The organism is Pseudomonas sp. GD04058 (genome assembly GCF_029836855.1).
In the GTDB taxonomy this organism is placed as follows: domain Bacteria; phylum Pseudomonadota; class Gammaproteobacteria; order Pseudomonadales; family Pseudomonadaceae; genus Aquipseudomonas; species Aquipseudomonas bharatica.
In genome coordinates, this window is sequence record NZ_JAOECN010000008.1 from 114,147 (window position 1) to 171,817 (window position 57,671).

Annotated in this window: 52 protein-coding genes (2 of these 52 cut by a window edge); 37 read left to right on the forward strand and 15 right to left on the reverse strand. The window is 60.5% G+C overall.

Annotated features, from left to right (window positions below; all coding sequences use genetic code 11):
* On the reverse strand, positions 1-112 hold the 5' portion of the coding sequence (locus N7650_RS09735) for a DUF3309 family protein (RefSeq protein ID WP_009407510.1). 41 nt of this gene lie to the left of the window's left edge; the window shows 112 of its 153 coding nt (coding positions 1-112); it begins with the start codon at positions 110-112; its stop codon lies beyond the left edge, outside the window.
* A 304-nt stretch (positions 113-416) separates the two neighbouring features.
* Here N7650_RS09735 and N7650_RS09740 point away from each other — a divergent pair, with 304 nt between their 5' ends.
* The 3 genes from N7650_RS09740 to csrA all read left to right on the forward strand — a co-directional run bounded on the left by N7650_RS09740 (position 417) and on the right by csrA (position 1,930).
* Positions 417-1,232 carry an SDR family oxidoreductase gene (locus tag N7650_RS09740; protein WP_279898000.1) on the forward strand — a complete coding sequence of 272 codons (816 nt, stop codon included), beginning with the start codon at positions 417-419 and terminating at the stop codon, positions 1,230-1,232.
* A gap of 48 nt (positions 1,233-1,280) precedes the next feature.
* Complete coding sequence (locus tag N7650_RS09745) at positions 1,281-1,616, forward strand: YnfA family protein (RefSeq protein ID WP_279898001.1); 336 nt, start codon at positions 1,281-1,283, stop codon at positions 1,614-1,616.
* A gap of 128 nt (positions 1,617-1,744) precedes the next feature.
* Entirely contained in the window at positions 1,745-1,930 is a 186-nt protein-coding gene (csrA, locus tag N7650_RS09750) for a carbon storage regulator CsrA (RefSeq protein WP_279898002.1), read from the forward strand.
* On the opposite strand, the gene N7650_RS09755 is transcribed toward csrA, so the two are convergent.
* The 5 genes from N7650_RS09755 to mnmC all read right to left on the reverse strand — a co-directional run bounded on the left by N7650_RS09755 (position 1,931) and on the right by mnmC (position 9,258).
* Positions 1,931-2,158 (reverse strand): YheU family protein, encoded by a 228-nt coding sequence (locus N7650_RS09755; protein WP_009407519.1) that lies wholly within the window; start codon positions 2,156-2,158, stop codon positions 1,931-1,933.
* 158 nt (positions 2,159-2,316) lie between these two features.
* A complete protein-coding gene (locus N7650_RS09760; RefSeq protein WP_279898003.1) occupies positions 2,317-3,501 on the reverse strand; it encodes an osmoprotectant NAGGN system M42 family peptidase in 1,185 nt (394 codons plus the stop codon).
* A gap of 25 nt (positions 3,502-3,526) precedes the next feature.
* Positions 3,527-5,272, reverse strand: a complete 1,746-nt coding sequence (gene ngg / locus N7650_RS09765; protein WP_279898005.1) for an N-acetylglutaminylglutamine synthetase — start codon at positions 5,270-5,272, stop codon at positions 3,527-3,529.
* A gap of 3 nt (positions 5,273-5,275) precedes the next feature.
* On the reverse strand, positions 5,276-7,063 hold the full coding sequence (locus N7650_RS09770) for an N-acetylglutaminylglutamine amidotransferase (protein ID WP_279898006.1): 1,788 nt from the start codon (positions 7,061-7,063) through the stop codon (positions 5,276-5,278).
* Positions 7,064-7,269: 206 nt separating this feature from the next.
* The gene (mnmC, locus tag N7650_RS09775) at positions 7,270-9,258 is read right to left on the reverse strand and encodes a bifunctional tRNA (5-methylaminomethyl-2-thiouridine)(34)-methyltransferase MnmD/FAD-dependent 5-carboxymethylaminomethyl-2-thiouridine(34) oxidoreductase MnmC (RefSeq protein WP_279898007.1); all 1,989 of its coding nucleotides are present in this window, start codon (positions 9,256-9,258) and stop codon (positions 7,270-7,272) included.
* A 116-nt stretch (positions 9,259-9,374) separates the two neighbouring features.
* Between mnmC and pap the strand changes: the two genes are divergently transcribed.
* The gene (gene pap, locus N7650_RS09780; protein ID WP_279898008.1) at positions 9,375-10,865 is read left to right on the forward strand and encodes a polyphosphate:AMP phosphotransferase; all 1,491 of its coding nucleotides are present in this window, start codon (positions 9,375-9,377) and stop codon (positions 10,863-10,865) included.
* Positions 10,866-11,197: 332 nt separating this feature from the next.
* Here the strand turns inward: pap and N7650_RS09785 are convergent, their stop codons facing one another.
* On the reverse strand, positions 11,198-12,592 hold the full coding sequence (locus tag N7650_RS09785) for a class II fumarate hydratase (protein WP_009407531.1): 1,395 nt from the start codon (positions 12,590-12,592) through the stop codon (positions 11,198-11,200).
* Between the two features lie 160 nt (positions 12,593-12,752).
* Between N7650_RS09785 and N7650_RS09790 the strand changes: the two genes are divergently transcribed.
* The 7 genes from N7650_RS09790 to N7650_RS09820 all read left to right on the forward strand — a co-directional run bounded on the left by N7650_RS09790 (position 12,753) and on the right by N7650_RS09820 (position 20,488).
* Positions 12,753-13,280, forward strand: coding sequence for a DUF2059 domain-containing protein (locus N7650_RS09790; RefSeq protein ID WP_009407533.1), 528 nt, complete (start codon positions 12,753-12,755; stop codon positions 13,278-13,280).
* 12 nt (positions 13,281-13,292) lie between these two features.
* Positions 13,293-13,592: a BolA family protein gene (locus tag N7650_RS09795; protein ID WP_009407535.1), complete on the forward strand. Its 300-nt coding sequence runs from the start codon at positions 13,293-13,295 to the stop codon at positions 13,590-13,592.
* Between the two features lie 115 nt (positions 13,593-13,707).
* Positions 13,708-14,643: a rhodanese-related sulfurtransferase gene (locus tag N7650_RS09800; RefSeq protein ID WP_009407537.1), complete on the forward strand. Its 936-nt coding sequence runs from the start codon at positions 13,708-13,710 to the stop codon at positions 14,641-14,643.
* Positions 14,644-14,646: 3 nt separating this feature from the next.
* A complete protein-coding gene (locus N7650_RS09805; RefSeq protein WP_009407543.1) occupies positions 14,647-15,279 on the forward strand; it encodes a DsbA family protein in 633 nt (210 codons plus the stop codon).
* A complete protein-coding gene (locus N7650_RS09810; protein ID WP_279898010.1) occupies positions 15,272-17,104 on the forward strand; it encodes an ABC transporter ATP-binding protein in 1,833 nt (610 codons plus the stop codon). The genes N7650_RS09805 and N7650_RS09810 overlap by 8 nt, the downstream gene beginning before the upstream one ends.
* A 102-nt stretch (positions 17,105-17,206) precedes the next feature.
* Positions 17,207-19,663, forward strand: a complete 2,457-nt coding sequence (locus tag N7650_RS09815) for an EAL domain-containing protein (protein ID WP_009407545.1) — start codon at positions 17,207-17,209, stop codon at positions 19,661-19,663.
* Positions 19,664-19,699: 36 nt separating this feature from the next.
* Positions 19,700-20,488 carry an iron-containing redox enzyme family protein gene (locus N7650_RS09820; RefSeq protein ID WP_009407546.1) on the forward strand — a complete coding sequence of 263 codons (789 nt, stop codon included), beginning with the start codon at positions 19,700-19,702 and terminating at the stop codon, positions 20,486-20,488.
* Positions 20,489-20,494: 6 nt separating this feature from the next.
* Here N7650_RS09820 and N7650_RS09825 read toward each other — a convergent pair whose 3' ends face one another.
* From N7650_RS09825 to N7650_RS09840, 4 genes are all read right to left on the reverse strand, one after another.
* Complete coding sequence (locus tag N7650_RS09825) at positions 20,495-21,235, reverse strand: YciK family oxidoreductase (protein ID WP_279898014.1); 741 nt, start codon at positions 21,233-21,235, stop codon at positions 20,495-20,497.
* Positions 21,236-21,401: 166 nt separating this feature from the next.
* Positions 21,402-22,073 carry an N-acetylmuramic acid 6-phosphate phosphatase MupP gene (mupP, locus tag N7650_RS09830; RefSeq protein ID WP_009407548.1) on the reverse strand — a complete coding sequence of 224 codons (672 nt, stop codon included), beginning with the start codon at positions 22,071-22,073 and terminating at the stop codon, positions 21,402-21,404.
* A 2-nt stretch (positions 22,074-22,075) separates the two neighbouring features.
* Positions 22,076-22,774: a bifunctional 2-polyprenyl-6-hydroxyphenol methylase/3-demethylubiquinol 3-O-methyltransferase UbiG gene (gene ubiG, locus N7650_RS09835; protein WP_279898015.1), complete on the reverse strand. Its 699-nt coding sequence runs from the start codon at positions 22,772-22,774 to the stop codon at positions 22,076-22,078.
* A 52-nt stretch (positions 22,775-22,826) separates the two neighbouring features.
* The gene (locus tag N7650_RS09840; protein WP_279898016.1) at positions 22,827-24,158 is read right to left on the reverse strand and encodes a TRZ/ATZ family hydrolase; all 1,332 of its coding nucleotides are present in this window, start codon (positions 24,156-24,158) and stop codon (positions 22,827-22,829) included.
* A 109-nt stretch (positions 24,159-24,267) separates the two neighbouring features.
* On the opposite strand from N7650_RS09840, the gene mtnA reads away from it, so the two are divergent.
* From mtnA to N7650_RS09955, 23 genes are all read left to right on the forward strand, one after another.
* Positions 24,268-25,344 carry an S-methyl-5-thioribose-1-phosphate isomerase gene (gene mtnA, locus N7650_RS09845; protein WP_279898017.1) on the forward strand — a complete coding sequence of 359 codons (1,077 nt, stop codon included), beginning with the start codon at positions 24,268-24,270 and terminating at the stop codon, positions 25,342-25,344.
* A gap of 259 nt (positions 25,345-25,603) precedes the next feature.
* The gene (gene gyrA, locus N7650_RS09850) at positions 25,604-28,240 is read left to right on the forward strand and encodes a DNA gyrase subunit A (RefSeq protein WP_009407553.1); all 2,637 of its coding nucleotides are present in this window, start codon (positions 25,604-25,606) and stop codon (positions 28,238-28,240) included.
* A gap of 75 nt (positions 28,241-28,315) precedes the next feature.
* On the forward strand, positions 28,316-29,401 hold the full coding sequence (serC, locus tag N7650_RS09855; RefSeq protein WP_009407555.1) for a 3-phosphoserine/phosphohydroxythreonine transaminase: 1,086 nt from the start codon (positions 28,316-28,318) through the stop codon (positions 29,399-29,401).
* Positions 29,401-30,495 carry a prephenate dehydratase gene (gene pheA / locus N7650_RS09860; RefSeq protein WP_009407557.1) on the forward strand — a complete coding sequence of 365 codons (1,095 nt, stop codon included), beginning with the start codon at positions 29,401-29,403 and terminating at the stop codon, positions 30,493-30,495. The genes serC and pheA overlap by 1 nt, the downstream gene beginning before the upstream one ends.
* A gap of 41 nt (positions 30,496-30,536) precedes the next feature.
* Complete coding sequence (locus N7650_RS09865; protein WP_279898018.1) at positions 30,537-32,777, forward strand: bifunctional prephenate dehydrogenase/3-phosphoshikimate 1-carboxyvinyltransferase; 2,241 nt, start codon at positions 30,537-30,539, stop codon at positions 32,775-32,777.
* Entirely contained in the window at positions 32,774-33,463 is a 690-nt protein-coding gene (cmk, locus tag N7650_RS09870) for a (d)CMP kinase (protein WP_009407560.1), read from the forward strand. The genes N7650_RS09865 and cmk overlap by 4 nt, the downstream gene beginning before the upstream one ends.
* A gap of 122 nt (positions 33,464-33,585) precedes the next feature.
* Positions 33,586-35,262, forward strand: coding sequence for a 30S ribosomal protein S1 (rpsA, locus tag N7650_RS09875; protein WP_279898019.1), 1,677 nt, complete (start codon positions 33,586-33,588; stop codon positions 35,260-35,262).
* Between the two features lie 222 nt (positions 35,263-35,484).
* On the forward strand, positions 35,485-35,778 hold the full coding sequence (gene ihfB, locus N7650_RS09880; protein ID WP_009407562.1) for an integration host factor subunit beta: 294 nt from the start codon (positions 35,485-35,487) through the stop codon (positions 35,776-35,778).
* Positions 35,779-35,801: 23 nt separating this feature from the next.
* Positions 35,802-36,035 carry a LapA family protein gene (locus N7650_RS09885; protein ID WP_009407563.1) on the forward strand — a complete coding sequence of 78 codons (234 nt, stop codon included), beginning with the start codon at positions 35,802-35,804 and terminating at the stop codon, positions 36,033-36,035.
* Positions 36,036-36,170: 135 nt separating this feature from the next.
* Positions 36,171-37,214 carry a Wzz/FepE/Etk N-terminal domain-containing protein gene (locus N7650_RS09890; protein ID WP_009407564.1) on the forward strand — a complete coding sequence of 348 codons (1,044 nt, stop codon included), beginning with the start codon at positions 36,171-36,173 and terminating at the stop codon, positions 37,212-37,214.
* Between the two features lie 193 nt (positions 37,215-37,407).
* Entirely contained in the window at positions 37,408-38,763 is a 1,356-nt protein-coding gene (locus tag N7650_RS09895) for a Wzz/FepE/Etk N-terminal domain-containing protein (RefSeq protein WP_009407565.1), read from the forward strand.
* Positions 38,764-39,104: 341 nt separating this feature from the next.
* Positions 39,105-39,509 (forward strand): FdtA/QdtA family cupin domain-containing protein, encoded by a 405-nt coding sequence (locus N7650_RS09900; protein WP_037062328.1) that lies wholly within the window; start codon positions 39,105-39,107, stop codon positions 39,507-39,509.
* Between the two features lie 122 nt (positions 39,510-39,631).
* On the forward strand, positions 39,632-40,762 hold the full coding sequence (locus N7650_RS09905) for a DegT/DnrJ/EryC1/StrS family aminotransferase (RefSeq protein WP_009407568.1): 1,131 nt from the start codon (positions 39,632-39,634) through the stop codon (positions 40,760-40,762).
* Positions 40,759-42,015, forward strand: coding sequence for an O-antigen translocase (locus N7650_RS09910; RefSeq protein ID WP_279898031.1), 1,257 nt, complete (start codon positions 40,759-40,761; stop codon positions 42,013-42,015). Before N7650_RS09905 ends, N7650_RS09910 begins: the two co-directional genes overlap by 4 nt.
* A 90-nt stretch (positions 42,016-42,105) precedes the next feature.
* Entirely contained in the window at positions 42,106-43,185 is a 1,080-nt protein-coding gene (locus N7650_RS09915; RefSeq protein ID WP_279898032.1) for a hypothetical protein, read from the forward strand.
* On the forward strand, positions 43,182-44,267 hold the full coding sequence (locus N7650_RS09920) for a hypothetical protein (RefSeq protein ID WP_279898034.1): 1,086 nt from the start codon (positions 43,182-43,184) through the stop codon (positions 44,265-44,267). Before N7650_RS09915 ends, N7650_RS09920 begins: the two co-directional genes overlap by 4 nt.
* 45 nt (positions 44,268-44,312) lie before the next feature.
* The gene (locus N7650_RS09925) at positions 44,313-45,278 is read left to right on the forward strand and encodes an NAD-dependent epimerase/dehydratase family protein (RefSeq protein ID WP_279898035.1); all 966 of its coding nucleotides are present in this window, start codon (positions 44,313-44,315) and stop codon (positions 45,276-45,278) included.
* Complete coding sequence (locus tag N7650_RS09930) at positions 45,256-46,428, forward strand: glycosyltransferase (protein ID WP_279898036.1); 1,173 nt, start codon at positions 45,256-45,258, stop codon at positions 46,426-46,428. The genes N7650_RS09925 and N7650_RS09930 overlap by 23 nt, the downstream gene beginning before the upstream one ends.
* 42 nt (positions 46,429-46,470) lie before the next feature.
* On the forward strand, positions 46,471-47,064 hold the full coding sequence (locus N7650_RS09935; protein ID WP_279898037.1) for a sugar transferase: 594 nt from the start codon (positions 46,471-46,473) through the stop codon (positions 47,062-47,064).
* On the forward strand, positions 47,061-47,678 hold the full coding sequence (locus N7650_RS09940) for an acetyltransferase (RefSeq protein WP_279898038.1): 618 nt from the start codon (positions 47,061-47,063) through the stop codon (positions 47,676-47,678). Before N7650_RS09935 ends, N7650_RS09940 begins: the two co-directional genes overlap by 4 nt.
* 56 nt (positions 47,679-47,734) lie before the next feature.
* Positions 47,735-48,910, forward strand: a complete 1,176-nt coding sequence (locus N7650_RS09945; RefSeq protein WP_279898039.1) for a DegT/DnrJ/EryC1/StrS aminotransferase family protein — start codon at positions 47,735-47,737, stop codon at positions 48,908-48,910.
* A 284-nt stretch (positions 48,911-49,194) separates the two neighbouring features.
* Positions 49,195-51,189, forward strand: a complete 1,995-nt coding sequence (locus tag N7650_RS09950; protein ID WP_279898077.1) for a nucleoside-diphosphate sugar epimerase/dehydratase — start codon at positions 49,195-49,197, stop codon at positions 51,187-51,189.
* A 161-nt stretch (positions 51,190-51,350) separates the two neighbouring features.
* Entirely contained in the window at positions 51,351-51,668 is a 318-nt protein-coding gene (locus N7650_RS09955) for a ComEA family DNA-binding protein (RefSeq protein WP_009407590.1), read from the forward strand.
* A 53-nt stretch (positions 51,669-51,721) separates the two neighbouring features.
* On the opposite strand, the gene N7650_RS09960 is transcribed toward N7650_RS09955, so the two are convergent.
* Positions 51,722-51,889, reverse strand: a complete 168-nt coding sequence (locus N7650_RS09960) for a DUF2897 family protein (protein WP_009407592.1) — start codon at positions 51,887-51,889, stop codon at positions 51,722-51,724.
* Between the two features lie 175 nt (positions 51,890-52,064).
* Here N7650_RS09960 and pyrF point away from each other — a divergent pair, with 175 nt between their 5' ends.
* Complete coding sequence (gene pyrF, locus N7650_RS09965; protein ID WP_279898040.1) at positions 52,065-52,769, forward strand: orotidine-5'-phosphate decarboxylase; 705 nt, start codon at positions 52,065-52,067, stop codon at positions 52,767-52,769.
* A gap of 53 nt (positions 52,770-52,822) precedes the next feature.
* Here pyrF and N7650_RS09970 read toward each other — a convergent pair whose 3' ends face one another.
* Both N7650_RS09970 and N7650_RS09975 read right to left on the reverse strand, forming a co-directional pair.
* Positions 52,823-53,344 (reverse strand): GNAT family N-acetyltransferase, encoded by a 522-nt coding sequence (locus tag N7650_RS09970; RefSeq protein WP_279898041.1) that lies wholly within the window; start codon positions 53,342-53,344, stop codon positions 52,823-52,825.
* Between the two features lie 129 nt (positions 53,345-53,473).
* On the reverse strand, positions 53,474-54,478 hold the full coding sequence (locus N7650_RS09975; RefSeq protein ID WP_009394122.1) for an NADP-dependent oxidoreductase: 1,005 nt from the start codon (positions 54,476-54,478) through the stop codon (positions 53,474-53,476).
* Between the two features lie 230 nt (positions 54,479-54,708).
* On the opposite strand from N7650_RS09975, the gene N7650_RS09980 reads away from it, so the two are divergent.
* Positions 54,709-55,470, forward strand: coding sequence for an SDR family oxidoreductase (locus tag N7650_RS09980; protein WP_009394124.1), 762 nt, complete (start codon positions 54,709-54,711; stop codon positions 55,468-55,470).
* On the opposite strand, the gene N7650_RS09985 is transcribed toward N7650_RS09980, so the two are convergent.
* On the reverse strand, positions 55,463-56,623 hold the full coding sequence (locus tag N7650_RS09985) for an MFS transporter (RefSeq protein ID WP_279898043.1): 1,161 nt from the start codon (positions 56,621-56,623) through the stop codon (positions 55,463-55,465). The two genes, N7650_RS09980 and N7650_RS09985, sit on opposite strands and share 8 nt — an antisense overlap.
* A gap of 114 nt (positions 56,624-56,737) precedes the next feature.
* Here N7650_RS09985 and N7650_RS09990 point away from each other — a divergent pair, with 114 nt between their 5' ends.
* Positions 56,738-57,671: the 5' portion of a PLP-dependent aminotransferase family protein gene (locus N7650_RS09990; RefSeq protein ID WP_009394129.1), read on the forward strand. Its footprint extends 461 nt past the window's final position; the window shows 934 of its 1,395 coding nt (coding positions 1-934); the start codon lies at positions 56,738-56,740; the stop codon falls past the right edge of the window.

Below are 57,671 nucleotides of genomic sequence, written 5' to 3' on the forward strand. Positions count from 1 at the left end.
ACACGGTCCCGATGACGCCGGATGGCCCGTAGCCCCAGCTCCTGGAGTGCGGGAAGACCGGCAGGCCGCCGATCAGCAGCAGGATCAGGATGATGATGAGAATTGTGCCCATGACGGATTCCTCTGGTTTCGGTCGGATGGGCAGACCTGCTGGACAGGTCCGCTTACTTAGTGTGATTGCGGGCCTGGGCAGAAAGTTTAATCGGGTCGCTTTTGAGGGCCTCATCGCTGGCAAGCCAGCTCCCACAGGTTCAGCGGCGCACGCGATACCTGTGGGAGCTGCGGTTCGGCGCCCCGACTTGCCAGCGATAGCGCCCGCGAGGTCACCACCATTCAGCAACCTGATACCCCTCCGGCCCCCGCAAACCCTTCGCTACACTGCCCGTCACCATCACGAAACACACAAGGCAGGCGCTATGCAGAACCGCATGATGATCACCGGCGCGGGCTCCGGACTGGGGCGCGAGATCGCCTTGCGCTGGGCGCGCGAAGGCTGGCAACTGGCATTGAGCGACGTTAACGAGGAGGGCCTGAAACAGACCCTGGCCCTGGTTCGTGAAGCCGGCGGCGACGGCTTCACCCAACGCTGCGATGTGCGCGACTACAGCCAGCTGATCGCCTTGGCCCAGGCCTGCGAGGAACACCTGGGCGGCGTCGATGTGATCGTCAACAACGCAGGCGTCGCTTCCGGCGGCTTCTTTGCCGAGCTGTCGCTGGAAGACTGGGACTGGCAGATCGCAATCAACCTGATGGGTGTGGTCAAGGGCTGCAAGGCCTTCCTGCCGTTGCTGGAGCGGAGCAAGGGAAGGATCATCAACATTGCCTCCATGGCCGCCTTGATGCAGGGCCCGGCCATGAGCAACTACAACGTGGCCAAGGCCGGGGTGGTGGCGCTTTCGGAAAGCCTGCTGGTGGAACTGCGCCAGCTCGAAGTCGACGTACATGTGGTCTGCCCGTCGTTCTTCCAGACCAACCTGCTCGACTCCTTCCGCGGCCCGACGCCGGCGATGAAGGCGCAGGTCGGCAAACTGCTGGAAAGCTCGCCGATCAGCGCGGCGGATATCGCCGGCTACATCTTCCGGCAGGTCGCCGCTGGCCAGTTCATGATCCTGCCCCACGAACAGGGGCGCATGGCCTGGCACCTCAAGCAGCATGATCCGCAGGCGCTCTACGACGAGATGGCCAGCATGGCCGAGAAAATGCGCGCCAAGGGCCGTTCGAGCCAATCCTGAGCCGCACCATCAGGTATCCTCGGCGTTTTGCCAGCTCCGGGGATACCTGTGATCAATTACCTGCTGTTTTTCCTAGCCGCCGTGTTCGAGATCGCCGGGTGCTACGCCTTCTACATGTGGCTGCGGCTCGGCAGGAGCGCCTGGTGGATCGCCCCGGCACTGTTCAGCCTGACCCTGTTCGCCCTGCTGCTGACCCGGGTCGAGGCCGCCTACGCCGGTCGCGCCTATGCCGCCTACGGCGGGATCTACATCGTCACCTCGCTGCTGTGGCTGGCCTTCGTCGAGAAAGGCCGCCCCTTGGCCAGCGACTGGTTCGGTGCAGGGCTCTGCGTGCTGGGCGCGACGGTCATCCTGCTGGGCCCGCGGCTGCAGAGTGCGGGCTGATTTGTAGGAAGTTTCAGTAGGTCACTTCCTGCGCTGTTGTAGGGCGGCTCTATTTGTCTGCCAGACCATTGAAGCGGACTACGCCGACAGACAGTCTCCAGATTCACCCGGATATGGAGGATTTGGCGATGCTGGTCATAGGACGCGAGATTGGCGAGGTCATCAACATCGGTAACGACATCAAGCTCAAGGTGATTTCGGTGGACGGCGGTACGGTGCGCTTCGGCATCAGTGCACCGCGCGACGTGGAAATTCACCGTGCCGAAATCTATCGGCGCCTGGCGGAGGACGCGCAGAAGCAGAAGGCGGGCTGATCAGTCGAACAGCTCCTTGGGGATATCGTGTCTGGCCAGCAATTGGCATTGCTGGCTGTCCATATCGAAGAGGATAAACGCCTGTCCTTTCGCCAGAGCCTGGCGCACCCGCAGGACGCGGGTTTCCAGAGGGGTATCGTCACCGTTGTCGGTGCCGTCGCGGGTGACGAAGTCCTCGATCAGGCGGGTCAGGGTGTCGGCTTCGAGTTGGTCGTAGGGGATGAGCATGGGGCTGGGTCTGCTTTGAATTGATGGCACATGCTACCTGCTTTGTTGCTCTTGAGGGCCTCATCGCTGCGGTGCGGCGGTCCGACAAGCCAGCTCCCACAGGGACTGCATGCACCTGTGGGAGCTGGCTTGCCAGCGATAGGGCCCTCAAGAACACATCAATCTTTCCTGCCAAGCACCTCATCCACCGTCGGCACCCGGGTATCACTCTCCATCTGTGCATCATGCTCAAGCTGATGACTGAACCTCTCCAGCGAACTCCCCGCCGGGTGCGAATCCGCTGCGAACACCGGCGGGCTCAGCAGGTAGGCGCCGAGCAGGCGACTCAAAGCCGCCAGGCTGTCGATATGGGTCCGCTCGTAGCCATGTGTAGCGTCGCAGCCGAATGCCAGCAACGCGGTGCGGATATCGTGCCCGGCGGTGATCGCCGAGTGCGCATCGCTGAAGTAATAGCGGAACAGGTCGCGCCGCACCGGCAGGTTGTGCTCGTTGGCCAGATGCAGCAGGTGGCGCGACAGATGGTAGTCATAGGGCCCGGACGAGTCCTGCATCGCCACGCTGACCGCGTGCTCGCTGGAATGCTGCCCCGGCGCGACCGGGGCGATATCGATGCCGACGAATTCGCTGACATCCCAGGGCAGGGCACCCGCCGCGCCGGAGCCGGTTTCCTCGGTGATGGTGAACAGCGGATGACAGTCGATCTCCGGCGTCCGGCCGCTTTCCACCACCGCCTTGAGTGCCGTCAGCAGCGCGGCCACGCCGGCCTTGTCGTCCAGGTGACGGGCGCTGATATGCCCGCTTTCGGTGAACTCGGGCAACGGATCGAACGCGACGAAGTCACCGATATTGATCCCCAGCGATTCGCAGTCGGCCCGGGTCGCGCAATAGGCGTCCAGGCGCACTTCGATGTGTTCCCAGCTCACCGGCATCTGGTCGATGGCGGTATTGAATGCGTGACCGCTGGCCATCAGCGGCAACACGCTGCCGCGCAGCACACCGTTGTCGGTGAACACGCTGACCCGGCTGCCCTCGGCAAAACGGCTCGACCAGCAGCCCACCGCCGCCAGGCCCAGGCGGCCATTGTCCTGCAGGGCGCGCACGCTCGCACCAATGGTGTCGAGGTGCGCGGAGACGGCGCGGTCGGGTGAATTCTTGCGGCCCTTGAGGGTGGCGCGGATGGTGCCGCGCCGGGTCAGTTCGAAGGGGATGCCCAGTTCCTCCAGGCGTTCGGCGACATAGCGCACGATGGTGTCGGTAAAGCCGGTGGGGCTCGGGATCGCCAGCATTTCCAGAAGGACTTTCTGCAGGTACTTCAGGTCCGGTTCGGGTAGCGGGGCAGTCATGGATACTCCTGGTGCACGGTTTGGATCAGTTCGTCGTCCGGCTCAGGGGAAACAGCAGATCGACGAAACGTTCGGCAACGGGTTGCGGTTCGTGGTTGGCCAGGCCGGCGCGTTCGTTGGCCTCGATGAACACATACTCCGGCTGGTCGGCGGCACGCACCATCAGGTCGAGGCCGACCACCGGGATATCCAGGGCGCGGGCGGCCTGGACCGCGGCCTCTGCCAGGGTCGGGTGCAGGCGCGCGGTAACGTCTTCCAGGCAGCCGCCGGTATGCAGGTTGGCAGTACGGCGCACCGCCAGGCGCTGGCCGGCGGGGAGGATGCTGTCGTAGTCGAAGCCGGCGGCCTGGAGCGTGCGCAGGGTTTCCTCATCCTTGGGAATCCGGCTTTCCCCGCCGGTGGCCGCCTGCCGGCGCCGGCTTTGCGCGTCGATCAGGCGACCGATGCTGTGCTGGCCGTCACCGATCACCTGGGCCGGATGCCGGATCGCCGCCGCCACCACTTCGAAGCCGATCACCAGGATGCGCAGGTCATGGCCTTCGTGGAAACTCTCCAGCAACACCCGGCTGTCGAAGCGCCGGGCCTGCTCGATGGCCTGGGTGACCTCGTCCAGGGTGGTGAGGTTGACCGCCACGCCATGGCCCTGTTCGCCATCCACCGGCTTGACCACCACCGCGCCGTGGTCCTCGAGAAAGGCCAGGTTGTCGTCGGCATTGCCCGCCAGTTGCTGCGCCGGCACGTTAAGCCCGGCAGCGGCGAGGGTGTGCTGGGTCAGGCGTTTGTCCTGGCAGAGGGTCATGCTCACGGCCGTGGTCAGGTCGCTCAGCGACTCGCGGCAGCGCACCCGGCGTCCGCCATGGCTGAGGGTGAACAGGCCGCTGTCGGCATCGTCCACCTGAACGTCGATTCCGCGCCGGTAGGCTTCCTCGACGATGATCCGCGCATACGGGTTGAGCCCATCCTGCGGCCCCGGGCCGAGGAACAGTGGCTGGTTGATGCCGTTCTTGCGCTTGACCGCGAAGGTTGGCAGGTTGCGGAAGCCGAGCTTGGTATAGAGCCGCTTGGCCTGGCGGTTGTCATGCAGCACCGAGAGGTCGAGGTAGTTGAGGCCGCGGCTCATGAAATGCTCCACCAGATGACGCACCAGCACCTCGCCCACGCCAGGCCGGGTGGTGTTGGGGTCCACCGCCAGGCACCAGAGGCTGCTGCCGCCCTCGGGGTCTTCGAAGGCCTTGAGGTGGTTCAGGCCCATCACGCTGCCGATTACCGCGCCGGTGTCCTCGTCCTCCGCCAGCCAATACACCGGACCGCCCAGATGGCGCGGCGTCAGCAGCTCGGTCTTGACCGGCAGCATGCCGCGGGTCTGATACAGCGTATTGATCGCCTGCCAGTCCTCGTCGCTTTGCGCCCGGCGGATGCGGAAGCCGCGAAATACCCGGCTGGCCGGGCGGTAATCGCTGAACCACAGGCGCAGGGTGTCGGAAGGATCGAGGAACAACTGCTGCGGGGCCTGGGCCAGGACCTGCTGTGGTGCTGCGACATACAAGGCGATATCCCGCTCGCCCGGTTGTTCCTCCAGTAGCGCCCGGGCCAGTTGGCCAGGCTCGGCATAGGTATGCCCGATCAGCAGGCGTCCCCAGCCGCAGTGCAGTGAACGCGGCTTTTCATGGGGCTCGCTGCCTTCATCGGCCAGGCGCGCCTGCAGGCGTTCATAGGACGGCACCTGGCCGCGCAGCAGGCGCTGGCCATAGGTGGATGGATGGGCTTTCATCGGTCAGATTCCTTGTTCGCTGAGCCACAGGTTCAGGGCCGCCAGTTGCCAGAGTTTCGAGCCGCGCAACGGCGTGAGCTGGCCGTGGGGGTCGCTCAGCAGGCGGTCGAGCATTGCCGGGTTGAACAGGCCGCGGTCCTGGCTTGGGTCGAGCAGCAGTTCGCGCACCCAATCCAGGGTCGCGCCTTGCAGGTGCTTGAGGCCGGGTACCGGGAAGTAGCCCTTCTTGCGATCGATCACCTCGTTGGGAATGACCAGCCGCGCCGCTTCCTTCAACACCTGCTTGCCGCCGTCCGGCAGCTTGAAGCGCGCCGGAATGCGTGCCGACAGCTCCACCAGGCGGTAATCGAGGAACGGCGTACGCGCCTCCAGGCCCCAGGCCATGGTCATGTTGTCGACGCGCTTGACCGGGTCGTCCACCAGCATCACCGTGCTGTCCAGGCGCAGCGCCTTGTCCACGGCTTCGCGGGCGCCCGGCTGGGCGAAGTGCTGGCGGACGAAGTCGCCGGCCACGTCGCTGTCCACCAGCCATGGCAACTGCACGGTGTCGCGGTACTCCTCGAAGCTGCGATCGAAGAACGCCGCGCGATACGCCGCCACCGGGTCGGCGGCGCCATCCACCTGCGGGTACCAGTGGTAGCCGGCGAACAGCTCGTCGGCGCCCTGGCCGCTCTGCACCACCTTGCAGTGCTTGGCCACTTCCCGCGACAGCAGGTAGAAGGCGATGCAGTCGTGGCTGACCATCGGCTCGCTCATGGCACGGAAGGCTGCCGGCAACTGGGTGATGATCTCGCGTTCGTCGATGCGCAACTGGTGGTGGCGGGTGCCGTAGTGCCGGGCGATGAGGTCGGAGTACTGGAACTCGTCGCCGCGCTCGCCGCCGGCATCCTCGAAGCCGATGGAGAAGGTCGACAGGTCTTCCACACCGACCTCGCGCAGCAGGCCGACCAGCAAGCTGGAATCGACGCCGCCGGACAACAGCACACCGACATCGACCGCCGCGCGCTGGCGGATGGCCACGGCTTCGCGGGTGCTGTCGAGCACGCGGTCGCGCCAGTCTTCCAGGGTCAGGTCCTGTTCATCGGTGCGTGGCCCGTAGTGCAGGCTCCACCATTGCTGCTGCTGGCTTCGGCCCTGGGCGTCGATGCGCATCCAGGTGGCGGGCGGCAGCTTTTCAATGTTGGCCAGCAGGGTGCGTGGCGCGGGGACCACGGCATGGAAATTCAGGTAGTGATTGAGGGCCACCGGATCCAGCACCGGATCGATATCACCGCCCTTGAGCAGGGCCGGGAGGGTCGAGGCGAAGCGCAGGCGCTCGTTGGTACGCGACAGGTACAGCGGCTTGACGCCGAGGCGGTCGCGTGCGAGGAACAACTGCTGCTTGTCCCGTTCCCAGATGGCCAGGGCGAACATGCCGTTCAGGCGTGGCAGCAACTGCTCGCCCCAGGCGTGATAGCCCTTGAGCAGCACTTCGGTGTCGCCGCCGGAATAGAAGCTGTAGCCGAGGCTTTCCAGCTCGGCGCGCAGTTCCGGGAAGTTGTAGATGGCGCCGTTGAAGGCCAGGGACAGACCGAGTTGCGGGTCGACCATGGGCTGGGCCGAGCCGTCGGACAGGTCCATGATCTTCAGGCGACGGTGGCCGAGGGCGATCGGGCCCTGGCTATGGAAGCCCCAGGCATCCGGGCCGCGAGGGGCCAGGTGATGGGTGATCCGCTCGACCGCGGCGAGGTCTGCCGGGCGCGAGGGGGTTGCTACAGGGGTGAAACGAAACTCTCCAGCTAATCCGCACATAAGTCCTTACCGGTTTTGCCGTTGGGGAAAGTGCCCGAACAGGGGGCACTCAAAAACTGACCGGGTGAGGTTGTGGGAGTTTTAGATCGATATGGAATAAGGCCTTGGGTTGGGCCTTGGGCGATGATGGTGTTTCTGAAGGCCCTATCGCTGGCAAGCCAGCTCCCACAGGGGCTGTGGGAGCTGGCTTGCCAGCGATGAGGCCCTCAAGCCTTGCCGCGCTTCAGCTCACGCAACATGAAGCGGTTCGGGTGACAGGCCTCCGCGATCTCCCGCGGCACTGGCAGGGCGTCGCCATTGACCCAGGCCGCCAGCAGCTCGCCGCACAGCGGTGCGGTGATCAGGCCCCGCGAGCCATGCCCGCTGTTGATATAGAGCCCCTCCAGCCACGGGCAGGGCTCATCGGGCACCTGCCGCGCATTCTTCGCCAGCGCCGCGTAGGTTTCGGCAAAGGGCCCGGCATCCGCCAGCGGCCCGACCAGCGGCAAGTAATCCGGGCTGGTACAGCGAAACGCCGCCCGGCCTTCCAGGTGCTGCGCATCCAGCCGGTCGATCTCCAGCCGTTCAGCCAGGTCCGGCGAGATTTCCCGCAGCAACTCGAGATTGCTGCGGTGTTCCTCGACGGTCGGCACGGTATCGCTACTGTGGAAATCGAAGCTGGCGCCCAGGGTGTGTTCCCCCTGGCGCGGCGGGGCCACATAGCCGTCGGCGCACACCACCGTGTGCAAGGCCCGGCTGGCGGCAGTCGCCGGCAATCTGCTGATCTGCCCGCGAATGCGCTTGAGCGGCAGGCCGGCACAGGCTTCGAACTGCCGAATCTCCGCCGCCCCGGCCAGCACTACCACCGGCGCTTCGGCCAGCACTCGCTCGCCGTCGAGCGCCTGCCACAGGCCATCGACCCGGCGCAGTTGCAGCACGTTGTGATGGGGCAGCAGCTTCACCTTGGCCTGTTCCGCCTGCCAGCGACACAGCGCCGGAGGATGCACCCAGCCGCCTTCGGGATAGAACAGGCCGCCGGCGGGCAGGGCGACGCCGGCAATGGCTTCGGCCTGCTGGCGATCCAGCCGTTGCAGCAACTCATCGCTGAACGCCCCGGCCAGCTGTGCCTGGCGCTGGTCTTCCTGGTCATCGAACGCCAGTTGCAGTACACCGCAAGCGTCCCAGTCTGTGCCGCGCTGCAGGCGTTCGAGCAGGCGCCGGGTATGGCCGAAACCGCTAACGATCAATTGCGACAGCAATGTGCCATGGGCGGAAAGCTTGAGGTAAAGCACGCCCTGGGGGTTGCCCGAGGCCTCGCTGGCCGGTTGCCCGTGGCGCTCAAGCAGGCTGACCTGCCAACCCCGCGCAGCGAGGCTGGCGGCGCTGGCACAACCGGCCAGGCCGGCACCGACCACCAGTGCATGACGAGGGCTTCCTGAAGGCGCAGGGCGCCGATACCAGGGCGGCACTGCCACTGGCAGCGCCTGTTGTTCCGGGCCGGCGCTGTACAGTCCGCGCAGGATCTCCCATTTCTTGCCGATCCCCGGGATCCGCTTCATGGTGAAACCCACCGCGATCAGGGCGCGGCGTACCCAGCCGGTGCTGGTGAAGGTGCCGAGGGTGGTCCCCGGCACCGACAGCCGGCCCAGTTGGGCGAACAGTTCCGGGGTCCACATGTCCGGGTTCTTCGCTGGCGCGAAACCGTCGAGGAACCAGGCGTCGATGCGCCCGTCGAGCTTTTCGAACTGCTCCCGGGCATCGCCGATCATCAGCGTCAGGCTGATTCGGCCATCCTCGAACAGGAACTGCTGGTAGCCCTCGTGCACCGCCACATAGTGCTCCAGCAGTGCCTGGCCCTGGCTTGCCAATTGCGGCCACAGGGCCAGGGCGCGGGCCAGGTCGGTGCGGGTCAGGGGAAACTTCTCGGCGCTGATGAAGTGCAGGCGTGCGCCGGTCCGGGCGTGCTTGTCGAATAACTGCCAGGCGCAGAGGAAATTCATCCCGGTACCGAACCCGGTCTCGCCGATCACCAGGCACTCGCCCGCAGCCAGCGCGGCGAAGCGCTGGCGCAGGTCGTTCTGCTCGATGAACACGTGGTGGGTTTCCTCCAGGCTCTGGTCCTTGGAGAAATAGATGTCGTCGTACTGCCGCGAATGGGGGCGGCCCAGTTCATCCCAGTCGATCTGGGCGTGGCGTGGAGCAGGTGAGTCGGTCATGAAAGGGCTCGGCAACAGCGGAACCGGCATTCTAGCCGATCGCCGAAACGCTGTTTGATCCCGGACAAAACCAGTGGCGATCCGCTAGTCTTGCTTATCCATGAAGGGAGCCTGGTATGTTCGAATCCGCTGAAATCGGTCACTCGATCGACAAAGAAACCTACGACGCCGAAGTGCCCGCGCTACGGGAAGCCTTGCTCGAAGCCCAGTTCGAACTCAAGCAGCAGGCACGCTTCCCGGTGATCGTGCTGATCAACGGCATCGAAGGTGCCGGCAAGGGCGAGACGGTCAAGCTGCTGAACGAATGGATGGACCCGCGGCTGATCGAAGTGCGCACCTTCGACCAGCAGACCGACGAAGAACTGGCCCGTCCGCCGGCCTGGCGCTATTGGCGGGCGTTGCCGGCCAAGGGGCGGATGGGCGTGTTCTTCGGCAACTGGTATAGCCAGATGCTTCAGGGCCGGGTCCACGGACATTTCAAGGACGCCGTGCTGGACCAGGCGATCAGTGCAGCCGAGCGACTGGAGCAGATGCTCTGCGACGAAGGCGCGCTGATCTTCAAGTTCTGGTTCCACCTGTCCAAGAAGCAGATGAAGGCGCGGCTCAAGGCGCTCAAGGATGACCCGGTGCACCGCTGGCGCATCAGCCCGCTGGACTGGCAGCAATCGGAAACCTACGACCGCTTCGTGCGCTTCGGCGAGCGGGTGATTCGCCGCACCAGCCGCGAGTATGCGCCCTGGCACATCATCGAAGGGTTCGATCCGCATTACCGCAGCCTGGCCGTGGGCAAGCTGCTTCTGGAAGGCCTGCAGAATGCCTTGAAGGCCAAGACCCTCAAGGAGCCGACGCCGATCGCCCCGCTGGGGGCCAGCATCGACGACCGCAGCCTGCTGGAAAGCCTCGACCTCAGCGTCCACCTCGACAAGAACGACTACCAGGAACAACTGCTGACCGAACAGGCGCGCCTGGCCGGTTTGCTGCGCGACAAGCGCATGAAGCATCACTCGCTGGTGGCCGTTTTCGAAGGCAACGACGCGGCGGGCAAGGGCGGGGCGATCCGCCGGGTGGCGGCAGCACTGGACCCGCGCCAGTACAACATCGTGCCGATCGCCGCACCCACCGAGGAGGAGCGTGCGCACCCGTACCTGTGGCGGTTCTGGCGCCACTTGCCGGCGTTCGGCAAGTTCACCATCTTCGACCGCTCCTGGTATGGCCGGGTGCTGGTGGAGCGGGTCGAGGGCTTCTGCAGCCAGGCCGACTGGATGCGTGCCTACGGCGAGATCAACGACTTCGAAGAGCAGATCAGCAACGCCGGGGTGGTGGTGGTCAAGTTCTGGCTGGCGATCGACCAGCAGACCCAGCTTGAGCGTTTCCAGGAGCGCGAGAACATTCCCTTCAAGCGCTTCAAGATCACCGAGGAGGACTGGCGCAACCGCGACAAATGGGACCTGTATGCCCAGGCGGTCGGGGATATGGTCGACCGCACCAGCACCGAGATCGCGGCCTGGACCCTGGTCGAGGCCAACGACAAGCGCTGGGCGCGGGTGAAGGTGCTGCGCACCATCAACGAAGCGCTGGAGGCGGCGTTCCGCAAGCACAAGAAGTGATGCTTGAAGCTGACACCAAACCCTGTGGGAGCTGGCTTGCCAGTGATTGGCCCGGCCAGACACCCTCATTGCCTGTGCCTGCCTCATCGCCGGCAACGCCGGCTCCCACAGGTTCCCGAACCAGCCGCGGGATTTGGGGCTGGCACTGACCTGTGGGAGCTGGCTTGCCAGCGATAGGGCCAGATCTGACAACATCTTGGTCAGTGCCTGCCTCATCGCTGGCAAGCCAGCTCCCACAGGGTTCTTTTACATCCTGGTGGCCTACGGCGCGTTCGCCGAGGCGCTGGTGCATTGGGAGGCGTCGCGGGTCAGCGCGACGCTGGCCGCCTGACTCAGCCCTTGCCACCGGCTTCGAGCATTTGCTCGGGACGCACCCACTCATCGAACTGGGCATCGGTGAGATAGCCCAGGGTCAGGGCCGCCTCACGCAGGGTGATGCCTTCGGCATAGGCCTTCTTGGCGATTTCCGCGGCCTTGTCGTAGCCGATATGCGGGTTCAGCGCGGTCACCAGCATCAGCCCACGCTCCAGGTGCGCGGCCATCTGCCGGGAATCCGGCTCGATACCGGCGACGCAATGGCGCTGGAAGTTCTGGCAGCCATCGGCGAGCAGCTCGATGGATTGCAGCAGGTTATGAATGATCACCGGCTTGAACACGTTCAACTGCAAGTGTCCCTGGCTGGCCGCGAAGCCGATGGCGGTATCGTTGCCCAATACCTGGCAGGCCAGCATCGACAGGGCCTCGCATTGGGTCGGGTTGACCTTGCCAGGCATGATCGAACTGCCCGGCTCGTTGGCCGGCAGGCGCACTTCCGCGAGTCCGGCCCGCGGACCGGAGCCGAGCAAGCGCAGGTCGTTGGCGATCTTCATCAAGGCCACGGCGAGGGTTTTCAGGCCGCCGGCCAGGGTGGTCAGCGGTTCATGGCCGGCGAGGGCGGCGAACTTGTTCGGTGCGGTGACGAACGGCAAGCCCGACAGCGCGGCGAGTTCCGCCGCGATGGCTTCTGCAAAACCGTGCGGCGCATTGAGCCCGGTGCCCACCGCCGTGCCACCCTGGGCCAGCTCGCACACCGCCGGCAAGGCGCTGCGGATGGCGCGCTGGGCGTAATCCAGCTGGGCCACCCAGGCCGAGACCTCCTGGCCGAAGGTGATGGGCGTGGCGTCCATCATATGGGTGCGTCCGGTTTTCACCAGGTCGGTATGGCGCGCCGACAACTCTGCCAGCCCAGCAGAGAGCTCGGCGATGGCCGGCAGGAGCTTTTCCTGCACGGCTTGCGCCGCGGCGATATGCATCGCCGTAGGGAAGCAGTCGTTGGAACTCTGCGAGCGGTTGACATGGTCGTTGGGGTGTACCGGGTCCTTGCCGCCGCGGCCTTTGCCGGCCAGTTCGTTGGCACGCCCGGCAATCACTTCGTTGACGTTCATGTTGCTCTGGGTGCCGCTGCCGGTCTGCCAGACCACCAGCGGGAACTGGTCGTCATGCTCGCCGTCGAGCACCTCGTCGGCGGCCTGCTCGATCAGCCGGGCGATATCGGCGGGCAGGTCGCCATTGCGGTCGTTGACCCGCGCCGCCGCCTTTTTCACCAGGGCCAGGGCATGCAGCACGGCCAGCGGCATGCGTTCCTTGCCGATGGCGAAGTTGATCAGTGAACGCTGCGTTTGCGCACCCCAGTAGACCTGATCAGGAACTTCGACCGGTCCGAGGCTGTCAGTTTCGATGCGGCTCATGTGTTACCCACTCCTTTGCAAGATGCAAGTTTGACCAGACAGTTTAGGTCTTGATTCACCAGGCCGGTTCCATAGCCCACTCGTCCTATTGAGCGGCTGCGCCCGTCGGCGCAGAATGCTCTACGCTGGAAACACTCACTTACTCTTTTAAGGATTTCCGATGACCCGTCTCCGCGCCCTTTGCACGGCCGTCGCCCTGGTTTGCGCAAGCGGCCAGGTATTCGCTGCCAGTCCGAGCCACAATGCTGCGGCAGAGAAGTTTCTGACCCTGGCCCATGCCGACAAGCTCGGCACGCCGGTGTACATGCAGGTGCAACAGATGTTCGCCCAGCGCTTCGAGCAGACCAAGGCGCCTGCCGCGAAGAAATCCGTGCTCGACAGCTACCAGGCCAAGGCCAACGCCGCGCTGGATAACGCCATCGGCTGGAACAAGCTGAAACCGGACATGGTCAACCTCTATACCAGCACCTTCACCGAGCAGGAGCTCAAGGACCTGGTGGCCTTCTACCAGTCGCCGCTGGGCAAGAAAGTCCTGGAGAAAATGCCGCAGGTGACCCAGCAATCCGCCCAACTGACCCAGCAGAAGCTGGAAAGCGCGGTACCGGTGGTCAACAAGCTGCTGTCGGACATGACCAACGAACTCGACCCGAACGCCGGCAAGGCCGCCGCGCCGGCCAAGAAGCCATAAGCGGAGCCGCCGATGTCGATGCAACAGAAGATCGAACAGAGCCTGTCGGTGCTGGAACCCCGGCACTTGCAGGTGCTGGACGAGAGCCATATGCATAGCCGTGGCACCGAGACCCACTACAAGGCGGTGCTGGTCAGCGAGCAGTTCGAGGGCCTGAACAGCGTCAAGCGGCACCAGAAGGTGTACGCCACCCTCGGCGACCTGATGGGTCAGTTCCATGCCCTGGCGTTGCATACCTACACCCCGCAGGAATGGGAAAAGGTCGGCGTTGCGCCGGCTTCTCCGACCTGCGCCGGAGGCAGCAAGCACTGATTTCACCATCAGGTTTTGGTAAACTCCGCACCCGCGCCGCTTGTCGGCGCGTTTTTATTTGTATTTTCGAACCCGGTCCGCCCTTTGCGAGGGTGACCACTGGAGAGTTGCAAGCATGACCCAATCCATCGTCGTGGCGGCGCTGTACAAGTTCGTCACCCTCGAAGACTACGTCGAACTGCGCGAGCCACTGCTGGCCGCCATGGAAGCCAACGGTGTCAAGGGCACCCTGCTGCTGGCCGAGGAAGGTATCAACGGTACCGTTTCCGCCACCCGCGAAGGCATCGACGGCCTGCTCGCCTGGCTGCGCAACGACCCGCGCCTGGCAGATGTCGACCACAAGGAGTCGTACTGCGACGAGCAGCCGTTCTACCGCACCAAGGTCAAGCTGAAGAAAGAGATCGTTACCCTCGGCGTACCAGGCGTGGACCCGAACAAGGCGGTCGGCACCTACGTCGAGCCGCAGGACTGGAATGCCCTCATCAGCGACCCGGAAGTCCTGTTGATCGATACCCGCAACGACTACGAAGTGGCCATCGGCACCTTCGAAGGTGCCATCGATCCGAAGACCACCACCTTCCGCGAGTTCCCCGAGTACATCAAGGCCAACTTCGACCCGGCGCGGCACAAGAAGGTGGCGATGTTCTGCACCGGCGGCATCCGCTGCGAGAAGGCATCGAGCTACATGCTCGGTGAGGGCTTCGAAGAGGTCTATCATCTGAAAGGCGGGATCCTGAAATATCTTGAAGAAGTGCCTCAGGACCAGAGCAAGTGGCAAGGCGACTGCTTCGTTTTCGACAACCGGGTCACCGTGCGTCACGACCTCAGCGAAGGCGACTACGACCAGTGCCATGCGTGCCGCCATCCGGTCAGTGTCGAGGACCGGGCCTCGGAGCACTATTCGCCAGGCATCAGTTGCCCGCATTGCTGGGACAGCCTGAGCGAAAAGACCCGCCGCAGTGCCATCGACCGGCAGAAGCAGATCGAACTGGCCAAGGCCCGCAACCAGCCGCACCCGATCGGGTTCAACTACCGCAAAGCCGAGGTGTGATGCATGACCGCCCGCCTGCTCTATGTGATGGACCCGATGTGCTCCTGGTGCTGGGGGTTCGCGCCGGTGGCTGCGGCCCTGATTGCCCGGGCGCGTGAGGCGGGGGTTGAGACCCGCCTGGTGGTCGGCGGCCTGCGCACCGGCAGCTCGGCGCTGGACGCCTCGACCCGGCGTTATATCCTTGAGCATTGGCAGGCGGTCAACGAGGCGACGGGGCAGCCGTTCCTGCTTGATGGCGCCATGCCCGACGGCTTCGTCTACGACACCGAGCCGGCCTGCCGCGCCCTGGTGACCGCGCGCAGCCTGGACGGTAACAAGGTCTGGGGGTTGCTGGCGTTGATCCAGCAGGCGTTCTACCAGCGGGCCGAGGATGTCACCCTGGCGCCGACCCTGGTCAACCTGGCGGAGCAGGCCGGTCTGGATCGCGCCAGCTTCGCTGCGGCCTTCACCAGCCCCGAACAGCGCAGCGCCACCGCCGCCGACTTCACGTGGGCCCAGGACCTGGGCATTGCCGGCTTCCCCACGCTGCTGGCCGAGCGCAACGGCCAACTGGCCTTGCTGACCAACGGCTACCAGCCGCTTGAGTCCCTTGAACCCTTGCTTGGCCGCTGGCTGGAGCGGGCTGCCCATGCTTGATCTGCCAGGCTCGCCCGACCCGGTTCCCGGGCCTGCGGCGGCGTCTGCCGATCGCTTGAGCTGGGCGGAAATCCGCCGCCTGGCGCTGCATCACAAGAAGTCCCTGTGGACGGCCAACGCGGTCGCCGTACTGGCGGCCCTGTGCAGCGTGCCGATTCCGCTGCTGTTGCCGCTGCTGGTGGACGAAGTGCTGCTCGGGCATGGCGATGCCGCCTTGGAGTGGATGAACCGTTTCCTGCCGGAGAACTGGCAGGTGGCGACCGGCTATATCGGCCTGATGCTGCTGGTAACCCTGCTGTTGCGCTGCAGCGCGCTGCTTTTCAACGTGGTCCAGGCCAAGCTGTTCGCCGGGCTGGCCAAGGACATCGTCTATCGCCTGCGCATCCGCCTGATCGAGCGGCTCAAGCGCATTTCCCTGAGCGAGTACGAAAGCCTCGGCAGCGGCACGGTTACCACGCACCTGGTTACCGACCTCGACACCCTGGACAAATTCGTCGGCGAAACCCTCAGCCGGTTCCTCGTGGCGATGCTGACCCTGACCGGCACCGCTGCGATCCTGATCTGGATGCATTGGCAACTGGCGCTGCTGATCCTGCTGTTCAATCCGCTGGTGATCTTCGCCACGGTGCAATTGGGCAAGCGGGTCAAGCACCTGAAGAAGCTGGAGAACGACAGCACTTCGCGCTTCACCCAGGCCCTGGCCGAAACCCTGGACGCCATCCAGGAGATCCGCGCTGGCAACCGCCAGGGCTATTTCCTCGGGCGCCTGGGCCTGCGCGCCCAGGAAGTGCGCAACCATGCGGTGGCCTCGCAGTGGAAAAGCGACGCCAGTAGCCGCGCCAGTGGCCTGCTGTTCCAGTTTGGCATCGATATCTTCCGCGCGGCGGCGATGCTGACCGTGCTGTTTTCCGACCTGAGCATCGGCCAGATGCTCGCGGTGTTCAGCTACCTGTGGTTCATGATCGGGCCGGTAGAACAGCTGTTGAACCTGCAATACGCCTATTACGCGGCCGGTGGCGCCCTGAGCCGGATCAACGAACTGCTCGCCCGTGGTGACGAGCCGCAGTTCGCCGGCGGCACCGATCCGTTCCACGGGCAGACCACGGTGGGCATCGAGGTTCGTGGCCTGCGCTTCGGCTATGGCGAGGAGCCGGTGCTGGACCAGTTGAACCTGGCCATCGCACCGGGAGAAAAGGTCGCCATCGTCGGTGCCAGCGGCGGCGGCAAGAGCACCCTGGTGCAACTGTTGCTTGGGTTGTACAGCGCCCAGGCCGGGACTATCCGGTTTGGCGGGGCGACCCTGCAGGACATCGGCCTGGATACCCTGCGCGAGAACGTTGCGGTAGTGCTGCAGCATCCCTCGCTGTTCAACGACACGGTGCGCGCCAACCTGACCATGGGCCGCGACTGCAGCGACGAGGAGTGCTGGCAGGCCTTGGCCATCGCCCAGCTCGACGAGACCATCGATGCCCTCCCGCAAGGCCTGGACAGCGTGGTCGGTCGCTCCGGGGTGCGACTTTCCGGCGGCCAGCGCCAGCGTCTGGCGATCGCCCGGATGGTCCTGGCAAAGCCCAAGGTGGTGATACTCGACGAGGCCACCTCGGCCCTTGATGCAGCCACCGAATACAACTTGCACCACGCCCTGGCCCGCTTCCTCAGCGCGCGTACCACCTTGATCATTGCCCACCGCCTGTCGGCAGTGAAACAGGCCGACCGCGTGCTGGTCTTCGACGGCGGTCACGTCGCCGAGGATGGCGGTCATCAGCAATTGATCGCCGAGGGCGGCCTGTACGCCAAGCTGTACGGTCACTTGCAGCAAAGCTGAGCCTTTATTGTGCGAAATCACTTATCTGCATGAAGGCAAATGGCCTAGTCTGTATCGGAACAGAGTGAGGCCACTCACCGGTGTGCTGTCGCAAGGGATTTCATGAAGGGAAAACGGACGCTCGAAACGCCCAGGCTCCTGGGGCTCATCTGGCCATTCATTGCCGTGGTGCTGTTCCAGGCGCTGCTCGGCAGCATGAGCCTGTACGCCCTGTCGGCGATGCGCGCCTACGTGGCAGGGGAAAGCCTGTGGTCCAAGGGGCAGAAAGACGCCATCTATTACCTCAGCCTCTACGTCGATAGCCGCGACGAAGAGAATTTCCGCAAATATCGGCAGGCCTTTGCCATTCCCGAAGGCAGCCATCGCCTGCGCCTGGCCCTGGATCGCGATCCGCCGGACCTGGAGGGCGCGCGCCAGGGCATCCTGGCCGGCGGCAACCACCCGGACGATGTAGCCAGCGTTATCTGGTTCTACCTGAATTTTCGCCATGTCAGTTATCTGGAAAAGGCCATCGATCGCTGGCAGGTGGGCGACAGCTTCCTGCAGGAACTGGACACCCTGGCCCGGGAAATCCACGCCGGCATTTCCGCTAACCGCGCCACGGCCCGGGACCTGGTGGACTGGAAACAGCGCATCGTGGCCATCAACGACAACGTCACGCCTGCCGCCCGGGCCTTCAGCGACGCCCTTGGCGAAGGTTCGCGGATGCTCCTGCGCTTGCTGCTGCTCACCAACCTGGCTACCGCCGCATTCCTGATCGCCCTGGCCTGGCTGCGTTCGAGCAAGCTGCTGGCTCAGCGCCAGGCTTTCGCCAGTGCCCTGCAGGTGGAAAAGGAGCGGGCGCAGATCACCCTGGCCTCGATTGGCGACGGGGTTATTACCACCGACGTGGACGGGTGCATCCTTTATATGAACCCGGCCGCCGAACAACTCACCCATTGGGATGCGCTGCATGCCCAGGGCCTGCCCCTGGCGGCGCTGTTCAGCCTGCTCGACGACAATGCCGAAAAAGACAGGCTGACCCTTACCGAGCACATCCTCAACGGTGCGTTGAGCGGCGGTTCCGAACATGTCCGGCAGATCCAGCGCCTGGATGGCAGCACGGTGGCGGTGGCCCTGGTCGGCGCGCCGATCATCAGCGAAGGGCGCATCAGTGGCACTGTGCTGGTGCTGCACGACATGACCCAGGAGCGCCAGTACATCGCCAATCTGTCCTGGCAGGCGACCCACGATGCACTGACGGGGCTGTCCAATCGTCGCGATTTCGAATATCGCCTGGAGCAGGCCCTCGCCGAACTGGCCCGGCATAGCGGCCGGCATTCATTGATGTTCCTCGATCTCGACCAATTCAAGCTGGTCAACGACACCAGCGGCCATGCGGCCGGCGACGAATTGTTGCGGCACATTTGCGCAGTGCTGCAATCGGCCCTGCGCGAGGGCGATGTACTGGCGCGGCTGGGCGGCGACGAGTTCGGCGTGCTGCTGCATGATTGCCCGCCGGAACAAGCCGAGCGGATTGCCGAGAACCTGCGCCAGTCGGTGCAGAGCCTGCATTTCGTATGGAAGGGCCGGCCATTCATGAATACCGTGAGCATCGGCCTGGTGCACCTTAACCAGGCGCCGGAAACCCTGGAGGCGGCTCTGCGGGCGGCGGACATGGCCTGTTACATGGCCAAGGAAAAAGGGCGCAACCGGGTTCAGCTGTACCAGGCCGACGATACCGAGCTGTCGGTGCGTTTCGGCGAGATGGCCTGGATCCAGCGCCTGCATATCGCCCTGGAGGAAAACCGCTTCTGCCTGTACGCCCAGGAAATCGCTGCCTTGCATCCGGAGGATGGCGGCGGACATCTGGAAATTCTCCTGCGCCTGCATGATGAAAGCGGCCGGATAATCCTGCCCGACAGCTTCATTCCCGCCGCCGAGCGCTTCGGCTTGATCACGGCCCTGGACCGTTGGGTTGTCGGCAGCGTGTTCAAGGTGATCCGCCAGTGTCTCGACGAAGGTGCCGAAGGGCCGCTGGCCATATGCTCGATCAACCTTTCAGGCAACAGCATCGGGGATGACAAGTTCCTCGACTATCTGCGGCGGCAGTTCAGCGACTACGCCATCCCTCCTGAATTGATCTGTTTCGAAATTACTGAAACAAGCGCGATTGCCGATCTCGGCAGTGCCATTCGTTTTATCAACGAATTGAAAGGATTGGGCTGCAAATTTTCCCTTGACGATTTTTGCGCCGGAATGTCGTCTTTCGCGTATCTGAAACATTTGCCTGTAGACTTCCTCAAGATCGACGGAAGTTTCGTCAAGGATATGCTCGACGATCCGGTTAACCGGGCAATGGTCCAGGTGATCAATCACATTGGCCATGTCATGGGCAAGCGCACCATCGCCGAGTTTGTCGAAACACCGCTGATCGAACAGGCTTTGCGGGAAATCGGTGTCGACTACGCCCAGGGCTTCCTGATCGAGCGGCCCCAGGCCTTTTCCGCCGCCAGCCTGAGGCGTCAGCGCGATGCGGCCAGGCCCATGCTGTTCGGCTCGCCGGGGACATTACGCTGACGCTTCCATCCAGATCACAAGGACAAGGAGCTGACAGTGATTGATACCTTTACCCGGACCGGTCCATTGATGGACGCCACCAGTTATCCCCTCTGGGCCCAGCGCCTGATCCAGGAATGCGCACCGCACAAGCGTCGTGTGGTCGAGCATGAGTTCTACCAGCGCTTGCGCGACGGTCAGGTTTCCAGCCGGACCATGCGTCAGTACCTGGTGGGCGGCTGGCCCGTCGTCGAGCAATTCTCGGTGTACATGGCGCAGAACCTGACCAAGACCCGTTACGCCCGTCATCCCGGCGAGGACATGGCGCGGCGCTGGCTGATGCGCAATATCCGTGTCGAACTCAACCACGCCGATTACTGGGTGCACTGGTGCGAAGCCCACGGCGTCAGCCTTGAGGAGCTGCAGGCGCAGGAGGTGCCGGCGGAGCTCCAGGCGCTCAGTGATTGGTGCGTGCATACCTGTGCCGCGGACTCGCTGGTGGTGGCCATGGCGGCGACCAACTATGCGATCGAGGGGGCGGTGGGCGAGTGGTCGGCGGTGGTCTGTTCGACCGATACCTACGCACAGGGCTTCCCCGAGGAAGGCCGCAAGCGCGCGATGAAATGGCTGAAGATGCATGCCCAGTACGATGATGCCCACCCGTGGGAAGCGCTGGAAATCATCTGCACCCTGGCGGGCAACAGCCCGGGCAAGGCCTTGCAGAACGAGCTGAAACGGGCGATCTGCAAGAGCTATGACTATATGTTCCTGTTCCTCGAACGCTGCATGCAGCTGGAACACAGTGAGTCTGGCCAGGACGACCGCCGTCGCGGGGCCCTGGCCTGAGGCGTCTTACTGGGCGTTGAACGCCTGACCGTTGACCCCGGTGCTGTCCGGGCCCATCAGGTACAGATAGACCGGCATGATGGCCTCGGGCAGCGGGTTGTCCTGCGGATTTTCCGCAGGATAAGCCTGGGCCCGCATGCTGGTGCGGGTCGCGCCCGGGTTCACGCTGTTGGCCCGCACCGGGGCCACGCCTTCCAGTTCGTCCGCCAGGGTCTGCATCAGGCCCTCGGTGGCGAACTTCGACACGCCATAGGCACCCCAGTAGGCCCGGCCCTTGCGCCCGACGCTGCTGGAGGTGAATACCACCGAAGCATCTTCCGACAGCTTGAGCAGCGGCAGCAGCGTCTGGGTCAGCATGAACATGGCGTTGACGTTGATGTGCATGACACGCATGAAGTTATCGCCGCTCAGCTGTTCCAGCGGCGTGCGCGGGCCGATGATCGAAGCGTTGTGCAGCAGGCCGTCGAGGCGGCCGAATGCGTTCTCCACCATCACGGCCAGCTCGTCGTACTGGTGCGGCAGCGCGGTTTCCAGGTTGAACGGGATGACCACCGGTTGCGGATGGCCGGCAGCCTCGATCTCGTCGTAGACCGCGGCCAGGTTGGCCTCGGTCTTGCCCAGCAGCAGCACGGTGGCGCCATGGGCGGCGAACGCCTTGGCCGCTGCCGCACCGATCCCGCGACCGGCGCCGGTGACCATGATGACCCGGCCTTTGAGCAGCTCTGGACGGGCGGTGTAGTCGAACATGGGAATTGCCTCGAAAAGGAGTGTCTTCAGGCCACGCCGCAGCGTGGCCTATGGCACATAGGTGCCGCCTGTCACTGTAGGAGCTGGCTTGCCTGCGATGGACCGCGCCAGCGGTCCCAAAGCATCCAGCACGAGCATCGCATACACCTATGCCTGGATCGGGTGATCAGCAGCCGCACAAGGCGCCGTCGAGCACCTTGCGCAGTTCCAGCGGGTGGTCGACCACCACGTCCGCGCCCCAGTTGTTAGGGTTGTCCTCGGGATGAATGTAGCCGTAGCGCACTGCGGCGGTGCGGGTGCCGGCGTCGCGCCCCGACTCGATGTCGCGCAGGTCGTCGCCGACGAACAGGACGCTGGCCGGATCCAGGCCGAGGGTCTTGCAGGCGAGGATCATCGGCTCCGGGTCGGGCTTGCTGTTCTTCACGTGGTCCGGGCAGATCAGCAGCGAGGAGCGCTCGGCCAGGCCCAGGCGCTGCATGATCGGCTCGGCGAAGCGTACCGGCTTGTTGGTCACGACGCCCCACAGCAATTTGCCGCGCTCGATGTCCTCGAGCAGCTCCTGCATGCCGTCGAACAGCTTGCTGTGCACCGCGCAGTCACGTTGGTAGCGCTCGAGGAATTCCAGGCGCAGGGCCTCGAAGCCAGGTGCGTCCGGGTCCATGCCGAAGGTCGCGGCGACCATCGCCCGGGCGCCGCCCGAGATCACGTCGCGGATGATCTTGTCGGGTACTGCCGGCAGCCCGCGCTCGGCGAGCATCGCCTGGCTGATGGCGATGAAGTCCGGCGCCGTGTCGAGCAGGGTGCCGTCCATGTCGAAAAGTACTGCTCGCAAACGCATGCTCATTCCTCGCGCAGGGTCTGGATCATGTAGTTGACGTCAACGTCGGCGGCCAGCTTGTAGTGCTTGGTCAGCGGGTTGTAGGTCAGGCCGATGATGTCCTTGACGCTCAGGCCCGCCGCGCGACTCCAGGCGCCGAGTTCGGAAGGGCGGATGAATTTCTTGAAGTCGTGCGTGCCGCGGGGCAGCAGCTTCATGATGTATTCGGCGCCGATAATGGCGAACAGGTAGGCCTTGGGGTTACGGTTGATGGTGGAGAAAAACACCTGGCCACCGGGCTTGACCATCCTGAAGCAGGCACGGATCACCGAGGAGGGGTCGGGGACGTGCTCGAGCATCTCCAGGCAGGTAACCACGTCGAACTGCGCTGGCATCTCTTCGGCCAGGGCCTCGGCGGTGATCTGCCGGTACTCGACCTTCACCCCGGACTCCAACTGGTGCAACTGGGCCACCGCCAGCGGAGCCTCGCCCATGTCGATGCCGGTGACGGTCGCGCCGCGCAGGGCCATGGCTTCACTGAGGATGCCGCCGCCGCAACCGACGTCGAGGACCTTCTTGCCGGCCAGGCTGGCCCGCTCGTCGATCCAGTTGACCCGCAGCGGATTGATGTCGTGCAGCGGCTTGAACTCGCTTTCGCGGTCCCACCAGCGATGGGCCAGGGCCTCGAACTTGGCGATTTCGGCGTGGTCGACGTTGCTCATGGAACTGTCCTCTGAAACGGTGAAAATTCTGTGCGGCAGCATGGCTGCCGGGTCATTCGGCGAGGCCGGCGATACGTTTGCCCCAGGCCACGGCGCTGGCATGCAGGGCCTGCTCGTCCAGGCGGGTCAGGCGGCTCTCGTCGAGCAGCGCATTGCCCGCGACCCAGACATGCTTCACGCAGTCGCGGCCGCTGGCGTAGATCAGTTGCGACACCGGGTCGTAGACCGGTTGCTGGGCCAGGCCGCTGAGGTCGAAGGCGACCAGGTCGGCTGCCTTGCCGATTTCCAGGGAGCCGGAAATGGCTTCGATTCCCAGGGCGCGGGCGCCGTTCAGGGTGGCCATGCGCAGGGCGCGATGGGCATCCAGGGCGCTGGCCGAGCCGGCCACGGCCTTGGCCAGCAGGGCGGCGGTGCGGGTTTCGCCGAGCAGGTCGAGATCGTTGTTGCTGGCTGCGCCATCGGTGCCGACGGCGACGTTCACCCCGGCCAGCCACAGGCGTTCCACCGGGCAGAAGCCGCTGGCCAGCTTGAGATTGGATTCGGGGCAATGCACCACGCTGGTGTTGCTTTCTACCAGCAATGCCAGGTCGTCATCGCTGACCTGGGTCATGTGCACGGCCTGCAGGTTGGGCCCGAGCAGGCCGATGCGGGCCAGGCGCTGCAAGGGCCGCTCGCCGCGCTGCTGCACGGCATCGTGTACTTCGCTGGCGGTTTCGTGGACATGCATCTGCACCGGCGCGTCCAGTTCGTCGGCCACGACCCGGACCTTTTCCAGGTTTTCGTCGTTGACCGTATAGGGCGCATGAGGGCCCAGGGCAATGCGGATGCGCGGATGATGGCGCAGGCTGCCGAACAGCTCTATGCCCAGGTGCAGTGCTTCGTCGAAGGTGCGAGCGCCTGGGATCGGGAAGTCCAGCAGCGGCACGCAGATCTGCGCGCGCATGCCGCTGTCGTGCACGCATTCGCTGGCGATCTTCGGATAGAAGTACATGTCGCTGAAACAGGTGATGCCGCCCTTGAGTTGCTCGGCGATCGCCAGGTTGGTGCCGTCGCGGACGAAATCCTCATCGACCCAGCGGGCCTCGGCGGGCCAGATGTGCTCCTCGAGCCAGGTCATCAGTGGCAGATCGTCGGCCATGCCACGGAACAGGGTCATGGCCGCGTGGCCGTGGGCGTTGATCAGGCCGGGGGCCAGCAGGCAGCCGGGCAGTTCGCGGACTTCGGTCGCATTGAAGCGGCTGGTTTCGCTCCGCGGGCCAAGGAACACGATCCGGCCGTCGCGCACGCCCAGGGCGTGATCCTCCAGGACCACACCGGCCGGTTCGACAGGCACCAGCCAGGTTGGCAGGAGCAGCAGGTCGAGAGGGGTAGTGGACTTGGGCATTTGCACGGATTTCCCTGGTGCATGGGCGGATGGCGAAGTATACCCGAGCGTCCGCGCTTGGGGCTCGTTATAATCGCCGGTTTTTGATGTCCGAATGACGGGGTGAGGCATGCGCGATCGACTTCTGGCTGCAGAGAAAGCGAAGGCCATCGATTGGCGTGATGGCACTCTTTACTTGCTCGACCAGCGCGCGCTGCCTTTCGAGGAGGTGTGGCTGGCTTGCGCTGACGCTGCGGGTGTGGCTGAAGCGATCCGCTCGACGGTGGTGCGCGGGGCCATGGCCATCGGCATCAGCGCCGCTTATGGTGTGCTGCTGGGGTTGCGTCGGCGCCTGGCCGAGGGGGCTGACTGGCGTGCTGCGCTGGAAGCGGATTTCATCCTGCTCAGCGAGGCGCGGCCGAGCGGCGTGGGTTTTTCCTGGGCCCTGAATCGCATGCGCGAGCGCTTGCAGCGGCTGCGCGAGGGCGACGATCCGTCGCAGGCGCTGGAGGCCGAGGCCCGCGCGATCCACGAAAGCGATCGCGAAGCCAACCTGACCATGGCCCAGCTGGGCATGGAGCTGATCCGCAAGTACCAGGGCAGCGAGCAGACCGTGTTGACGCACAACAGCACCGGCGCGCTGGCTACCGGCGGCTTTGGCACGGCGCTCGGGGTGATCCGCGCGGCCTGGCTGGACGGCATGATCGAGCATGTCTACGTCGATGAGACCCGCCCTGGCCTGCAGGGCACCTGCCTGGCGGCCTGGGAATTGGCCAGCGAGGGCGTTCCGGCAATCGTCAGTGTCGATTCGGCCGCAGCCCACCTGATGAAGACCAAGGGCATTACCTGGGTGGTGGTCGGTGCCGACTGCATTGCCGCCAATGGCGACGTGGTCAGCAGGATCGGTACCTACCAGCTGGCGGTCAATGCGATGCATCACGGGGTGCGCTTCATGGTGGTGGCGCCGAGTGCGGCCATCGACCTGGGCCTGGCCAGTGGCGAAGACGTCGTGCTCGAGGAAGGTGAGGGTGCCGAGTTGCTGGGGATCGCCGGAGAGCGCATTGCAACTGGCGTCGAGGCATGCAACCCGTTGTTCGATGTGACCCCGGCGGACCTGATCGACGTGATCGTAACCGAGAAGGGGATCGTAGAGCGGCCGGATACGGCCAAGCTGGCGCAGTTGATGTGCCGCAAGCGCTTGCATTGAGTTCCATGCCGCAGGTGGCGCAGAGCCATTTTCGCCCGCGCCAGGCGGCGCTTTGCCATACTCCCATGCCCCCGCCGACTGTGATAACATCCGGCGGTTTCCAAGGGCGCCCAGCGGGGTGCTCTTCACTACGCAGATCCATGGCATAACTCGTTGATTTGTCGTAAGTCGTCGCGCAGGAGGCCCTTCGCGGCGGCGAGCTTCGTTCGTCCCATATGGATGCGACGAAGTTTCACCAGAAAAAGGAATCAGGCTTCTCATGGGCGAACTGGCCAAAGAAATCCTCCCGGTCAATATCGAAGACGAACTGAGACAGTCCTACCTCGACTACGCGATGAGCGTCATTGTCGGGCGTGCACTGCCCGATGCGCGTGATGGCTTGAAGCCCGTGCATCGCCGCGTTCTGTATGCGATGAGCGAACTGGGTAACGACTGGAACAAACCGTACAAGAAATCCGCCCGTGTGGTCGGTGACGTGATCGGTAAGTACCACCCTCACGGTGATACCGCTGTCTACGACACCATCGTGCGCATGGCCCAGCCTTTCTCCCTGCGCTACCTGCTGGTCGACGGCCAGGGCAACTTCGGTTCGGTCGACGGCGACAATGCTGCGGCGATGCGATACACCGAAGTGCGCATGGCCAAGCTGGCCCACGAGCTGCTGGCCGACCTGCACAAGGAAACCGTGGACTGGGTGCCCAACTACGACGGCACCGAACAGATCCCTGCGGTCATGCCGACCCGTATCCCCAACCTGCTGGTCAACGGCTCCAGCGGTATCGCCGTGGGCATGGCGACCAACATCCCGCCGCACAACCTCGGCGAAGTCATCGACGGTTGCCTGGCGCTGATCGACAACTCCGAGATCACGGTCGATGAACTGATGCAGTTCATCCCGGGCCCGGACTTCCCCACCGCCGGCTTGATCAACGGTCGCCAGGGCATCATCGAGGCCTATCGCACCGGTCGCGGACGCATCTATATGCGCGCCCGCTCCACCGTCGAGGACATCGACAAGGTCGGTGGCCGCCAGCAGATCGTCATCACCGAACTGCCGTACCAGTTGAACAAGGCCCGTCTGATCGAGAAGATCGCCGAGCTGGTGAAAGAGAAGAAGCTCGAAGGCATCACCGAGCTGCGCGACGAGTCCGACAAGGACGGCATGCGCGTGGTCATCGAGCTGCGCCGTGGTGAAGTGCCGGAGGTAGTGCTCAACAACCTCTACGCCCAGACCCAGCTGCAAAGCGTGTTCGGCATAAACATCGTCGCCCTGATCGACGGTCGTCCGCGTCTGCTCAACCTCAAGGACCTGCTCGAAGCCTTCGTCCGCCACCGCCGCGAAGTGGTGACCCGGCGTACCGTGTTCGAGCTGCGCAAGGCTCGCGAGCGTGGGCATATCCTCGAAGGCCAGGCGGTTGCGCTGTCCAACATCGACCCGGTCATTGCCCTGATCAAGGCTTCGCCGACGCCTTCGGAGGCCAAGGAAGCGCTGATCGGCACGCCATGGGAATCCAGCGCCGTGCAGGTGATGGTCGAGCGTGCCGGTGCCGACTCCTGCCGTCCGGAAAACCTCGACGAGCAATACGGCCTGCGTGATGGCAAGTACTACCTGTCGCCGGAACAGGCCCAGGCCATTCTTGACCTGCGCCTGCACCGCCTGACCGGCCTGGAGCACGAGAAGCTGCTGGCCGAATACCAGGAGATCCTCAACCAGATCGGCGAGCTGATCCGTATCCTCAGCAGTGCCGAGCGCCTGATGGAAGTGATCCGCGAAGAGCTGGAACTGATCCGCGCCGAATACGGCGATGCGCGCCGCACCGAGATCATCGACGCGCGCCTCGACCTGACCCTGGGCGACATGATTCCGGAAGAAGATCGCGTGGTAACCATTTCCCATGGTGGCTACGCCAAGACCCAGCCGCTGGCGGCCTACCAGGCCCAGCGTCGCGGTGGCAAAGGCAAGTCGGCGACGGGTGTAAAAGACGAAGACTACATTTCCCACCTGCTGGTAGCGAACAGCCATACCACCCTGCTGCTGTTCTCCAGCAAGGGCAAGGTGTACTGGCTGAAGACCTACGAGATTCCCGAAGCGTCCCGTGCGGCCCGTGGTCGCCCGCTGGTCAACCTGCTGCCGCTGGACGATGGCGAGCACATCACCACCATGCTGCCGGTCGAGGAATACACCGAGGGTCACTACATCTTCATGGCCACTGCCAACGGCACCGTGAAGAAGACCCCGCTGGAGCAGTTCAGTCGTCAGCGCAGTGTCGGCCTGATCGCCCTGGAGCTGGACGAAGGCGACATCCTGATTTCCGCTGCCATCACCGATGGCGAGCGTGAGGTCATGCTGTTCTCCGATGCTGGCAAGGTGACACGCTTCAAGGAATCCGATGTCCGCGCCATGGGCCGTACCGCTCGTGGCGTGCGCGGCATGCGCCTGGCCGAAGGGCAGAAGCTGATCTCGATGATCATTCCGGAGGAGGGCAGCCAGATCCTCACCGCTTCCGAGCGCGGCTACGGCAAGCGCACCGCGATCAGCGAGTTCCCCGAGTACAAGCGTGGCGGCCAGGGCGTTATCGCCATGGTCAGCAACGAGCGTAACGGTCGTCTGGTCGGCGCTGTCCAGGTGCAGGAAGGTGAGGAGATCATGCTGATTTCCGACCAGGGCACCCTGGTTCGCACCCGTGTCGGCGAGGTCTCCAGCCTGGGTCGCAATACCCAGGGTGTTACCCTGATCAAGCTGGCCAGCGACGAAACCCTGGTCGGCCTGGAGCGGGTCCAGGAGCCTTCCGAGGACGACGAGGACGACGAACTGCCGGATGCCGAGGCAGGCGACGACAACATCGAGGCGCCGCAGGCGGATGCTGCCGGCGAGGAAGACGTCGTACAGGATTGAGTGGTAGATGTGTGGAATACGGAAGCGGGGCTCGTCCCCGCTTCTGCCGTTATCTTGAGCAGAGCGAGAGTGGATGTGAGCAAACGAGCCTTTAACTTCTGCGCAGGCCCTGCTGCGCTTCCGGACGCTGTTCTGCAGCGCGCCCAGGCCGAAATGCTGGACTGGAACGGCAAAGGCCTGTCCGTCATGGAAATGAGTCACCGTAGCGACGACTACGTGGCCATTGCCCAGCAAGCCGAGCAGGACCTGCGCGACCTGTTGTCCATCCCCTCCAACTACAAGGTGCTGTTCCTCCAGGGTGGCGCCAGCCAGCAGTTCGCCGAGATCCCGCTGAACCTGCTGCCCGAGAACGCTACCGCCGACTATATCGAGACCGGCATCTGGTCGAAGAAGGCCATCGAGGAAGCGCGCCGCTTCGGCAACGTCAATGTCGCCGCCTCGGCCAAGCCCTACGACTTCCTGGCCATTCCCGGCCAGAACGAGTGGAAGCTGACCCCGGGCGCCGCCTACCTGCACTACGCCTCCAACGAAACCATCGGCGGCCTGCAGTTCGACTGGGTGCCGCAGGCCGGTGACGTTCCGCTGGTGGTGGACATGTCTTCCGACATCCTTTCCCGTCCGATCGATGTCTCGCAGTTCGGCCTGATCTACGCCGGAGCGCAGAAGAACATCGGCCCGAGCGGCCTGGTGGTGGTGATCGTCCGCGAAGACCTGCTGGGTCGCGCCCGCAGCGCCTGCCCGACCATGCTCGACTACAAGATCGCGGCCGATAACGGCTCGATGTACAACACTCCGGCTACCTATTCCTGGTACCTCTCCGGCCTGGTCTTCCAGTGGCTGAAGGAGCAGGGCGGCGTGGCTGCGATGGAGCAGCGCAACCGGGCCAAGAAAGACCGCCTGTACGGCTTCATCGACAAGAGCGATTTCTACACCAACCCGATCAGCGTCAATTCCCGTTCGTGGATGAACGTGCCGTTCCGCCTGGCCGACGAGCGTCTGGACAAGGCGTTCCTCGCCGGTGCCGACGCTCGTGGCCTGCTCAACCTCAAGGGACACCGTTCGGTCGGAGGCATGCGTGCCTCGATCTACAACGCGCTGGGCCTGGAAGCCGTCGAAGCCCTGGTGGCCTACATGGCCGAATTCGAGAAGGAACACGCCTGATGTCCGAACAGGAACTCAAGGCGCTGCGGGTACGCATCGACAGTCTCGACGAGAAGATCCTCGAACTGATCAGTGATCGCGCCCGCTGTGCCCAGGAAGTCGCGCGGGTCAAGATGGGCTCCCTGGCCGAGGGCGAGGTTCCGGTTTTCTACCGGCCCGAGCGCGAGGCGCAGGTGCTCAAGCGGGTCATGGAGCGTAACCAGGGGCCGCTCGGCAACGAGGAAATGGCCCGGCTGTTCCGCGAAATCATGTCCTCCTGCCTGGCGCTGGAGCAGCCGCTGAAAGTGGCTTACCTCGGCCCCGAGGGTACCTTCACCCAGGCTGCGGCGATGAAGCACTTCGGCCATGCCGTGATCAGCAAGCCGATGGCGGCGATTGACGAAGTATTCCGCGAGGTGGCAGCCGGTGCGGTCAACTTCGGTGTTGTGCCTGTGGAAAACTCCACCGAGGGCGCGGTCAACCACACCCTCGACAGCTTCCTCGAGCACGACATGGTCATCTGTGGCGAGGTCGAGCTGCGTATCCACCATCATCTGCTGGTGGGCGAGAACACCAAGACCGACAGCATCACCCGCATCTATTCCCATGCCCAATCCCTGGCCCAGTGCCGCAAGTGGCTGGATGCCCACTACCCGAATGTGGAGCGCGTCGCGGTGGCGAGCAATGCCGAGGCGGCCAAGCGGGTCAAGGGCGAGTGGAACTCGGCCGCCATTGCCGGCGACATGGCTGCCGGCCTGTATGGCTTGACCCGACTGGCCGAGAAGATCGAGGACCGTCCGGACAACTCCACCCGGTTCCTGATGATCGGCAACCAGGAAGTCCCGCCGACGGGCGACGACAAGACTTCGATCATCGTGTCCATGAGCAACAAGCCGGGCGCTTTGCACGAATTGCTGGTGCCGTTCCATGAGAACGGAATCGACCTCACGCGCATCGAGACCCGCCCTTCGCGCAGCGGTAAATGGACCTACGTATTCTTCATCGATTTCGTCGGCCATCACCGGGATCCGCTGATCAAGGCCGTGCTGGAGAAGATCAGTCAGGAGGCGGTTGCCCTGAAAGTGCTGGGTTCCTACCCGAAAGCGGTGCTTTGAGGCGTGACGATGGGGGATGTTTTGAACAGGGTCCTGGCTCAGTGATTGAAATCGAAACGCAAAAGAGCGAAACCGTGCTTGGCCGGCTTGTTGTAGTAGGCCTCGGCCTGATCGGTGGTTCCTTCGCCAAGGGCGTGCGTGAAAGCGGCCTGTGCCGCGAAGTGGTCGGTGTCGATCTGGACCCGCAATCGCGCAAGCTGGCAGTCGAGCTGGGTGTGGTCGACCGCTGTGAGGAAGACCTTGCAGCGGCCTGCGTCGGTGCCGACGTGATCCAACTGGCAGTACCGATCCTGGCGATGGAGAAGGTGCTGGCCAGGCTGGCTGGAATGGACCTGGGGCAGGCGGTGCTGACCGATGTTGGCAGTGCCAAGGGCAATGTCGTTCGCACGGCTCGTGCGGTCATGCCGGAGCGACTGGCGCGCTTCGTGCCCGGCCATCCGATCGCCGGTTCCGAGCAGAGCGGGGTGGAGGCTTCCAATGCCGGGCTGTTTCGTCGGCACAAGGTGATCTTGACCCCGCTGGCCGAGACCGATGCCGAGGCCTTGGCCCTGGTTGACCGGCTGTGGCGCGCGTTGGATGCGGATGTCGAGCACATGCAGGTGGAGCGTCACGACGAAGTGCTGGCTGCCACCAGTCATCTGCCGCATCTGCTAGCGTTCGGCCTGGTCGATTCCCTGGCCAAGCGCAATGAAAACCTCGATATCTTCCGCTACGCTGCCGGCGGCTTCCGTGATTTCACGCGGATCGCGGGCAGTGACCCTGTAATGTGGCATGACATTTTTCTCGCCAATCGCGAGGCTGTCTTGCGCATACTGGACACTTTTCGCAGCGACCTCGACGCCTTGCGCGATGCGGTCGATGCAGGGGACGGGCATCAGTTGCTGGGCGTGTTCACGCGCGCTCGGGTTGCCCGCGAGCATTTCAGTAAAATCCTGGCCCGACGGGCCTATGTGGACGCTATGAACTCCAACGACCTGATTTTCCTGGCACAACCTGGTGGCCGTCTGTCCGGGCGCATTCGCGTTCCCGGTGACAAGTCGATCTCCCATCGCTCGATCATGCTCGGCTCGCTGGCCGAGGGCACCACGGAAGTCGAAGGCTTCCTCGAAGGCGAGGACGCTCTGGCGACCCTGCAGGCGTTTCGTGACATGGGTGTGGTGATCGAAGGTCCGCATCACGGTCGCGTGACAATTCACGGCGTCGGCCTCAATGGCCTGAAACCGCCACCTGGCCCTATCTATCTGGGCAACTCCGGTACTTCGATGCGCCTGCTGTCCGGCCTCCTGGCTGCGCAGGCCTTCGACACCGTGCTGACCGGCGATGCCTCGCTGTCCAAGCGTCCGATGAACCGTGTCGCCAATCCGCTGCGCGAAATGGGGGCGGTCATTGAAACCGCCGAGCAGGGCCGTCCACCGGTCACCATTCGTGGCGGGCACAAGCTCAAGGCGCTCACCTACACGCTGCCGATGGCCAGCGCCCAGGTCAAGTCCTGCCTGCTGCTTGCCGGTTTGTACGCCGAGGGCAAGACCACGGTCACCGAGCCAGCACCGACCCGCGACCACACCGAGCGCATGCTGCGTGGTTTCGGCTATGAAGTGAACGTCGAGGGGCCGACCGCCTCGCTGGTATCCGGCGGCAAGCTGAAGGCGACCCATATCGAAGTACCTGCGGATATTTCCTCGGCGGCCTTCTTCCTGGTGGCCGCGTCGATCGCCGAAGGCTCCGAATTGCTTCTGGAGCATGTCGGCATCAACCCGACCCGTACTGGTGTGATCGACATCCTGCGCCTGATGGGCGGTGACATCACCCTGGAAAACCAGCGTGAAGTCGGTGGCGAGCCGGTTGCCGACCTGCGTGTGCGTGGTGCCAGGCTCAAGGGCATCGAAATTCCCGAGCACCTGGTTCCACTGGCCATCGACGAGTTCCCGGTACTGTTCGTTGCTGCGGCCTGTGCCGAAGGCCGTACCGTCCTGCGTGGTGCCGAGGAACTGCGGGTCAAGGAATCCGATCGCATCCAGGTCATGGCCGACGGCCTGCTGGCCTTGGGTGTCAAGTGCGAGCCAACCGCCGATGGCATCATCATCGATGGTGGCGAGATCGGTGGTGGTGAGGTCCATGGCCACGGTGACCACCGGATCGCCATGGCCTTCAGCGTGGCTTCCCTGCGAGCAACTGCGCCGATCCGCATCCATGACTGCGCCAACGTCGCTACTTCCTTCCCGAACTTCCTGGCCTTGTGCGCAGAGGTCGGGATTCGCGTCGCTGAAGAGGGCAAATCGTGAACCTGCAAGCGCCGGTCATCACCATCGACGGGCCTAGCGGTTCGGGCAAGGGTACGGTAGCAGGCCTGCTGGCCCGGCGCCTGGGCTGGAACCTGCTGGACTCCGGCGCCCTGTATCGTCTACTCGCGTTCGCTGCGGGCAACCATGGCGTCGATCTGACCAACGAAGAGTTGCTCAAGGCCCTCGCTGCCCATCTGGACGTACAGTTCCTTGCGGCCGAGGAAGGCCAGTTGCAGCGCATCATTCTGGAAGGCGACGACGTCAGCAATGACATCCGCAACGAGCATGTCGGTGCCGGCGCCTCCCAGGTGGCTGCCCTGCCTGCGGTACGCGAGGCGCTGCTGCAGCGTCAGCGTGCGTTTCGCGAGGCGCCGGGCCTGATCGCCGATGGCCGGGACATGGGCACGGTGGTATTCCCCGATGCGCCGTTGAAGATATTCCTGACGGCCAGCGCCGAGGAGCGGGCGCGGCGCCGCTACCTCCAGTTGAAGGCCAAGGGCGATGATGTTAGTCTGTCGAGTCTGCTGGATGAGATTCGTGCGCGCGATGAGCGCGACACCCAGCGCTCGGTAGCCCCGCTCAAGCCGGCAGCCGACGCGATACAGCTGGATTCTACCGAGCTGTCCATCGAGCAGGTGCTGGAACGCATTCTGAGTGAGGTCGCCCTGCGCGATATCACCGGATGACCCGGGAAGGCTGCAGGATTACCAGTCAACGTCCTGCAGCCGGCCCTTACTATGAACGAAACCCACATTGTCTGGAGTGTGGCTGTTGGGCGGATTTATCGCCCGAATCTACAGGAATTAAAATGAGCGAAAGCTTTGCAGAACTCTTTGAAGAAAGCCTGAAAACCCTCAACCTTCAACCAGGTGCGATCATCACCGGTATCGTTGTCGATATCGATGGTGACTGGGTTACTGTCCACGCTGGTCTGAAGTCCGAGGGCGTCATCCCGCTCGAGCAGTTCTACAACGAAGCTGGCGAGCTGACCATCAAGGTCGGTGACGAAGTTCACGTTGCGCTGGACGCGGTGGAAGACGGCTTTGGCGAAACCAAGCTGTCCCGTGAAAAAGCCAAGCGCGCCGAGTGCTGGATTGTTCTGGAAGCAGCTTTCGCCGCCGAAGAAGTGGTCAAGGGCGTTATCAACGGTAAGGTTAAGGGCGGCTTCACTGTCGACGTTAACGGTATCCGTGCGTTCCTGCCGGGCTCCCTGGTTGATGTCCGCCCAGTGCGCGACACCACTCACCTGGAAGGCAAAGAGCTGGAATTCAAGGTCATCAAGCTGGACCAGAAGCGCAACAACGTTGTCGTTTCCCGTCGCAGCGTCCTGGAAGCCGAAAACAGCGCCGAGCGCGAAGCTCTGCTGGAATCGCTGCAGGAAGGCCAGCAAGTCAAGGGTATCGTCAAGAACCTCACCGACTACGGCGCATTCGTGGACCTAGGCGGCGTAGACGGCCTGCTGCACATCACCGACATGGCCTGGAAGCGTATCAAGCACCCATCGGAAATCGTCAACGTTGGCGACGAGATCGATGTCAAGGTCCTGAAGTACGATCGCGAGCGCAACCGCGTTTCGCTGGGCCTGAAGCAACTGGGCGAAGACCCATGGGTTGCTATCAAGGCTCGTTACCCAGAAGGCACCCGCGTCATGGCGCGCGTCACCAACCTGACCGACTACGGCTGCTTCGCTGAGCTGGAAGAAGGCGTCGAAGGTCTGGTGCACGTTTCCGAAATGGACTGGACCAACAAGAACATCCACCCGTCGAAAGTCGTTCAGGTTGGCGACGAAGTGGAAGTCATGGTTCTGGACATCGACGAAGAGCGTCGTCGCATCTCCTTGGGCATCAAGCAGTGCAAGTCGAACCCATGGGAAGACTTCTCTGGCCAGTTCAACAAGGGCGACAAGATCTCCGGCACCATCAAGTCGATCACCGATTTCGGTATCTTCATTGGTCTGGACGGCGGCATCGACGGTCTGGTTCACCTGTCCGACATCTCCTGGAACGAAGTGGGCGAAGAAGCTGTACGTCGCTTCAAGAAAGGCGACGAGCTGGAAACCGTCATCCTGTCCGTTGACCCTGAGCGTGAGCGCATCTCTCTCGGTATCAAGCAGCTGGAAGACGATCCGTTCTCCAACTACGTTTCCGTGAATGACAAAGGCGCCATCGTCAAGGGTACCGTCAAGGAAGTCGACGCCAAGGGCGCCGTCATCACCTTGGCTGACGATATCGAAGCCACTCTGAAAGCTTCCGAAATCAGCCGTGACCGCGTTGAAGACGCGCGCAACGTCCTGAAGGAAGGCGACGAGATCGAAGCCAAGATCATCAGCGTTGACCGCAAGTCCCGCAATATCAGCCTCTCCATCAAGTCGAAAGACGTTGAGGACGAGAAGGAAGTCATGCAGAGCATCGCCAAGTCCTCCACCGAGGCTCCTGCGGCGACCCTGGGTGACCTGATTCGCGAGCAAATGGCCAAACAGAACTAAGTTCTGCTTGATCAAAAAAGGCGACTTCGGTCGCCTTTTTTTATGCCTGAAATTTCAGTCAGTTAAGCGCGAGCCCCATGGGCGTTGGCTTTGCGGGGTGTGTCGGTATTTCTCGCTCCTTGGATTTTCCTACAAGTCAAGAAGCGTACTGTTCAAATTCATCAAGCCGTGCTACAACCAATGGAGGCAATGACCTAGCTGCTTGATACAGAAGGGAAAAACATGACGAAGTCGGAGCTGATCGAACGTATTGTCACCCACCAGGGGTTGCTCTCGTCCAAGGACGTGGAGCTGGCAATCAAGACCATGCTTGAGCAGATGTCCCAATGCCTGGCTACCGGGGATCGCATCGAGATCCGGGGTTTTGGTAGTTTCTCGCTGCATTATCGTGCTCCCCGCGTGGGGCGTAACCCGAAGACCGGGCAGTCCGTCGAGCTCGATGGCAAGTTCGTTCCGCATTTCAAGCCAGGGAAGGAGTTGCGGGATCGGGTGAATGAGGAGGAGGGTCATGACTAATGTTGCGACAGGAGGTGTAAGCTGTGCGGAACTTTAGCCGTTTTGTCTTTGTCATATTGACTTTGATGGTTGGTCTTATTGCTTTTATCTTCGCCATGGAAAACCAGCAGCCGGTTAGCCTTGCGATTATAGGTTGGTCTTCCCCTATCTTGCCTGTATCAGTATTAGTGCTTTTTGCGTTTGTTTTGGGGGCGTTGGGTGGTGCTGTTTTTCTAGAAGGACTGCGCCTTCGCAAGGGCAGGAAGCGGTCTGACTGATTTCGTGATCGGTCGCAGTCGGTTAATACTTGTTCTAGGGGTTGGTTGTTTTAGGGGCTGTGATCAGTATTTGGTTTCAAATAACTTCTAGCTAATAATAAATAAATGCCAATCGAGATGGGGATCAATTGATAGATGCAAAATGACGTCAGCAAGGTTTTTTCAGATCAGGAACCCAATATTTATGATGTTGTTTTGGTGTTGTGGCGCTCAAAACTCAGTATTTTGGTGTGTTCCTTCCTGGGGGTGCTGGCGGCTGCAGGTTATATTTTCTCAGAGCGCACGCTCTACGAAGCGAGAGTATTTGTGCTTCCCCCCACGCAGAATGGCATTGCCGACTTGAACTATGGGCGGACGCGCGAGAGCGAGTTGACACCTTTTAGCGTGAAAGATGTGTATGACGTTTTCCTGCGCAATTTGCAGGCAGAGTCCCTCAGGCGTGATTTTTTTACCCGCTACTACCTGCCGTCATTGAGCGATTCCAAAAGAAAAGCTCCGCTCGACAGCCTGTATTCTGAGTTTTCACAAAGCCTGGTCGTGTCAGGGGACGCAAAAGCCTCTCCCGACGGATATTCGTTGACCCTCCGCGGCGAAGATCCTGCCGTCATTTCCGAGTGGGTTCGCCTTTATATCCAGAGTGCAGAAGATACCGCCAGGAAGGAAGTTATCAAGAACGCTTCACGTGAAGCAGAAGTGCGTGCTCGCAATTTGAATCAGCAAATTGTGGCATTACGTGAGCGGGGGCAAAGATCTCGCGAGGATCTCGTTATCCAGTTGCAAGAGGCTTTGAAGATCGCGCAAAGCATTGGTCTCGAGAATCCACCGATCCTGTCGGGTGGTCTGGGTGGAGAGGTGTCGGCGGATATGGGCGGGCAATTGACCTACATGCGCGGCTCCCGTGCTCTGCGAGCCGAAATCGAGAATCTGCAGCGGCGTCAGTCAGATGATCCATTCATTCCTGGTTTGCGCGCCCTGCAGGTCAAATACAGTCTGTTCAACAGCTTTGAGGTTGCGCCGGAGAATGTATCTGTCTACCGCCAGGATGGGCCGATCGAAATTCCCGATACCCCAGTGCGGGTAAAGGTCGGTTTGATTCTAGCGATCGGATTGTTGTTGGGGTGTGTGTTGGGCGTGATAGTTGCGCTGGGTCGGTGGTTGTATGAGATGAACCGGAAATAGATAGTTGGCTAGATTTGTCAAGTCTTGAAATGCAAGGGATTGATGTCACACTGCCGCAGGAACTCGGATGCGACGGGATCCCAAGCATGGATTACAGTTCAAGGACGAATTCTGACGGCCCTGATCTTCTTCGAAAAATTACTGCTTGGGAGCGTGCGTCTGAATAATCAATTTTTCGAAGGCGGGCATTACATTGAGCGGCTATTTTGAGGTACCCGACAGACCTTCCGGGGACGACCTAGACTTCTGGGCGCTATTCCAGTCGCTCTGGAGGCAGAAACTCATCGTTGGAGGGTTTGTGCTAGTGGCCGGAGCTTGCTCCGTTGGTTATGCCATGCTCAGCACACCCATCTTTCAGGCCCACAGCATCCTGAAGCCCGCACCGATCAACGAACTCGATGCCCTCAATCGATCGGAGGTCTACACCCTCCCACCCGCTGCTGCGTTGGCGCGGATTGCCTCCTCGCTAGGTTCGTATGAGATGCGTTTGAGCTTCTTCCGTGAGAACCAGCAACTGTTTGCCCCTTATATTATTCCGAATCAATCGATCGAGCAGAGCTTTGATGCGTTCAACAGAAGCGTCATTGCTTTGGATGCGCTTGATGTGGGCAAGGACGCTGCCGACTTCGCCCGGGCTGTCAATCTGACCCTTGATTATCCAAAAGGGGTGGATGGTGCCTTCATCCTCAACAAGTTCGTCGACTATGTTATTGAGGCTGAGCGTCAGCATATCTCGGCTGACGTCAGTGCGTTGATCAAGAACCGACTGGCTGAAATCCAGGGCAAGATCGATGTAGCCCGTGCAAACTATCAGATGGACAAAGAAGCCAAGATCGCCGCCCTGATCGAAGCTGATAACGTGAGGAGGGCTCGCCTTCAGGACGAATTGAGCGCGTTAAGAGTACAACTAAAGTTACTGCGCGCTGATCGCATCGCTGTTTTGAATGAAGCCATCTCGATTGCTCGCAGCTTGGGTATCAGGAAACCTGCTACACAGTCGTCCTTGGCGGAGGAGACGATGAACGGTTCCGGTAGTGTTATCAAGACTGAGGTCAACAGCCAGCAGGCGCCTCTCTATTTCATGGGTAGCGATGCGCTGGAGGCAGAGCTGGCAACACTTCGCGCGCGCAAATCCGATGACTTTGTGACAGCACGAACCTCGGAAATTGCTAAGGAACTGCAGATGTTGCAGGTCAACCGTGAGGTTGAGGGGTTGAAGGCGCGCCTTAATGAGGATCTGTTCCTCGACAACGTTCAACCTCTGCGCGCTGAGGCTGCTCGCCTTCAGAGCTTGAGTACCGATTTTAGTCACGTACAACTGGTTTCGATCGATCAGCGCGCGTTGCCATCGGAGAGCCCAGTCAAGCCGCGCCGTGCTTTGATCGTGCTCGCAGGTCTTATTAGTGGCTTGGGGCTGGGGCTTCTGGTCGCGTTTGCTCGTTATCAGGTCCAGTGCATGCGAACCCGCTCCCTCAGGTCTGCTCTTCCTCGTGTGTTGGAGGCTCAGGATCCGCTCTTGCGTCCTGCGGAAACGGTAAGGATCGAGTGAGTACTCGTGGGCTGTGTTTTTACAATGCGCTCGGTGGGTTAGATACGTATAATCCCTGCGGCTATAAATCGATCGGTGTATAGTTGGCGGCCTGGTTTCTGGCCGGCCCAAATATGCTGAAGTGGCCATATGACATCAATGTCTATCGGCTCGCCGTATTTCAGAAGCACTGCGGTACGACTTCCATGAAGCCTGTACTTGTATCTCGGGCGCGCCCGCCATCCCGTTGGACGCAGCAAGCATCCAGGACGGATTAGCTCCCAAGGAGTAGGGAAGAAGAATTTGCGGAATTTAAATTATTATCAAGCAGGGGTTGCCAGGATGGAAGCTGGGGCTGAAAAATGAATCTGATTAATCTTGTTGAAGTTCAGGTTCTCGGCGATGACCGTGGTCACCTGAGCGTTCTTGAGGCAAATAAAAACATTCCGTTCGATATCCGACGTGTCTACTACCTCACTGGCACCCAGCCAGGCGTAGCACGCGGTTTCCATGCCCACAAGGAACTGGAGCAAATGGCAGTCTGCGTCGCCGGGAGCTGCCGCATGATCATGGATGACGGCCTTCGTTCGGAGGAGGTCATACTGGACTCACCGGCCAAAGTGCTGCATGTCGGCAAAATGGTCTGGCACGAGATGCATGATTTTACTGAGGACTGCGTTCTGCTGGTCCTGGCCAACGACTACTACGATGAGAGCGATTACATTCGCAATTACGAGCAGTTCCTGCAGGCCGTTGCCAGTGCCTGAGGGACTGGCGTTGTCCACTCTACATGCGCTCATCAAGTGCCCAATGTGGGCACTTGATGACGCATTCCCTGGCTATTGATTCTTGCCCAGGAAAACCGGAAAAGTTATCAGGATGGTATCCCATGGTTGAATTCCTTGATTTGAAATCAATTAACAAACTCGATCGCGAGGCCATGATTGAAGCCTGCACACGTGTAATTGATTCAGGCTGGTATATCTCCGGCAAGGAACTCGCAAGCTTTGAGCGCGAATTCGCGGAGTTTTGCGGTACGCAGTTCTGCATTGGCGTCGCCAACGGGCTCGACGCACTGATCCTTACCCTGCAAGCATGGAAGCAGCTTGGCTTGCTGGTTGAAGGTGATGAGGTGATCGTTCCAGCCAATACCTATATTGCCAGCATTCTGGCAATCAGCCAGAACCAGTTGGTGCCGGTTCTGGTCGAGCCGAACGAGGGAAGCTTCAACCTGTGCCCAATAGCTGCCGAGGCGGCCATCACCGACAGGACCCGGGTTATCCTCGCGGTGCATCTCTATGGTCAATTGGCAGACATGCCTGCATTGAGCAGTCTGGCAAAGCGCAAAAATCTACTGTTGCTGGAGGACTCCGCACAATCCCACGGCGCCGCCATCGACGGTCGTCGCGCGGGCAACTGGGGTGATGCCTCAGGCTTCAGTTTCTATCCGGGTAAGAACCTGGGTGCCTTGGGTGATGGCGGGGCGATCACCACCAATGATGCCAAGCTGGCAGAAACATTGCGGGCACTGCGTAATTACGGCTCCCATGAGAAATACAAGAATCTTTTCAAGGGTGTCAACAGTCGGCTCGACGAACTCCAGGCTGCCGTGTTGAGTGTCAAGCTGAAGTCATTGGACGAACAAACCCAGCGTCGCCGGGAGATCGCACAGCAATATCTGCAAGGCATCGATAATCCTCTGATTAAGCTGCCTGTGGTCGATGCCGGCAGCGTGCTTGATTTCCATCAGCACGCTTGGCACTTGTTCGTGATTCGCAGCGAGCATCGTGAGGCGCTGCAGAAGCATCTGTCGGACAACGGTGTACAGACGCTGATCCATTATCCGATTCCGCCACACAAACAACAGGCGTATGCGGAGTGGAACACGCTGTCTTTCCCGTTGACCGAGCGTCTGCATGAAGAAGTGCTCAGCTTGCCCATGGGGCCAACGCTGTCCGGCGAGGAGGCCGAGCAGGTCGTGGCTGCCTGCAACAGCTTCAGCGTGGCCAGTGTTAAATGACATTTCTGAAGACTAGTTTGTTAAACGGCATAGCCGTTCTTTTCAAACTGCTCACCTTGCTGGGTATCAACAAGATCCTGGCGGTCTACGTGGGGCCGGCCGGTTACGCGGCATTGGGTCAGTTTCAGAATGCCGTACAGATGATCACCACATTTGGTTCCGGGGCGATCAATACTGGCGTGACGAAGTACACGGCTGAATACGATGGTGATGAAGAAAAGCAGCATCGGGTCTGGTCTACGGCGGGCACCATCGTATTTTCCAGCTCTGTCGTCGTCGGGCTTTTGATCGCGCTGTTCAACCGGAATCTGGCAGGTTGGTTCCTCAAGGATGAGGCTTACGGCGGCGTGTTTCTCTGGTTCGCTGCGTCGCTGCTGCTGTTTACCCTGAACGCCATGCTTCTGGCGATTCTGAACGGCAAGAAGGACATTCCCCGTTACGTGCTGGCGAACATTTCAGGCAGTGTTTTCGCCTTGCTCGTGACTGCGGTCATGACCGTGATGTTCGGACTTTATGGCGCATTGGTAGCGTTGGCCATCTATCAGTCCCTGGCGTTTTTTGTGACCCTGCTCCTCTGCATCAAAGCGCCGTGGTTCCGTATCGCTTCTCTATTTGGCCGGATCGACAAGACGACTGCGCTGAATCTGGGCAAGTTCACTTTGATGGCGCTGGTCTCGGCGATTGTAGTGCCGCTCTCGCAGATTCTCGTGCGTAACCACCTTGGAGAGCATCATGGTTGGGTGGCGGCAGGATACTGGGAGGCCAGTTGGCGTCTGAGTACCGCTTACCTGATGGTGCTGACTACGACGTTGAGTGTGTATTTCCTGCCGCGATTTTCAGAGATCAAGTCTGCTCGCGAACTGACGTCGGAAGTACTGCTGGGCTACAAGTTTATTGTTCCTGCAACAATCGTGATAGGCGTCGTCCTGTATGCGCTGAGAGACTGGGTGGTGGTCATCCTGTTCAGTTCCGAGTTCTATGAAATGCGAGATCTTTTTTTCTGGCAGATCATAGGTGACACGCTAAAGGTCTTGAGCTGGGTACTAGCCTACGTCATGACCGCGCGAGCACTCTGGAAACCCTATATTATCGGTGAACTCTTGTTTGGTGCATCGTTCTATGGCTGGGTCGTGGTGTTTGATCAATACGGTGCGGTGGGGGCGACCATGGCCCATGCAATGAACTACCTATTGTACTTTATTTTTGTTTTCGTAGTGCTGAAAAGACATAAAGTAGTTTTTGAAAGCGGATGACGAGAATTGATTCGCTGGCGGAAAGTCCCAGTCCCGCAATGACGTGACAGGCGGTTTTCTTTCATCCATTGCTTAGGGGAGTAAAAAAGCGTGAAGATATTGCTCATTGGCGAGTACAGTGGCTTGCATAAGGAATTGAAAGGTGCGCTGACAGCCTTGGGGCATGAGGTGACGCTGGCCGCTGCCAGCGATTTTTGGAAGAAATTCGAAGCCGACATCAACCTTGGATATGGTTCTAATATCTACAGCTACAAAGCGCGTCAATTGATCCTGCCTTTCTTGAAGATGAAAGTATTCCGCGGTTACGACGTGGTGCACCTGGTCAATTTTTATGTATTTCCGCGTCTGCCTTATCTGAATCTTCTTTTCGTAAAATATCTGAAGCGGCATAACAAGGTGGTTACGCTATCCGGTTCGGGGGATGATCCGTTCTTCGTCAAGTATTCCGAAGATACAATGCGCTACAGTCCAATTCCATGGCACGAAAAGTACGATCGCAACAAGCCGTATTACATGAGAAGTAAGGCCCACCTGAAGGCGATGCATGACTATATGCAGTGCGTCGATGGGGTAATACCGATCATGTTCGAATATTACTCTACCTTTTGTGCCGCAGGGTATGAGGAAAAAACTTCCCAGCCTATTCCAATTCCGATTTCGGTAGATAGAATTCCTTTTTCCGAGAATCGCGAAGCCGATGGCAAGCTGGTGTTCTTTCATGGCTTGAATCGCCGAGGTTTCAAAGGAACCTTCCTGGTCGAGAAAGCATTTGACAGTCTGCAGTCCAAATACCCCAATGACGTGGAGTGCTTCATTAAAGGGCATATGCCGTTCGAGCAATACATGGCGTTGTTGTCCAAGGTTAACGTCTCCGTAGATCAAGTGTTTTCCTATAGCTTGGCGATGAATGCGCTGTACTCCATGTCTCAAGGAAAAGTTGTTGCCGGTGGCGCGGAACCTGAGTCTTCTATCCTGTACGGCGGTGAGTTGCCACCTGTCTACAACCTGCCGGGTGAGCAGGCCGGACTGGATCAGACTCTGGAAAAAATCCTGGATGAGCGCGAGAGCATCGGCGAACGCTCGATTGCCTCGCGCGAGTTCGTAGTGAAGCACCACTCTCCGGTCAAGGTGGCGGAGGCTTACCTAAACTACTGGAGCCGCTTCCTGTGATCTACGTCTTGCTCCTCGCAATCATCGTATTTTTCAAGGTGTTGTTTTTTGCCTTCTACGTATTCAACCCGCAGAGCTTTTTTCGAGGCGGAAACGATGCGGACTATTACGATTCCTATGCGCGGGGGGCAAACTATCCTACGTCCAGCATCTGGCCGGATTTCTTACGTGCCCTCAATGAGCTGGGGCTTTACTCACGGGAGGGCGTCAGCTTCGTGATGATGTTGTTGGGCGTGATAGCCATTCCGCTTCTGGTTACCCGCCTGTCGATGTTGCGTGGCCCAATTGCCAATAACCGGGTTTGCATGATTGCGGCAATCGTGGTCAGTTTTTATCCGACGCTTTTTTATTACGCACTGGATATTTATCGCGATGTTCTCATGGTGTTCCTGTTCTTGGTCGGACTGGTCGGAATCAAGGCGTTCATCGAGGCCCGCTCTGCAGCCGGCTTCCTAGGCAGCACTCTGATGGTCCTCGTTGTCGCCGTGGTACTGTTTTCGTTCCGTGGATATCTGGGGTTCGCGTTTTTGCTGGCATTTGTCTGCTTCCGTTTTGTGAAGTTTTCGAAGTTCTCGCTCATGGGGTATGTGGTGCCGATGTTGATCGGCTTGAATGTGCTGTTTGCGGCGGGGGTGCTGAAACCCGTACTTAACTATCGAAGCCTGTTCAACGACGTACAGAGCGCGACGAATCTGGGCATTCAGTTCGAGTCGGTTTCCCGGTTCATACCTGACTTCATGAATAGTCTGCTGTCTCAACTTTTTGGATTTTTCTATCCAAATCTGAGTTCTGTGGTCGCATTCGTACTAGAGAGCGTGCCATTCTGCCTCGGATTATTTTTTCTGGTGAGGAATCGCAGATTTTCCAATAGCCTTGTGGACTTCGTCGTGGTCTTTTCCATTGTCTATTCGATCATCTGGCTGCTCGGTAACGACAACCTGGGCACCGCAATGCGCTTGCGCATGTACAGCTACATAGGGGTGCTCATTGCATGTGCCATCGTCTATCAACGCAAAGCTTATTTCTTTAAGGTTTCGACACCCCAGCCGGTCGCTGTGAATAGCGATTTGCTTGGCAGATAGCATTTTTTATTTCTGCCTTTGTGTACAAGGTTAATGAGGGCTCTCATGAATATAGCAATCACTGGTGCCAGCGGATTTATCGGACGATTGCTCACTGATGAGCTTCACGCTCTCGGTGACAAAGTTGTTCGACTTTCGAGAGCCGCCGGCGACGGCGATTCGGTGATCAAAGGCGACCTGACCGATGGGTCTTGCGGGTTGGATGACTTCGTCGCGAATGCAGAGGTAATTTATCACTGTGCGGGGGAAGTCAAGAACCCCAAGCTCATGTATCCGTTGCATGTCAAGGGAACTGCAAATCTTCTAGCAGCCGTGCAGCGGAGAATACGACGCGACGGCAAACCCGTGCATTGGGTTCAGCTCAGCAGTACCGGCGCTTATGGAAAGCAAGGCGATAAAACAATCGTCGACGAGTCCTTCCAGCCTGAACCTGTTGGTGAGTATGAAGTGACCAAGACCATTGCCGATGAGCTAGTCCTGGCCATGGCGCAAAGTGAACCTCTATTCACTTGTACTCTGGTACGGCCGTCGATTGTCTTGGGTGCGAGCATGCCCAACCAATCGTTCTTTCAGCTTGCCATGATGGTCAGGAAGAAAATGTTCTTCTACATAGGTAACAGGTCGATCAACACCTTCACTTACGTCCATGTCGATGATGTCGTGCGCGCCTTGATTGCCTGTGGGCGTGACCCTCGCGCTGCGGGAGAAACATTCATCCTTTCTGCGGATTGCCTGCAACAGAAAGTCATACAGGCTATAGCTGCGTGGGCGGGAGTTTCCGAGCCCGTCTTCGGATTTCCGGAGAAGTTGCTGCGCCTGCTAATAGGAGTGATTCCGTCCTGGATCCGCTTGCCGCTGACCAGAGAACGAATCGATGCGCTTACGAAAACGGGAGGCTTCGACAGCCGTCATATCGGCGAGCGACTGGATTTCAGGTTCTTGCATGATATTCCGCAGAGCGTGCCTGCCATTTTGGCGGGTGAACAGAATGATCGATCGAATCAAGGATGAGGCCGGCATGACGACCAATAAGAAAATTTGCATAGTCGCCACGGTTCCCGTAGCCCTGCGCGTTTTCATGCTGGAGCACATTCGCGCGCTATCATGTTATTACGATATTACGCTGATGGCCAATGCTGATCGCTCTGAAATGGAGAACCTGTTCAGCGAGAACGTGAGATTTGTACCGCTGCCTATTCAAAGAAAAGTGTCTCTACTCAGTGACGTTATTTCGCTCTGGCAAGTTTACCGGCTGTTTCGCAAGGAGCGTTTCGACTGTGTTTTCTCGATCATGCCCAAATCCGGCCTGCTCTCCATGGTTGCGGCCTTCGTTGCCAGGGTTCCACATCGAATCCACATGTTTACCGGCCAGGTCTGGTTTACCAAGTCAGGCTTGGTCAGGGCTGGTCTCAAGTTCCTTGACAAGGTGCTGGCGTGGAGCGCCACTCATGTGCTCGCTGATAGCCCTTCGCAACGACAATTTCTAATCGACAACAAGATAGTCGCTGCGCAGAAAATATCGGTGCTGGGCAAAGGCTCTATCAGCGGCGTCGACATCAGTCGCTTCAAACCTGATGCTCCCGCGCGGCAAAAATACCGGCAGGAACTGGGTATTATCGGGGACGCGGTGGTCTTCTTGTTCATGGCGCGTCTGACCCATGTAAAAGGAATATTGGAGTTGGGCCGTGCTTTCAGTGACGTCGCGAGGGAAATGCCAAATGCTCATTTATTGGTCATTGGGCCGGATGAGGACGGAGTCGAAGGCGATTTGCTGGGGATCCTCGAGCCTTTCAAATCACGTGTCCACCGCGTAGGTTACACCTACAATCCGGAGGGCTATATGGCTGCGGCTGACGTGTTTTGCATCCCGAGTTACCGCGAAGGCTTCAGTCTTGCCACTATCCAAGCTGCAGGCGTGGGCCTGCCGGCAATAGCTTCGCACATCTATGGCCTCAGCGACGCCGTTCAGCGGGACATGACAGGCATTTTTCACGAACCCGGTAACCTTCCTGAAATGATAGAAGCGCTGAAAAAGATGTATTTCGACGAACAGTTCAGGGCTCGGCTTTCAAGGCAGGCTCATGAACGAGCGCATTCGGAATTTTCCCAGGATGTCATCGTGAGCGAAATGGTCGCGTTCATACGAAAACGCGTTAACTGAGTTAAAAAGGGCTGCTGAGCCTCTGCTTGGATTGAAAATGACATGAAACGTCTTGTCGATATTATTGTTTCCCTGGCTGCATTGCTGGTCCTTTCCCCGGTCATCGCCATAGTGGCGTGGAAGATAAGAAGAAACCTCGGTTCGCCAGTATTGTTCCGCCAAACTCGCCCAGGGAAAAACGGAAAACCGTTCGAAATGATCAAGTTTCGAAGCATGCGTGATGTAGTGGACGATCACGGCACGCCACTGCCGGACGCCGAGCGAATGACACCTTTTGGTTCTTTTCTGCGTGCCTCCAGCTTGGACGAATTACCCGAGCTGTGGAATGTGCTGAAGGGCGACATGAGTCTGGTGGGGCCGCGCCCTTTGCTTATGGAGTATTTACCGCTCTACTCCGCTGAACAGTATCGCCGCCACGAAGTGCGTCCCGGCGTGACGGGGTGGGCTCAGGTGAACGGGAGAAATGCCTTGAGCTGGGAGGAAAAATTCAAGCTAGATGTATGGTATGTCGACAATCGTTCTTTGATTTTGGATATCAGGATACTGTTCATGACCGCGTCGAAAGTCGTGAAGCGAGATGGGATCAGCGCGGCGGGCGAGGCGACCATGTCCAAATTCACCGGTAACCGCTCGTGAACCGCCTGGCTATTCTGGGTGCCAGTGGACACGGGAAAGTGGTCGCTGACATCGCAGAGCGTTGTGGTTGGGAAGAGCTAGCGTTCTTTGATGATGCCTGGCCAGCCCGCTCCATCAACGGTGTTTGGCCAGTCATCGGCAATACCCGATCGATGCTCGCGAGGCTCCACGAGTTCGATGGCGTGATCGTCGGAATAGGCAACAACAAGGTCCGCCACGAAAAAATGCAGATGCTGATGGAGGCGGGCGCTCGCTTCATATCGCTGGTGCACCCGCATGCCATCGTCAGTCGTCATGCAGTGGTCGGAGCTGGCAGCGTGGTCATGGCAGGAGCTGTGATCAACGTCAGTACGGTTGTTGGTCGTGGTGCAATATTGAACACTGCAAGTAGCGTGGATCATGATTGCTCGCTGGGTGATTTTGTGCATGTCAGTCCTGGGGCGAATCTCGCCGGCGGAGTGGAGGTCGGTCAGCACTCCTGGATCGGTATCGGGGCGAGCGTTCGTGAACTGGTAAAGATTGGCGCAGGTGTAGTTGTCGGCGCAGGAGCTGCCGTTGTCAGGGATGTTGCCGATGGTATTACCGTTGTGGGTGTTCCTGCACGTCCCCTATAGTGCGCAGCAGGGAAGTACTTTAGTCATTCATGCGATATGTTAACGGGTAAAATAAGATGTTAAATACGCCATTTTCGCCCTGGCCGTCTTTTTCCAGCGAAGAAGCTGACGCGGTACGGGACGTGATTCTGTCCAACAAGGTGAACTACTGGACCGGGCAGGAATGCCGACAGTTTGAAGCCGAATTTGCGGCATGGTCGGAATGTGAATACGCCGTTGCTGTAGCGAACGGTACCGTTGCACTTGACTTGGCTTTGAAAGCTTTGGGCATTGGTGCCGGTGACGAAGTAATCGTTACGTCGAGAACATTTCTTGCTTCCGTCTCCTCTATTGTGAATGCTGGTGCTGTTCCCGTATTTGCGGATGTTGACGAATCCACCCAAAACATTACTCCAGACTCCATTCGTGCAGTAATGACTGAGGAGACGCGTGCCATCATCTGTGTCCATCTCGCTGGCTGGCCGTGCGATATGGATCCGATCATGGACATCGCCCGCGAGCATGACCTGAAGGTCATCGAGGATTGCGCCCAGGCCCATGGAGCGCGATACAAAGGACGGTCCGTTGGTTCCATTGGACATGTCGGCGCTTGGTCGTTCTGTCAGGACAAGATCATGACCACTGGCGGTGAAGGCGGCATGGTTACCACCAACGACAGTGTCTTGTGGTCCGCCATGTGGTCCTACAAGGACCACGGAAAGAATTGGGAGTCGGTCTATAGCAAACAGCATCCACCAGGTTTTCGGTGGCTACATGACAGTTTCGGCACCAACTGGCGGATGATCGAAGCCCAGGCTGTCATCGGGCGCATCCAGCTCGGCAGGATGCCGGCCTGGCAGGCCACACGTCTCGCCAATGCTCAGCGTATCTGGGCTGCTGCCCGTGACCTCCAAGGTCTGCGGGTGCCTGTCGTACCTGCGGACATCGTGCATGCGGCATACAAATGCTACGTCTTCGTAGAACCACAAGCGCTCAGCCAAGGGTGGGATCGGGATCGTATCGCCAGCGAGATCAACGCGCTGGGTGTTCCTTGCTTCTCCGGATCGTGCTCCGAGGTTTATCTGGAAAAGGCTTTTGACGACACTGGCTGGAGGCCTGAAAAACGTCTGCCGGTGGCCAGGACCTTGGGTGATACCAGCCTCATGTTTCTGATTCACCCGACCCTTACCGAAGAAGAAATTGACAAGACTTGTCAGGCTCTTCGCAGCGTTTTGCAGGCCGCAACACAGTAGCGCCAATTTCCCGGCGAGGATTTGTCTTCGCCGGGATGATCACCCGCAATGTACTGAGTTGTGTGGAATTGCGCCCTTGGAATCCCTTGGTCCGCTCAGCCTTGCTCTCGATATAGCAGAGTGAGAGCATGATCTTTTTGGGGCGCCAATTTGGATTTGTGTTAAATTGCGCTGTTGATAGAAACGAGCGTAGCGCTCGAGAATTGAGTCATGTCAAAGTGCCAATTTACCCAAGTTGGCGCCGGCTTGAGAAGCAGGAGAAGCGTAAGGTGTTTGAGAGCGTTATGGACAAGGTTCGCACTAGACTGCTCAGCTTGCCACGTCGACGTAAACGACTACTGCAAATTGCAGTTGATGTGATATTGATCTGGATTGCACTCTGGCTAGCATTTGCTGTTCGCCTGGGTATCGATGAGATGGATAGCCCGGTTCGCGATCACCTGTGGTTGTTCGCAAGTGCACCGCTGGTTGCTATCCCCTTGTTTATTCGCTTCGGTATGTATCGTGCGGTAATGCGTTATTTTGGCAATGACGCACTCATTGTCATCATCAAGGCGGTCAGTCTGTCATCGTTGATTCTCGCGGCTTTGATCTTCTGGCGTGCCAATACCCAAGCCATTGTTCCGCGCTCGATCATTTTTAACTACTGGTGGTTGAGCCTGGTCACAATAGGCGGGCTGCGTCTGGCGATGCGCCAATATTTCCTGGGCGACTGGTTTGCAGCTGCGCGCCACGTGCCCTTCGTGGGGCGGGATGATGGTCTCGTCAAGGTTGCCGTTTATGGTGCCGGGGCCGCAGGCAACCAGTTGGTTGCCGCGCTGCGCATGGGGCGCGTAATGCGTCCGGTTGCTTTCATCGATGATGATAGCGGCATTGCCGATCGCGTCATCTCCGGGCTGCAGGTATTCAAGCCCTCCAGCATTCAGAAGATGATCGACATCACTGGCGCGCAGGAGATCCTGCTCGCAATTCCCTCGGCTTCCCGCGGCCGACGTCGGGAGATTCTAGGCTATCTTGAGGGTTTCCCACTCCATGTGCGCAGTGTGCCGAGCGTAATGGATCTGGCCAGTGGCCGGGTCAAGGTTGATGACATCCAGGAAGTCGATATTGCCGACCTGCTTGGTCGCGATGCTGTCCCAGCACAGTGCGAGTTACTCGAACGCTGCATATCTGACCAGACGGTTCTTGTCACGGGAGCGGGAGGCTCGATCGGTTCGGAACTGTGTCGTCAGATCATCTCGCTCCATCCGAAGATACTGCTCTTGTTTGAACACAGCGAGTTCAACCTGTACAACATCCTCAGCGAGCTGGAGCAGCGGGTGGCGCGTGAGGCGCTGCCCGTTCGGGTGCTTCCTATTCTGGGGAGTATCCGCAACCAGGGTCAGTTGCTGGATGTCATGAAAACCTGGCGCGTGGACACCGTCTACCACGCGGCAGCTTACAAGCATGTACCGATGGTGGAACACAACATCGCCGAGGGTGTGTTGAACAATGTGATCGGTACCTTGAATACTGCGCAGGCCGCGCTTCAGAGCGGTGTTGCCAACTTTGTCCTGATCTCTACCGACAAAGCTGTGCGTCCGACTAATGTGATGGGAAGTACCAAACGTCTGGCCGAGATGACGTTGCAGGCGCTAAGCCGCGAGCAGGCTCCGGTCCTGTTCGGTGACGACAATAACGTTTCCTATGTGAACAAGACCCGCTTCACCATGGTTCGCTTCGGTAATGTCTTGGGATCGTCGGGCTCGGTGATCCCGCTTTTCCATAAGCAGATCACCGGAGGCGGTCCATTGACCGTCACCCATCCAAAGATCACTCGCTACTTCATGACCATTCCCGAGGCTGCGCAGTTGGTGATCCAGGCTGGCTCGATGGGGTTGGGGGGCGATGTATTTGTTCTCGATATGGGGGAGCCAGTACGCATTATTGAGCTGGCCGAGAAAATGATTCACCTGTCAGGCTTCAGCGTGCGTTCGGAAAAGAACCCCCATGGAGACATTGCGATAGAGTTCACCGGTTTACGTCCTGGCGAGAAGCTTTACGAAGAGTTGCTTATAGGTGACAACGTGGTCGCTACCCAGCACTCCATGATCATGAGCGCCAACGAAGACTTCCTCGAGTGGAGTGTTCTCAAGGGACGCCTGTCTAGCCTATTGGCAGCGGTGCATCAGGGTGATTATGCTGCGGTGCGCCAGTTGTTGCGCGAGACAGTGAGTGGCTATACGCCCGACAGCGAGATTGTTGATTGGTTCTACCAGCAGCGCCGTCTCGAACCCTGAAATCGAAGCAGTACAAAGGCCGCTCACCGAGCGGCCATTTTGCGACTGGGACATTCAGATTTGGTAAAGAATGCATATTTGACCCTGCGTGGTGAACGACTAGGTTTGAAAGGCGGCCAAGGAAACGCTGCTAATTTCATTCACCCCAAGGAGTTCCACCCATGCGCAAAACCTATCTCGCCTCACTCTTGATTACCCTGTTCGGCATCCTTTCCCTGCCATTGAATGCGGCACCAGCCAATCCGGCAGCAGCAGCCGCGCCTTCTGTGCAGGCCGAGTCAGACAGGCTGGATCTGAATAAGGCGGACGCCATGGCCTTGCAAAGCCAATTGAGCGGTATCGGCAAGAGCAAGGCGGAGGCCATCGTGGCCTATCGCGAGGAGCACGGTGACTTTGCCTCGATTGACGAACTGCTGGAGATAAAGGGAATCGGCAAGGCGTTGCTGGATCGCAACCGGGACAAGCTTACAGTGAACTGACATCCGTGGAGATGAAAGGCCGATCCTATCGATCGGCCTTTCATCGATAGCCGCTAGCGATCCCGCGCCTCCTTCGCATCCATCTCCGCATTGCGCTCATGGATCTTCCTCAGCTGCTCGTCCGTCAACGGCAGCCTCTTTGCGGTGTCCCTGAGCATCATGAGGCCACCGACAATAGAACCGATCGCCACCAACAGAATCAACCAAGCATACCAGGGCATGACGTTCTCCTTCATACGGCAATAAGTCCGTATCTGTAATATCGAGTAAAACTTGGCACAGATGGTTCAATTATAGGCTGCAGCATTCAAACCAGATTCACGATCACCGGCCCCCGCTGGGCCCTCGCATCGTTTACAATGCGCGCCGTTTTCGACTTGCCAAGAGACCCTGCCCATGTCCGCCTGCCAGACGCCCCTGATTGTCGCCCTGGATTTTCCCACCCCTGACGCCGCCCTGAAGCTGGCCGATCAGCTGGACCCTGCGCTGTGCCGGGTCAAGGTCGGCAAGGAACTGTTCACCAGCAGCGCTGCCGGCATCGTCGAAAGCCTGCAGGGCAAAGGATTCGAGGTATTCCTCGACTTGAAATTCCACGATATCCCCAATACCACTGCCATGGCGGTCAAGGCAGCTGCAGAAATGGGTGTCTGGATGGTCAACGTGCATTGCTCCGGTGGCTTGCGCATGATGTCCGCCTGCCGCGAGGTTCTGGATCAGCGCAGCGGTCCACAGCCATTGCTGATTGGTGTGACGGTCCTGACCAGTATGGAGCAGGACGACCTGGCTGGAATCGGCCTGGATGTGGAGCCCCAGCAGCAGGTGTTGCGCTTGGCGGCGCTGGCCGAGAAAGCGGGTATGGACGGTCTGGTGTGTTCCGCTCTGGAGGCTCCGGCACTGAAGGGTGCCCATCCAAGCCTGAAGCTGGTCACCCCGGGGATTCGTCCGGCGGGCAGTGCCCAGGACGATCAACGACGCATCCTGACTCCAAGCCAGGCGCTGGCTGCGGGCTCCGATTATCTGGTAATCGGGCGTCCAATCAGTCAGGCAGCCGATCCAGCCAGGGCGTTGGAGCAGGTAATGCAGCAGATCAACGGAAAATGATCGGATTGATGTTCCGGGCGAACCCTTGATGGTTGCCTGGAACATCAAGGGTGTTACAGGAGTTTGCCCAGCAACTTTTCCTGGGCGGCGAGAACCGAAGGCTTGCTTATTTCGTAGAGGAAATCCAGTTCTGTCTCCCCGTTGCGCACCGCGCCCATTTTTTCGTGGAAGGAGATGACCTTGGTGTTTTCCTTGCGCACCTCGAAGTGCGATTTTTCAAACTTAAGGTGATCGAAGCCGAAGCGGTAAACCAGGAACGCACTCTCTATCGCGGCAAAGCGTGTCTTGTCTTCATTCAGAATCCAACTGCCCCAACTGAACGAGTCAGGACGAATATCATAGACCCGCAGAGTGCCGCAACGGATGCCATCGTTGCGCTCGATGATGAAGTAATACTGCAGTTTGTTCTTCTCGTCGTTCTTGTATCTCCTGATCCATTCGACCTGTTCGGCAACGCCTCCAGTCACTTGGGAGAGATGCTGGTTATATTTACTATCTGTCCTAAGACGCAAAATAAACTCAGCGTCATTCTCTTCTACCAGTCTGAGTTTGACGGTTTTTGACTGCAGATTCATCGCGAAAGCCCTGTCGCAAGATTAGGTACGAAAACGATCGAGTCTATCGCTCTCGACGACGCTCGACAACAACGTTGGCCCGAGCCGCTATTGCCGCACCGTGACGAGCTCTATCACCAACGATGCCCGTCAGATCTTCAACACCAGCTTGCCAAAATTCTCGCCACTGAACAGCTTCAACAGCGTCTCAGGGAACGTCTCCAGCCCCTCGACCACATCTTCCTTGCTCTTGAGCTTGCCACTGGCAAGCCATCCGGCGATTTCTTGGCCCGCCGCGCCATACTGCGCCACGTGGTCCATCACCACGAACCCTTCCATCCGCGCGCGATTGACCAGCAGCGAAAGATAGTTGGCCGGGCCTTTCACTGCCTGTTTATTGTTGTATTGGCTGATCGCGCCGCAGATCACCACCCGGGCCTTGAAATTCAGGCGGCTGAGCACGGCATCGAGGATGTCGCCGCCGACGTTGTCGAAGTACACATCCACACCTTTCGGGCATTCCCGTTTCAGCCCCTCCAGTACGTCCTCGGCCTTGTAGTCGATGACCCCGTCAAAGCCCAGTTCGTCTTTGAGGTACTGGCATTTCCGTGCACCGCCGGCGATCCCGACCACGCGGCAGCCTTTGATTTTCGCGATCTGCCCGGCAATGCTGCCCACCGCCCCGGCGGCACCGGAGATCACCACGGTCTCGCCGGCCTTCGGCGCGCCGACCTCGAGCAGGGCGAAATAAGCCGTCATGCCGGTCATTCCCAGGGCGGAGAGGTAGCGCGGCAGCGGCACCAGCTTCGGATCGATCTTGTAGAAGCCCTGGGGCTCGCCAAGGAAGTAATCCTGCACGCCCAGCGCGCCATTGACGTGGTCGCCCACGGCAAACTTCGGATTGCGCGAAGCGATCACCTCGCCGACGCCCAGTGCGCGCATCACCTGGCCAAGGCCGACCGGCGGGATATAGGACTTGCCTTCGTTCATCCAGCCACGCATGGCCGGGTCGAGGGACAGGTACAGGTTCTTCACCAGCACCTGACCGTCGGCGGGTTCGCCCACCGGTATCTGTTCGAAGCTGAAATCGTCCCGGGTCACGGCGCCCACCGGGCGTTTGGCGAGCAGGAAGCGGCGATTGGTCAGGGCAGTCATGGAAGCCTCGCGAAGGTTGGACAAAAGTCTTGTGATAGACCTTCGACGCCCGCTCGGCAAGTTCCTGCGCTGCGACGAATAGCTGTCCATCCAGCAGGGTGATGAGGTTGGGTGGGGATAATCATCGCTTCGCATGGTGCTTCAACTGGCGTCCTGATGATGCTGCCCAGGTTGCCGCACTGCCGACTAGACTCGCGGCCAATGTCCTAACCCTGTTGCAGGAGCTATCGATGAGTATGACGTTTAGCGGCCAGGTCGCCCTGGTCACCGGTGCCGCCGCCGGTATTGGTCGCGCCACGGCCCTGGCTTTCGCTCGGGAAGGATTGAAGGTCGTGGTTGCGGATCTCGACGTGGCCGGAGGTGAGGCCACGGTGCAAGAGATTCGCGTAGCCGGCGGCGAGGCGATCTTCGTGCCGTGCAATGTGACCCGTGACGACGAGGTGCAGCAGTTGATGGCGCGCACGCTCGAGGCTTACGGTCGCCTCGACTATGCCTTCAACAACGCTGGCATCGAGATCGAGAAGGGGCGGCTGTCCGAAGGCAGCGAGGCAGAGTTCGACGCCATCATGGGCGTCAACGTCAAGGGCGTTTGGTTGTGCATGAAGTACCAGTTGCCGCTGCTGCTGGCCCAAGGCGGCGGGGCGATCGTCAACACCGCCTCGGTCGCCGGTCTCGGCGCGGCGCCGAAGATGAGCATTTACGCGGCGTCCAAGCATGCGGTGATCGGGCTGACCAAGTCTGCCGCGATCGAGTATGCGAAGAAGCAAATCCGGGTCAACGCGGTATGTCCGGCGGTGATCGATACCGATATGTTCCGCCGCGCCTACGAGGCCGACCCGCGCAAGGCCGAGTTCGCTGCGGCGATGCACCCGGTCGGGCGCATCGGCAAGGTCGAGGAGATAGCTGCCGCGGTGCTTTATCTGTGCAGCGACGGTGCTGCGTTCACCACCGGCCAGGCCTTGGCGGTGGATGGTGGCGCCACGGCTATCTGATCGCCTCGAATGCGCTGTGCCTGCTGGTGCGGAGCAGTGCGCCAGCAACCGCGAAGCAGCCGGTCAGCAGCAGGGCTCCGAACAGTGCCAGGGCGGTGCCCGCGCCGAAGTGGTCGGCCAGCATGCCGGTAAAGATCACCGGCAGGCTGAAGCCGAGATAGGCGAGCAGGAAAAAACCGGCACTGGCGCGGGTTTTCTCTGTTCCGGCCAGGGTGTTCACCGCAGACAGTCCACCCAGGTAGATAAAGCCATAGCAGGCACTGCTGGCGCCGATCGCGCCCAACAGCACCGCCGCGAGTACGCCGGCATCTGCTCCCCAGGCCAGCAGCGCGTAGCTGCACGGCAAAATCAGCAAGCCCAGCAAAGTCGAGCGTGCCGAGGCCATGCGCCGTGCCAGTGGCTGGAGCAGCAGGCCACAACTGATCACGCAGAACGTCGACAATCCCGACCAGTTGCCCAGGTGATGCCGGGCGAGAATCGATGGCATCAACGCGATCACCAGGCCAACGCAGGCCCAGGCCAGCAGGATCGCCAGGCCGTAGGCCAGGCTGCCCTGTGGATAAAACGGCAATCGCAGCAGGGCGCTCTGGCGCCGCTGGACCGGGTCGGGCAGCCCCAGTACCGCCACGAATGCCAATGCAGCCAGCGCCAGGTGCAAGGGGAAACTGCCTGGTGCCAGCGTCGGTCCCCATAACAGAAACAGGCTGGTCACCGCCGCCCCCAGGCCGAAGCCCAATGATGTGCTGGCAGTGACCCGGTTGGCCGCAGCGCGGGCGTCGCCGTCTTGCATCAGCTCGCACATGTAGGCGGTGCCGGTGGCCGAGGCCAGCGCGGTGCCGACACCGAGCAAGGTCCGGGCCATGGCCAACTGGGCCAGGCCGGGCGCCAGCAGCATAAGCACGGTCGCCAGCATCGACAGCGCCAGCGCCGCGAGGATCAGCCGCTTGTGGCCAACCCGGTCAGCCAGTCCGCCCAATAGCAGGAGCACCGGTAAAACGCCGATCACATAGCCGGAGAAGGCCACCGCCGTCGCCGCTGCACCCTGGCCGGACAGGGCCGCATAGGCGGTGTAGAGAGGGGCCTGGAGGTTGACGGCGAACGTCACCAGGCACAGGGCGAAGGCCAGGATGGTTGAGGCGTTGCGGCTGGACATGGCGGGTTCCTTGAATGGGCAGCCCATTCTGCGAACCCTGCCATGGAGGGAAAAGGCACAGCCCCGCTGCTTTTGTGATTAACTGTTTGGCCAAAACGACCGAACACCTCAAGTATGAACATCACCCTCGATCGAAACCTGCCCACCCCCTTGGTGCAGCAGCTCGCTGCTGGCCTGGAGCGTTGGATCGCCGAGCAGCGCCTGCGCCCTGGCACGCGCTTGCCGTCGATCCGCCAGTTGGTCAAGACGCAGGGGGTCAGCCAGTCCTGCGCCATCGAGGCCTATGACCGTTTGGTTTCGCAAGGGTGGCTTGAGGCCCGGCATGGTGTCGGCTTTTTCGTTGCCGAACGCAGGGGCATGGCGCCGTTCGCCGAAGAGCCGGCCTGGGACGAGGGGGCAGAGGGACGCTGGCGCCTGTTCAGCGACGAGCAGGAAAACCTGCTACGCCTCGGCTGCGGCTGGCTGCCAGGCAACTGGCGCCAGAGCGAGGAGATCGCCCTGGCGATCCGCCAGGTCAGCCGCGGCGGCGGGCAGGACCTTTTCGGCTATGGTCCGCCGCTGGGCCTGACCGCGTTGCGCCAGCAAATCCGCAAGCGTCTGGCGCTTATCGGTGTCCAGGTCCGGCCTGAGCAGATCCTCACCACCCAGGGCGCCAGCCAGGCACTCGACCTGCTGGTGCGTACCTTGCTGTCGCCTGGCGACACCGTAGTGGTGGAGCGTCCCGGCTACTACAACCTCTTCAACCTGCTGCGCCTGCATGGCGTGCGCATGCTGGAAGTGCCACGCACCGCCGAAGGGCCGGACCTGGACGTGCTGTCGGCGCTGCTGCGGGAACACCGCCCGCGCTTACTGTTTACCAACAGCCTGTACCAGAACCCGACCGGCACCAGCCTTGCCCCGCGCACTGCCCAGCGCCTGCTGGAACTGGCCGGCGAGCATGACCTGCGCATCATCGAGGACGATATCTATGCCGATTTCCAGGAAGGTCCGGCCACTCGCCTGAGTACCCTCGACAGCCAGCAGCGGGTGATCTACCTGGCGAGTTTTT

Coding starts and splice junctions, on each gene's coding strand:
- N7650_RS09740 (WP_279898000.1), top strand. CDS start 417: ATGCAGAACCGCATGATGATCACCGGCGCGGGCTCCGGACTGGGGCGC.
- csrA (WP_279898002.1), top strand. CDS start 1,745: ATGCTGGTCATAGGACGCGAGATTGGCGAGGTCATCAACATCGGTAAC.
- N7650_RS09755 (WP_009407519.1), bottom strand. CDS start 2,158: ATGCTCATCCCCTACGACCAACTCGAAGCCGACACCCTGACCCGCCTG.
- N7650_RS09760 (WP_279898003.1), bottom strand. CDS start 3,501: ATGACTGCCCCGCTACCCGAACCGGACCTGAAGTACCTGCAGAAAGTC.
- ngg (WP_279898005.1), bottom strand. CDS start 5,272: ATGAAAGCCCATCCATCCACCTATGGCCAGCGCCTGCTGCGCGGCCAG.
- N7650_RS09770 (WP_279898006.1), bottom strand. CDS start 7,063: ATGTGCGGATTAGCTGGAGAGTTTCGTTTCACCCCTGTAGCAACCCCC.
- mnmC (WP_279898007.1), bottom strand. CDS start 9,258: ATGACCGACTCACCTGCTCCACGCCACGCCCAGATCGACTGGGATGAA.
- pap (WP_279898008.1), top strand. CDS start 9,375: ATGTTCGAATCCGCTGAAATCGGTCACTCGATCGACAAAGAAACCTAC.
- N7650_RS09785 (WP_009407531.1), bottom strand. CDS start 12,592: ATGAGCCGCATCGAAACTGACAGCCTCGGACCGGTCGAAGTTCCTGAT.
- N7650_RS09790 (WP_009407533.1), top strand. CDS start 12,753: ATGACCCGTCTCCGCGCCCTTTGCACGGCCGTCGCCCTGGTTTGCGCA.
- N7650_RS09795 (WP_009407535.1), top strand. CDS start 13,293: ATGTCGATGCAACAGAAGATCGAACAGAGCCTGTCGGTGCTGGAACCC.
- N7650_RS09800 (WP_009407537.1), top strand. CDS start 13,708: ATGACCCAATCCATCGTCGTGGCGGCGCTGTACAAGTTCGTCACCCTC.
- N7650_RS09805 (WP_009407543.1), top strand. CDS start 14,647: ATGACCGCCCGCCTGCTCTATGTGATGGACCCGATGTGCTCCTGGTGC.
- N7650_RS09810 (WP_279898010.1), top strand. CDS start 15,272: ATGCTTGATCTGCCAGGCTCGCCCGACCCGGTTCCCGGGCCTGCGGCG.
- N7650_RS09815 (WP_009407545.1), top strand. CDS start 17,207: ATGAAGGGAAAACGGACGCTCGAAACGCCCAGGCTCCTGGGGCTCATC.
- N7650_RS09825 (WP_279898014.1), bottom strand. CDS start 21,235: ATGTTCGACTACACCGCCCGTCCAGAGCTGCTCAAAGGCCGGGTCATC.
- mupP (WP_009407548.1), bottom strand. CDS start 22,073: ATGCGTTTGCGAGCAGTACTTTTCGACATGGACGGCACCCTGCTCGAC.
- ubiG (WP_279898015.1), bottom strand. CDS start 22,774: ATGAGCAACGTCGACCACGCCGAAATCGCCAAGTTCGAGGCCCTGGCC.
- N7650_RS09840 (WP_279898016.1), bottom strand. CDS start 24,158: ATGCCCAAGTCCACTACCCCTCTCGACCTGCTGCTCCTGCCAACCTGG.
- mtnA (WP_279898017.1), top strand. CDS start 24,268: ATGCGCGATCGACTTCTGGCTGCAGAGAAAGCGAAGGCCATCGATTGG.
- gyrA (WP_009407553.1), top strand. CDS start 25,604: ATGGGCGAACTGGCCAAAGAAATCCTCCCGGTCAATATCGAAGACGAA.
- pheA (WP_009407557.1), top strand. CDS start 29,401: ATGTCCGAACAGGAACTCAAGGCGCTGCGGGTACGCATCGACAGTCTC.
- rpsA (WP_279898019.1), top strand. CDS start 33,586: ATGAGCGAAAGCTTTGCAGAACTCTTTGAAGAAAGCCTGAAAACCCTC.
- ihfB (WP_009407562.1), top strand. CDS start 35,485: ATGACGAAGTCGGAGCTGATCGAACGTATTGTCACCCACCAGGGGTTG.
- N7650_RS09890 (WP_009407564.1), top strand. CDS start 36,171: ATGCAAAATGACGTCAGCAAGGTTTTTTCAGATCAGGAACCCAATATT.
- N7650_RS09900 (WP_037062328.1), top strand. CDS start 39,105: ATGAATCTGATTAATCTTGTTGAAGTTCAGGTTCTCGGCGATGACCGT.
- N7650_RS09905 (WP_009407568.1), top strand. CDS start 39,632: ATGGTTGAATTCCTTGATTTGAAATCAATTAACAAACTCGATCGCGAG.
- N7650_RS09910 (WP_279898031.1), top strand. CDS start 40,759: ATGACATTTCTGAAGACTAGTTTGTTAAACGGCATAGCCGTTCTTTTC.
- N7650_RS09925 (WP_279898035.1), top strand. CDS start 44,313: ATGAATATAGCAATCACTGGTGCCAGCGGATTTATCGGACGATTGCTC.
- N7650_RS09930 (WP_279898036.1), top strand. CDS start 45,256: ATGATCGATCGAATCAAGGATGAGGCCGGCATGACGACCAATAAGAAA.
- N7650_RS09935 (WP_279898037.1), top strand. CDS start 46,471: ATGAAACGTCTTGTCGATATTATTGTTTCCCTGGCTGCATTGCTGGTC.
- N7650_RS09945 (WP_279898039.1), top strand. CDS start 47,735: ATGTTAAATACGCCATTTTCGCCCTGGCCGTCTTTTTCCAGCGAAGAA.
- N7650_RS09950 (WP_279898077.1), top strand. CDS start 49,195: ATGGACAAGGTTCGCACTAGACTGCTCAGCTTGCCACGTCGACGTAAA.
- N7650_RS09955 (WP_009407590.1), top strand. CDS start 51,351: ATGCGCAAAACCTATCTCGCCTCACTCTTGATTACCCTGTTCGGCATC.
- N7650_RS09960 (WP_009407592.1), bottom strand. CDS start 51,889: ATGCCCTGGTATGCTTGGTTGATTCTGTTGGTGGCGATCGGTTCTATT.
- pyrF (WP_279898040.1), top strand. CDS start 52,065: ATGTCCGCCTGCCAGACGCCCCTGATTGTCGCCCTGGATTTTCCCACC.
- N7650_RS09970 (WP_279898041.1), bottom strand. CDS start 53,344: ATGAATCTGCAGTCAAAAACCGTCAAACTCAGACTGGTAGAAGAGAAT.
- N7650_RS09975 (WP_009394122.1), bottom strand. CDS start 54,478: ATGACTGCCCTGACCAATCGCCGCTTCCTGCTCGCCAAACGCCCGGTG.
- N7650_RS09980 (WP_009394124.1), top strand. CDS start 54,709: ATGAGTATGACGTTTAGCGGCCAGGTCGCCCTGGTCACCGGTGCCGCC.
- N7650_RS09985 (WP_279898043.1), bottom strand. CDS start 56,623: ATGTCCAGCCGCAACGCCTCAACCATCCTGGCCTTCGCCCTGTGCCTG.